This window comes from Psychrobacter sp. UBA6291 (genome assembly GCF_002439405.1).
Classification (GTDB): domain Bacteria; phylum Pseudomonadota; class Gammaproteobacteria; order Pseudomonadales; family Moraxellaceae; genus Psychrobacter; species Psychrobacter faecalis.
Genome location: NZ_DJUD01000069.1, coordinates 57,672 through 115,342 on the forward strand (window position 1 = coordinate 57,672; position 57,671 = coordinate 115,342).

Annotated in this window: 45 protein-coding genes (2 of these 45 cut by a window edge); 28 read left to right on the forward strand and 17 right to left on the reverse strand. The window is 43.8% G+C overall.

Features of this window, described 5'->3' with window-relative positions; all coding sequences use genetic code 11:
- From B3R91_RS11650 to B3R91_RS11675, 6 genes are all read right to left on the reverse strand, one after another.
- Positions 1-962 carry the 5' portion of an XdhC family protein gene (locus B3R91_RS11650; protein ID WP_286797744.1) on the reverse strand. 31 nt of this gene lie to the left of the window's left edge, so only the first 962 of its 993 coding nucleotides appear in the window; its start codon is at positions 960-962; the stop codon falls past the left edge of the window.
- Positions 955-3,525 carry a xanthine dehydrogenase molybdopterin binding subunit gene (gene xdhB / locus B3R91_RS11655; protein ID WP_286797745.1) on the reverse strand — a complete coding sequence of 857 codons (2,571 nt, stop codon included), beginning with the start codon at positions 3,523-3,525 and terminating at the stop codon, positions 955-957. The genes B3R91_RS11650 and xdhB overlap by 8 nt, the downstream gene beginning before the upstream one ends.
- Before the next feature lie 40 nt (positions 3,526-3,565).
- Positions 3,566-5,221 (reverse strand): xanthine dehydrogenase small subunit, encoded by a 1,656-nt coding sequence (locus B3R91_RS11660; protein ID WP_286797746.1) that lies wholly within the window; start codon positions 5,219-5,221, stop codon positions 3,566-3,568.
- A gap of 700 nt (positions 5,222-5,921) precedes the next feature.
- Positions 5,922-6,614, reverse strand: coding sequence for a 1-pyrroline-5-carboxylate dehydrogenase (locus B3R91_RS11665; protein ID WP_144296897.1), 693 nt, complete (start codon positions 6,612-6,614; stop codon positions 5,922-5,924).
- An 11-nt stretch (positions 6,615-6,625) separates the two neighbouring features.
- Complete coding sequence (gene putA, locus B3R91_RS11670; protein WP_286797747.1) at positions 6,626-9,859, reverse strand: bifunctional proline dehydrogenase/L-glutamate gamma-semialdehyde dehydrogenase PutA; 3,234 nt, start codon at positions 9,857-9,859, stop codon at positions 6,626-6,628.
- A 909-nt stretch (positions 9,860-10,768) separates the two neighbouring features.
- Positions 10,769-12,064, reverse strand: a complete 1,296-nt coding sequence (locus B3R91_RS11675) for an NCS2 family permease (protein WP_144296895.1) — start codon at positions 12,062-12,064, stop codon at positions 10,769-10,771.
- A gap of 519 nt (positions 12,065-12,583) precedes the next feature.
- Here B3R91_RS11675 and tolQ point away from each other — a divergent pair.
- The 4 genes from tolQ to B3R91_RS11695 all read left to right on the forward strand — a co-directional run bounded on the left by tolQ (position 12,584) and on the right by B3R91_RS11695 (position 16,328).
- Positions 12,584-13,333 carry a protein TolQ gene (gene tolQ / locus B3R91_RS11680; protein ID WP_201591209.1) on the forward strand — a complete coding sequence of 250 codons (750 nt, stop codon included), beginning with the start codon at positions 12,584-12,586 and terminating at the stop codon, positions 13,331-13,333.
- A complete protein-coding gene (gene tolR / locus B3R91_RS11685; RefSeq protein WP_068408657.1) occupies positions 13,330-13,788 on the forward strand; it encodes a protein TolR in 459 nt (152 codons plus the stop codon). The genes tolQ and tolR overlap by 4 nt, the downstream gene beginning before the upstream one ends.
- Positions 13,789-13,882: 94 nt before the next feature.
- Positions 13,883-14,902 (forward strand): cell envelope integrity protein TolA, encoded by a 1,020-nt coding sequence (locus B3R91_RS11690; RefSeq protein WP_286797748.1) that lies wholly within the window; start codon positions 13,883-13,885, stop codon positions 14,900-14,902.
- 133 nt (positions 14,903-15,035) lie between these two features.
- The gene (locus tag B3R91_RS11695; RefSeq protein ID WP_286797749.1) at positions 15,036-16,328 is read left to right on the forward strand and encodes a translocation protein TolB; all 1,293 of its coding nucleotides are present in this window, start codon (positions 15,036-15,038) and stop codon (positions 16,326-16,328) included.
- A gap of 180 nt (positions 16,329-16,508) precedes the next feature.
- On the opposite strand, the gene B3R91_RS11700 is transcribed toward B3R91_RS11695, so the two are convergent.
- The 3 genes from B3R91_RS11700 to B3R91_RS11710 form a co-directional block, all read right to left on the reverse strand.
- Positions 16,509-17,141, reverse strand: a complete 633-nt coding sequence (locus B3R91_RS11700) for a c-type cytochrome (RefSeq protein ID WP_286797780.1) — start codon at positions 17,139-17,141, stop codon at positions 16,509-16,511.
- Between the two features lie 76 nt (positions 17,142-17,217).
- A complete protein-coding gene (locus B3R91_RS11705) occupies positions 17,218-18,819 on the reverse strand; it encodes a flavin monoamine oxidase family protein (protein WP_286797750.1) in 1,602 nt (533 codons plus the stop codon).
- Between the two features lie 223 nt (positions 18,820-19,042).
- The gene (locus B3R91_RS11710) at positions 19,043-20,497 is read right to left on the reverse strand and encodes a cytochrome c (RefSeq protein ID WP_286797751.1); all 1,455 of its coding nucleotides are present in this window, start codon (positions 20,495-20,497) and stop codon (positions 19,043-19,045) included.
- A 653-nt stretch (positions 20,498-21,150) separates the two neighbouring features.
- Between B3R91_RS11710 and B3R91_RS11715 the strand changes: the two genes are divergently transcribed.
- A complete protein-coding gene (locus B3R91_RS11715) occupies positions 21,151-21,351 on the forward strand; it encodes a hypothetical protein (RefSeq protein ID WP_286797752.1) in 201 nt (66 codons plus the stop codon).
- A gap of 66 nt (positions 21,352-21,417) precedes the next feature.
- On the opposite strand, the gene B3R91_RS11720 is transcribed toward B3R91_RS11715, so the two are convergent.
- The 3 genes from B3R91_RS11720 to B3R91_RS11730 all read right to left on the reverse strand — a co-directional run bounded on the left by B3R91_RS11720 (position 21,418) and on the right by B3R91_RS11730 (position 24,145).
- A complete protein-coding gene (locus B3R91_RS11720; protein WP_144296889.1) occupies positions 21,418-22,047 on the reverse strand; it encodes a flavodoxin family protein in 630 nt (209 codons plus the stop codon).
- A gap of 57 nt (positions 22,048-22,104) precedes the next feature.
- On the reverse strand, positions 22,105-22,977 hold the full coding sequence (locus B3R91_RS11725) for a polyphenol oxidase family protein (protein WP_286797753.1): 873 nt from the start codon (positions 22,975-22,977) through the stop codon (positions 22,105-22,107).
- Between the two features lie 94 nt (positions 22,978-23,071).
- Positions 23,072-24,145 carry an RluA family pseudouridine synthase gene (locus B3R91_RS11730; RefSeq protein ID WP_286797781.1) on the reverse strand — a complete coding sequence of 358 codons (1,074 nt, stop codon included), beginning with the start codon at positions 24,143-24,145 and terminating at the stop codon, positions 23,072-23,074.
- Between the two features lie 847 nt (positions 24,146-24,992).
- On the opposite strand from B3R91_RS11730, the gene B3R91_RS11735 reads away from it, so the two are divergent.
- From B3R91_RS11735 to yfaE, 18 genes are all read left to right on the forward strand, one after another.
- Positions 24,993-26,156: an outer membrane protein assembly factor BamD gene (locus B3R91_RS11735; protein ID WP_286797754.1), complete on the forward strand. Its 1,164-nt coding sequence runs from the start codon at positions 24,993-24,995 to the stop codon at positions 26,154-26,156.
- Positions 26,157-26,331: 175 nt separating this feature from the next.
- Positions 26,332-28,470: a DNA primase gene (locus tag B3R91_RS11740; RefSeq protein WP_286797755.1), complete on the forward strand. Its 2,139-nt coding sequence runs from the start codon at positions 26,332-26,334 to the stop codon at positions 28,468-28,470.
- Between the two features lie 619 nt (positions 28,471-29,089).
- The gene (gene rpoD, locus B3R91_RS11745) at positions 29,090-31,009 is read left to right on the forward strand and encodes an RNA polymerase sigma factor RpoD (protein WP_144296886.1); all 1,920 of its coding nucleotides are present in this window, start codon (positions 29,090-29,092) and stop codon (positions 31,007-31,009) included.
- Positions 31,010-31,240: 231 nt separating this feature from the next.
- The gene (locus B3R91_RS11750; RefSeq protein WP_286797756.1) at positions 31,241-31,681 is read left to right on the forward strand and encodes a hypothetical protein; all 441 of its coding nucleotides are present in this window, start codon (positions 31,241-31,243) and stop codon (positions 31,679-31,681) included.
- Positions 31,682-32,047: 366 nt separating this feature from the next.
- Complete coding sequence (tenA, locus tag B3R91_RS11755) at positions 32,048-32,695, forward strand: thiaminase II (protein ID WP_286797757.1); 648 nt, start codon at positions 32,048-32,050, stop codon at positions 32,693-32,695.
- An 86-nt stretch (positions 32,696-32,781) separates the two neighbouring features.
- The gene (locus B3R91_RS11760) at positions 32,782-33,480 is read left to right on the forward strand and encodes a class I SAM-dependent DNA methyltransferase (protein WP_286797758.1); all 699 of its coding nucleotides are present in this window, start codon (positions 32,782-32,784) and stop codon (positions 33,478-33,480) included.
- Positions 33,481-33,709: 229 nt separating this feature from the next.
- Positions 33,710-34,030, forward strand: a complete 321-nt coding sequence (locus B3R91_RS11765) for a YbeD family protein (RefSeq protein WP_414707571.1) — start codon at positions 33,710-33,712, stop codon at positions 34,028-34,030.
- Between the two features lie 549 nt (positions 34,031-34,579).
- Positions 34,580-36,856 (forward strand): class 1a ribonucleoside-diphosphate reductase subunit alpha, encoded by a 2,277-nt coding sequence (gene nrdA / locus B3R91_RS11770; protein WP_286797759.1) that lies wholly within the window; start codon positions 34,580-34,582, stop codon positions 36,854-36,856.
- A 97-nt stretch (positions 36,857-36,953) separates the two neighbouring features.
- On the forward strand, positions 36,954-37,895 hold the full coding sequence (locus B3R91_RS11775; RefSeq protein ID WP_286797760.1) for a nucleotidyltransferase domain-containing protein: 942 nt from the start codon (positions 36,954-36,956) through the stop codon (positions 37,893-37,895).
- A gap of 2 nt (positions 37,896-37,897) precedes the next feature.
- Complete coding sequence (locus B3R91_RS11780; protein WP_286797761.1) at positions 37,898-39,556, forward strand: ThiF family adenylyltransferase; 1,659 nt, start codon at positions 37,898-37,900, stop codon at positions 39,554-39,556.
- Positions 39,553-40,023: a Mov34/MPN/PAD-1 family protein gene (locus tag B3R91_RS11785; protein WP_286797762.1), complete on the forward strand. Its 471-nt coding sequence runs from the start codon at positions 39,553-39,555 to the stop codon at positions 40,021-40,023. Before B3R91_RS11780 ends, B3R91_RS11785 begins: the two co-directional genes overlap by 4 nt.
- Positions 40,010-40,837, forward strand: a complete 828-nt coding sequence (locus B3R91_RS11790; RefSeq protein ID WP_286797763.1) for a DUF6602 domain-containing protein — start codon at positions 40,010-40,012, stop codon at positions 40,835-40,837. Before B3R91_RS11785 ends, B3R91_RS11790 begins: the two co-directional genes overlap by 14 nt.
- Before the next feature lie 247 nt (positions 40,838-41,084).
- Positions 41,085-41,282, forward strand: a complete 198-nt coding sequence (locus B3R91_RS11795) for a hypothetical protein (protein ID WP_286797764.1) — start codon at positions 41,085-41,087, stop codon at positions 41,280-41,282.
- 74 nt (positions 41,283-41,356) lie between these two features.
- The gene (locus B3R91_RS11800) at positions 41,357-41,608 is read left to right on the forward strand and encodes a type II toxin-antitoxin system Phd/YefM family antitoxin (protein ID WP_286797765.1); all 252 of its coding nucleotides are present in this window, start codon (positions 41,357-41,359) and stop codon (positions 41,606-41,608) included.
- Complete coding sequence (locus tag B3R91_RS11805) at positions 41,598-41,885, forward strand: type II toxin-antitoxin system RelE family toxin (RefSeq protein WP_068408169.1); 288 nt, start codon at positions 41,598-41,600, stop codon at positions 41,883-41,885. Before B3R91_RS11800 ends, B3R91_RS11805 begins: the two co-directional genes overlap by 11 nt.
- 22 nt (positions 41,886-41,907) lie before the next feature.
- Complete coding sequence (locus B3R91_RS11810) at positions 41,908-42,279, forward strand: hypothetical protein (protein WP_286797766.1); 372 nt, start codon at positions 41,908-41,910, stop codon at positions 42,277-42,279.
- A 76-nt stretch (positions 42,280-42,355) separates the two neighbouring features.
- Positions 42,356-43,489 (forward strand): class Ia ribonucleoside-diphosphate reductase subunit beta, encoded by a 1,134-nt coding sequence (nrdB, locus tag B3R91_RS11815; RefSeq protein WP_144296877.1) that lies wholly within the window; start codon positions 42,356-42,358, stop codon positions 43,487-43,489.
- Positions 43,490-43,635: 146 nt separating this feature from the next.
- A complete protein-coding gene (gene yfaE / locus B3R91_RS11820; protein ID WP_068408173.1) occupies positions 43,636-43,902 on the forward strand; it encodes a class I ribonucleotide reductase maintenance protein YfaE in 267 nt (88 codons plus the stop codon).
- Between the two features lie 120 nt (positions 43,903-44,022).
- Here yfaE and B3R91_RS11825 read toward each other — a convergent pair whose 3' ends face one another.
- Positions 44,023-45,357: a S1C family serine protease gene (locus B3R91_RS11825; protein ID WP_286797767.1), complete on the reverse strand. Its 1,335-nt coding sequence runs from the start codon at positions 45,355-45,357 to the stop codon at positions 44,023-44,025.
- 416 nt (positions 45,358-45,773) lie between these two features.
- On the opposite strand from B3R91_RS11825, the gene B3R91_RS11830 reads away from it, so the two are divergent.
- Positions 45,774-46,655: a Nif3-like dinuclear metal center hexameric protein gene (locus B3R91_RS11830; protein WP_286797768.1), complete on the forward strand. Its 882-nt coding sequence runs from the start codon at positions 45,774-45,776 to the stop codon at positions 46,653-46,655.
- A 143-nt stretch (positions 46,656-46,798) separates the two neighbouring features.
- On the opposite strand, the gene B3R91_RS11835 is transcribed toward B3R91_RS11830, so the two are convergent.
- Positions 46,799-47,032 (reverse strand): hypothetical protein, encoded by a 234-nt coding sequence (locus B3R91_RS11835; RefSeq protein ID WP_286797769.1) that lies wholly within the window; start codon positions 47,030-47,032, stop codon positions 46,799-46,801.
- 684 nt (positions 47,033-47,716) lie between these two features.
- Between B3R91_RS11835 and B3R91_RS11840 the strand changes: the two genes are divergently transcribed.
- On the forward strand, positions 47,717-48,940 hold the full coding sequence (locus tag B3R91_RS11840) for a transglycosylase SLT domain-containing protein (protein WP_286797770.1): 1,224 nt from the start codon (positions 47,717-47,719) through the stop codon (positions 48,938-48,940).
- 136 nt (positions 48,941-49,076) lie between these two features.
- Here B3R91_RS11840 and B3R91_RS11845 read toward each other — a convergent pair whose 3' ends face one another.
- The 3 genes from B3R91_RS11845 to B3R91_RS11855 all read right to left on the reverse strand — a co-directional run bounded on the left by B3R91_RS11845 (position 49,077) and on the right by B3R91_RS11855 (position 54,384).
- Positions 49,077-52,121 carry a LysM peptidoglycan-binding domain-containing protein gene (locus B3R91_RS11845; protein ID WP_286797771.1) on the reverse strand — a complete coding sequence of 1,015 codons (3,045 nt, stop codon included), beginning with the start codon at positions 52,119-52,121 and terminating at the stop codon, positions 49,077-49,079.
- 171 nt (positions 52,122-52,292) lie between these two features.
- Positions 52,293-52,787, reverse strand: a complete 495-nt coding sequence (locus B3R91_RS11850) for a nuclear transport factor 2 family protein (protein ID WP_191692031.1) — start codon at positions 52,785-52,787, stop codon at positions 52,293-52,295.
- 286 nt (positions 52,788-53,073) lie between these two features.
- Positions 53,074-54,384 (reverse strand): hemolysin family protein, encoded by a 1,311-nt coding sequence (locus tag B3R91_RS11855; protein WP_286797772.1) that lies wholly within the window; start codon positions 54,382-54,384, stop codon positions 53,074-53,076.
- A 475-nt stretch (positions 54,385-54,859) separates the two neighbouring features.
- Here B3R91_RS11855 and yajC point away from each other — a divergent pair, with 475 nt between their 5' ends.
- The 3 genes from yajC to secF all read left to right on the forward strand — a co-directional run.
- Positions 54,860-55,189, forward strand: a complete 330-nt coding sequence (gene yajC, locus B3R91_RS11860) for a preprotein translocase subunit YajC (protein ID WP_068408182.1) — start codon at positions 54,860-54,862, stop codon at positions 55,187-55,189.
- A 309-nt stretch (positions 55,190-55,498) separates the two neighbouring features.
- Positions 55,499-57,376, forward strand: coding sequence for a protein translocase subunit SecD (gene secD / locus B3R91_RS11865; RefSeq protein ID WP_068408185.1), 1,878 nt, complete (start codon positions 55,499-55,501; stop codon positions 57,374-57,376).
- A gap of 9 nt (positions 57,377-57,385) precedes the next feature.
- A protein-coding gene (secF, locus tag B3R91_RS11870; RefSeq protein WP_286797773.1) for a protein translocase subunit SecF crosses the window boundary here: on the forward strand, positions 57,386-57,671 show its 5' portion. It continues 977 nt past the right edge of the window; the window shows 286 of its 1,263 coding nt (coding positions 1-286); the start codon lies at positions 57,386-57,388; the stop codon falls past the right edge of the window.

Consider the following 57,671-nt stretch of genomic DNA (forward strand, 5'->3'; position numbering starts at 1 on the left):
CTGGCGATAGATACCGCAACGGCCATTGGTTCTTTACCGCCAATCTCAAGGCCAATTGGCATCGTTACCTTATCAACGACTTTTTCGCTATAACCGCGCTGTAGCAACTTTTCTTTAAAGCGCTTGGCTTTGGTTGCTGAGCTGATACAGCCGACATAAGGCCGCGCACTGCTTTCCTTTAATGCAGTCTTTGAATCAGTAGCTAGCAAACAATCTAAAGCCGCGCGCACCAAGTCAAAATCAAGACTGTGATCATGAGTCATGACTAAAATAAAATATTGCGTACCTTTATTTGTAGATAGTCTGCGAGCGCCATTGGTCAAAAATGGACGGATAAAATCAACCGGATCGTCGTCAATATGCACACGAATATGCGCTGGTAATTGGTCATTTACCTGTCCGTCCACTGTGCCAGATTCAGCGCTCAGATAACGCTCAAACATCTCAGGACGACTGTCTATCCAGTCCACTTGACAAGGCAGCTCAGCCAATATGCTCATTAATGCGGTAGCTACGTGTCCGCCCCCAAAAACCAATAGCGACATCGGTGGTGTTAAGTGAAAGCATTCAAACATCACCGTCACGCTACCACCGCAGCATTGTGCTAACTTAGCACCCAATGGGTAGTGTTTGCTGTAAACTGCTTCACGGCGTACCGCTTGTGCTTTTGCAGACCTGCCTGCTTTTAATGGTTGAGAGGAGGCTTTCGAATTATTTGGCTCAAGCTCGCCATTTAATAGTTGCCGCGCTGTTAGCGTCACATCATGCTCTAAACTCCCACCGCCCAGCGTATCGCAGCAGTCATCGAGCGTGACAATCATTTTAGATTGTAGCTCGCGAGGTGCCGAACCATTGACTGCAACGACCGTCGCTAATACATGGGCAACCCCCTGCTGCTGATATTGCGCCAGTCCCTCATACCATTTCGTTGGTGGCATTGGCGTGATAAGTGACTTATTCACTGTGCGCAGGTCCACGAGCCGTTGAGACGTTGGGGTTTTCTATCGCCTCAGGCTCTTCATCAAACAACTGACCTTCAGACGCAGGCGGTGTCATGTCTGTCGCATGCGCTACTTGCTGCGGCAGTACGCGATCGTCATCAATGCCGCAGTCATCGTCAGCTGGTGTTAAGCTTTCAATGGTTTCGGTATCTGGTTTAGAAGCGATTTCCCACGCTTGACCTTGTAGACGCATGACGGCTTTTAGTACGGCCTCTGGCGTCGCAGGCATGGTCAGCTCTGGGTTTTTCTTATAATCACCCAAGCTTGCGATGGCATTATTAATCGCACACCAAACGCTCGCTGCTAGCATAAACGGTGGCTCACCAACGGCTTTAGAATTATAAATGGTCTGCTCTTCATTTTTACGATCAAACAGTTTGACGCGCCATTGTTTAGGCAAATCATGTGCCGTCGGAATTTTATAATTAGCGGGACTGTTAGAAGCAAGCTTGCCTTTTTTATCCCAAATAAGCTCCTCAGTGGTCAGCCAGCCCATACCTTGCACAAAACCTCCTTCAATCTGACCAATATCAACTGCAGGATTAATCGATTGTCCGACATCATGCAAGATATCGCAGCGCAGCACTTTGTACTCTCCTGTTAAAGTGTCAATCTCAACTTCTGCGCAGGCAGCGCCCAAGGCAAAATAAAAAAACGGTCGACCCCACGCTTTTGAGCGGTCGTAAAATATCTTTGGCGTTTTGTAATAGCCGGTCGAAGACAAACTGATACGGTGCTGATAAGCAAGCAAAACAAAATCTGCAAAGGTAAGCACTTCTTTAGTCCCGATATGAACGTGATTGCGCTCAAAACGGACATCTTCGGCATTGACTTGAAAGTGCTCAGAAGCAAACTCAAGCAAACGATTTTTAATGGTGATACAGGCATTTTGCGCCGCTTTACCATTCATATCCGTACCCGATGAGGCAGCCGTCGGCGAGGTATTTGGCACTTTATCGGTGCGAGTAGCAGTGGCTTTTACCGTATCTAAATCGACATCAAATTCATTAGCAACGATTTGGGCAATTTTAATATATAACCCTTGACCCATCTCGGTGCCGCCATGATTGACTTGAATCGTGCCATCGGTATAAATAAGTACCAAAGCGCCAGCTTGATTGAGGGTTTGCACGGTAAATGAGATACCGAATTTCACTGGCGTTAACGCTAGACCCCAGCGTTTATCATTGCCTTCAGCTTCAGCCTTTTTATTTGCTTCGATAATTTGCTGACGGCGCTTATCGTAATCGCTATCCTCTGCGAGCGTCCGCATGATAGTCGCCAAATCAAAATGCTCAATCGGCTGACCATAATGGGTGCTTTGACCGTTTTGATATAAGTTTGCTAGACGTACCTGCAACGGATCTCTACCCAACGTATAAGCAATGTGATCCATCATATATTCAGCGGTTAGCAAACCTTGTGGCCCACCAAAACCGCGATAAGCAGTGTTAGATACCGTATGGGTCTTGCAGCGGTGACCTGCTATCTGCGCGGCCGGATAATAGTAAGCATTATCACAATGAAACATCGCCCGATCGACAATAGCATCGGACAAATCAGGCGAATAGCCACATAGTCCTGCTAGCTGCATATCGACGCCAAGTATCTGTCCGTCTTCATTGACGCCGACCTCATAGCGATTGGAAAACTCGTGCCGTTTACCAGTCACCACCATGTCATCTTGTCGATCTAAGCGCATACTGACTGGCATATTTTGGCGCTTAGCCACGATAGCGCACAGGCACGCCCACGCCGCAGCTTGCGTTTCTTTACCGCCAAAGCCGCCGCCCATTCTACGGACAATGGTAGTCACCGCATGAAAGGGTAAATCGACTACTTCAGCGACCAGTTGCTGCACTTCGCTTGGATGCTGCGACGACGTATAAACTTCAAGGCCGCCATCATCACAAGGCACAACGTAAGATACCTGCCCCTCAAGATAAAAATGCTCTTGCCCAAGCATATGAATATGCCCTGCAATACGCGTCGGTGCTGATTTTAGCTCAGCTTGCGTATCACCGCGCTGCATAAAGTGGCTCGGCCGTACAAACTGCTCTTGCTCTAATGCGTCATCGATAGTCAAAATGGCTGCTAATGGCTCATATTCTATCAGCGCATTCAGCACTGCCTTTTTGGCCGCACGATGACTGGTTGCGACAACCGCAAACAAGGTTTGACCGACGTATTCGGTGACTTTATCTGCCATTAATGGATCGCCATCGAACACGGGCCCGATATCAGTCTTAGCAGGCAAATCCTGAAACGTAATGACATCGACCACCCCATCGGCCGCCCATACTGCACTCAAATCCATATGTAAGATACTGGCATGGGCGTGAGTGCTTTTACCAATCGCTACATGCAGGGTGTTTTGCGGTTTTAGCATGTCATCGACGTAGGTAGCCGTTCCCATCACATGGCTGATAGCACTGTCATGTTTGACTCCCGTACCGATTTTATTTTTTGGCGGGCGCTGTCGGCGTATACTATAACTGTCAAATAGTGAAGAATGATGGCTCATAGTGTCTCTTCCTTGTATTCTTTACAAATGGCGATAAACGTTAAGCGCTCGCAGGTTGTATATCCGCGACCAATTGCTTACCGCATTTAATCATTAAGCGCTGCACGACATGCATACGATACTCACGACTGGCTCTAACGTCCGTCATAGGCGAGACATCTAACGCCAACTTTTGCGCTGCCGCCTCAAAACTGGCAACCTCAACAGATTGCCCAACCAGTATTTCTTGACAATTTGTCGCCAATAAAGGAATCGCCGCCATTCCGCCAAGACCGAATTTTGCATCTTTAATCGTCAACCCATCTGCTACCAAATCGATTCTTGCTGCCAATAAACAAGCAGAAATGTCGTCTTCATAACGCTTACTTACCTTATGAACATATAAATACTGATGGTCTTGCAACAGTGGAATATGCAGCGCCACGATATAACTGCCAGCGCGTAGTTTGGTCTGTTTATAATCCAAGAAAAATGCCTGCAAAGGTATAATCTCATCAATACAACCACCTTTATCAGCCTCACTGCCCTCGATAGCTGCGCAATGACGCAAATGAATTTGCGCATCTAGTGCCAATAAAACCGGCGGCAAATCGCCAATTGGCGAAGCATTAGCGACGTTACCGCCAATGGTGCCCATGTTACGAATTTGCGGCGAGGCAATGCGTTCAAATAAATGAGCAAAACTTGGAAAATACTCTTCAAGGACAGGTAGCAGTTGCTGATAACTCATGCCCGCGCCCAATATTAAAGATGGTACTGCCGATTTCATTTCGCTATTAACCTTGTCGCTGTTAACTTTATCGGCATTAACTCTAGATTTCTCATCAGTATGTTGATGTAAGTCTTGTAGCGACCAAGTTTTTAGCGCCTCAACCGCTGACAGTTGCACAATCACTTCATGATCGACCAGGTGCTGGGTCACGCTTAACCCCAAATCAGTACCACCTGCCCAAATGGTTGCGTTTGGATACGCGGCTAACACCTGATTGAGCTCGTCAATGGACTGCGGAATAAAGAGTTTGCGTGCTGCTTGCGTGAGTGCAGGCTCAATAGTATTGCTAGCAGCGTGTTTGCTGTTTGCCATTGCATCGGTTGCCAGCTTTATCGTTAAATCTTTAGCAAAGATTTGCTCAGCATCGCGCTGTTTGCCAATTTTGCCCATCGCTAAACCCGCATCGATAATAGGACGATAACCGGTACAGCGGCACAGATTTCCGGATATAGCAGCGACAATATCATCGTAACTAAGATCGTCCGATGCCAGTCCTGCTGCCAGTTGCAGACGATGGTTTTCATAAGTACTCGCCAGCGTCATGACAAATCCAGGCGTACAAAAACCGCACTGCGAGCCATGACAATCAACCATGGCTTGCTGAGCTGGGTGCAATAAGGCGCGATCTGGGTGATTGGCGGGATTATCGGCGATATAAGCGGCAGTCATCAGATGATGATCATCCATCAATGACAGTAGCGTGATACAAGCATTAAGGGTATAAAAAGGTGCTTGCATAGATTGGTCTGCGTCATGAGCAGGCAAGCGCTGCGCCATGATGGTACACGCGCCGCAGTCGCCACTCGCGCAGCCTTCCTTGGTATCGGTTTGCTTTTCATGCAGGCGTAGATACTCAAGAACGGTGGTGTTCGGGTTTAGATCAGTGACTTGTTTGTACTGACCGTTCAAATAAAAACGAATCATAGCAACGCTCGGCTGTCAGGATAAAAGGCAGATAAAAACTATAGTTTTATCTGAAATCGAATATAAAATGTTAACAATCAATATCTGCAAAGGTCAGGCGTTATTACGACACCGCCCTAAGGTAGTATTCAATTATCATGTTAATAATATTTATACGATGACGATCATCATACCTACATCAATACTGATAGTTATACGGGTATTGAATAAGCTGACTGCCTATCTGACTACTGACTTGCTCAGGCTTAATCGGTTTGCGGTTTGAACTTTTTAATTCACCAATCATCTATGCGTCAATTAAAAAGCGGTCATAAAGGTTTGGGTATAGGTGAGGCTACCTACCCTATTGGAAAAGCGGAGAATATAAGCATGGGTCACACTCCTTTTTAGCTTAAAGTACCTCAACATTCCGTGTTGAAGCTGTCTATTAGCATTCAATGAATAAATGCTGACTAAACGGTTAACTTATACTAGCACTAACTTTATTTAACTTACAACTCAAAAAAGCACATTATTTTGTTTAATAATTCAAAAGCTTTTTAATACTATATATTTTTAGCCAACCTTCCTGATTAATTTTATCCTTAATTTTTCATAAAACAATAAAAAAACGGTCAGTAATCACTTCCCAAATTGCTTGGAAAATGGCTACTGACCGCCGCTTATACAATACTAGTTTTTTTATTTAGCTTTACAGCACTTACTCGGTGCCAAGCTCGAGCAAGCTGGCATTACCGCCAATCGCTGTGGTATTAATGGTCCTTACCCGCTCAGTGACAAAGCGGTATAGATAATCAGGCGTTAGCATCTCTGACATCCCCTCCATATCAGTGACGGCAATAACTTGCGTCAAGATACCATCGGTCTTAGCAAGCTCTTGGCTGATGGCTTGCACCTCGCTTTGGTTGCCTGCGACCGCGACTTGCGCCAATCGATCAATATATAGCAGTGTAATGGTTTGCGAATCATTGGCAACGCTTAATACGTCATCGCTGATGCCAGTGTCATGCAATATTTTTGCCGCTTCAATACACATCTCGCTCTGACTTGGGCAATGCAATATCACCTCGTTGCCAGTCAGTAAAGCTGCGACCAGCTGACCAAGCACCGCCATCGCGCGAGCAGATTCGCCGCCGATAACCATGGTTTTGCCGCGAGCAGTCACGTACAAATCATTGGACTCACCTGTTGCGCCCGTCATACGCTGTACGTCATCGAGCATCGGTGCGGCATTTAATAAATGGGTAAATAAACGCTTGGCTTTATTGGCGTCACCAGTAAGCAAAGCCAATTTAGCAACAGCTGCTTGCAGATAAGTTGCTCGCTCTACCGCGCTTAATAACCGCCAAGCTTCACAAACTTGGGCATGATTCTTTTTAAATTCATTCGCCATCTTGCTACTCCTTATGCGATTTGGGTAAGGGTTTCAGTGCTATTATTTTCTACCGCCGTGTTCGACTCAGTACACAGCTGCATCAGACGCGCAACGTAATGCGGTCCGCCAGCTTTTGGACCCGTACCAGACAGACCACAGCCACCAAACGGTTGCACGTTAACGACAGCACCGATTTGGTTGCGGTTAATGTAAGTGTTGCCGACAAAGGCACGGCGCTCGATATGCTCGGCGATATTTTCAATACGGCTGTGGATACCCAAGGTCAAACCAAAACCTGTGCTATTAATCGCATCAATAAGCTTATTCAAGTCGCGCGCTTGATAACGTAGCACATGCAATATCGGACCAAAGTGCTCACCGCCAATCACATCGATACTTTTCACCTCAATCGCGGTTGGCAAAACAAAGGTAGAGCGCTCTTCGCTAACCACTGAGCTTGCGCTCATCGGCGTCTGCGCCAAGATCGTCGCCGTTGGTTCAGCCGCCATACGTTCGATATGCGCGTCCAAACTTTGCTTGGCATCAGCATCAATTACTGGACCGACGTCGGTTGCGGCATACAATGGATTGCCGACGACCAATTCTGCCATCGTTCCTTGTAACAGCTCGATTAAATTGTCCGCTACTTCTTCTTGCACACATAAAATACGACACGCAGAACAGCGTTGACCTGCCGAACCAAAGGCAGATAATACCGCATCTTTAACCACTTGCTCGGGCAATGCGGTTGAATCGACAACCATGGCATTCTGACCGCCGGTTTCGGCTATCAATACTGGCAACTCACCACTGATTTGCTGATGCAGGCTCTGATTGATATGCTGCGCCGTTTGGGTTGAACCGGTGAAAATAACGCCTGCAATATTATCGGCAGCGGTCAACGTGCCGCCAACTTCGCCAGCGCCAACAACAAACTGCAAAGCGTCTACCGGCACGCCAGCTTGATACATCAGCTGCACAGCAAAATGCGCGATTAAGCTGGTTTGCTCGGCAGGCTTGGCGACTACAGTATTACCTGCGGCAAGCGCCGCCATGATTTGACCAGTATAAATTGCCAAAGGAAAATTCCACGGGCTGATACAAACAAAGGTGCCCCGTGGCTTATACACTTGACGTGATTGCTTGCCTGCTAAGTCGGTAAACTCATAAACCTTGGCGTCGAGACGTTCTGCTTCATCGGCATAAAAACGGCAAAAATCAACCGCTTCTTTGATTTCATCAATGCCGTCTTGCATGGTTTTACCCGCTTCGATTTGGCAAAGCGCCATCAATTCAGCATAGTTTTCTTCATACAAGTCCGCTACTTTGCGCAAAATAGCAGCGCGCTTTGCCGCAGGTACGGCTTGCCATACGCTTTGACCAGCGACGGCAGCATCAATAGCTTGCTGCGCAATATCAGCATTGGCGTGGGTGACTTCGCCTGCGATGACTTCATGATTCCAAGGCGCGCGTACGGTTTGCGACTCAAGTTTTTCAGAGTTGCCATCGACTTTATGTGCATCAACTGCGTTGCCGTTAATAATAGAAGTTGCCGACCAAGTTTTATGCAAATGGCTATCAATAGCGGCTTTAAATAGTAGCCACTGCGACTCTACAAAGATATTAGGGCCAAAACTGGCTCGGCGCGCGCCATAGATATCTAGCGGCAACGGAATATCAGGGTTATGCAAAGTAGCATTGGTCAATAACTTATCGTATGGGTGCACGGTGAGCTTATCAATGGGATAAGACTTATCTAATAACTGATGCACAAACGAGCTATTGGCACCGTTTTCTAGTAAGCGGCGTACCAAGTACGGTAGCAAGTCTTTATGAGCGCCAACAGGTGCATAAATACGCACGGGGATTTTGTAAGCTTGCAGAATATGGTCATAAAGCGCATCGCCCATGCCATGAAGACGCTGGAACTCAAACTCTCTGTGCGCGCTCATGGTCATCACTGAAGCAAGCGTGTGCGCATTATGGGTAGCAAACTGTGGCCAAATCAAACCGCGCAAATGCTCTGACAATAAGAAGCGCGCACAGGCAAGATAAGCGGTGTCCGTGCCTTCTTTACGGGTCCAGACCGGATAGCCGGACAGTCCCTTTTGCTGCGCCAGTTTGATTTCAGTATCCCAATACGCGCCTTTGACCAGACGTACTGGAATACGGTCACCGACTTCAGTTGCCAAACGCGCAAGCCACGTCAAAACGGCAATCGCACGTTTAGAGTAACCTTGTACCACCAACCCTAAGCCATCCCAACCGGCGGTTAAGTTATCACGGTAAAGAGACTCAAACAGCTTTAAAGAAATCTCAAGACGGTCTGCTTCTTCAGCATCGATACTGATATCGACATTGACCTCACGGGCCGCTTCAATCAATAACAAGCAACGCTGACGCAGTAGTCCCATCACTTGCGCTTCTTGCGTCGCTTCATAACGCGGGTGCAATGCCGATAGCTTAATAGACACTGACGGCTTTGGCATACCTTCTTTTACCTTAATGCTAGCCGTCGCTTTAATCGCATGCAGGTAATCGTTAAAGTATTTTTCCGCATCTTTATGGGTAATCGCCGCCTCACCTAGCATATCAAACGAATAGGTATAGCCTTTATTACGATAAGGCTGGCTGTTTTTATTGGCGCCCTCGATGGTTTCGCCAAGTACAAACTGATGCCCCATAATGCGCATGGCTTTTTGCATGGCACTACGAATGACCGGCTCGCCCATTTTTTTGGTCATACGGTCCAAAAACCCAGCAGCGGTAGTATCACGATCAATACTGACAACGCGGCCCGTCATCATCATGCCCCACGTCGAGGCATTGACCATAAAACCGTTGTCATTTTTGATGTGTTTTTTCCAGTCAGCGACGCTCATTTTGTCGTGGATAAGCGCATCAGCGGTATAATTGTCTGGCACTCGAATCAAGGCTTCTGCCAAACTCATGAGCAAGATACCTTCTTGGGTATCAAGGCTATATTCAAGCAATAATGAATCAACCATTTTTACGGCTTTGCCATCATTACGCACATGCTCGACCAATTGACGAGTTTGCGTAGCAGCCCCTTCACGCTCGGCATCCGTTGGTTTGGCGAGCGGCAACAAGTCCGTCAACCAGCGCTCCTCGTCCACACTATATAAAGGTGAAATACGGGAGAATAGCTCGTTCGACGATTGACCGAGATAAGCGGGCTTTAATATATCGAGCGGATTAAATAAAATCGGCTCTTGCGGGGTAAATTGGTCTACTGGGTTCATAACAACTCCATAACTATCGTTTAAAAACCATAATAAATGGTGCGGTGGGAGCTTTGATTGCTAAAGATATAGCGGCAATTATTGTGAAACGTTCTTAAAACTTCACCCCTACTATTCTTGATAACAAACATCTTTGCTATCGAATAGTGGATAAATAATAACAACTATAGAAATAAGCCAATTAGCAATAAACAAAAGACCAAACAGCGCCATTATAAAACGAGAAAATCCAGCATAGGCTGGAAACGGTCAAGTAGGTCGTTTTAGTGTTAAACGGGCTACGTTAACAATATAAAGGCAACAACAAACAGCTAAGCGGCATTAGTGCCTTCTTCTTGTTAGTAGTGAAAGGAGGTGATGCTCAAAGGTAAGTGACGTTTCATAGAGGTTTGCGTTCATAAAATCTAACATTTATAACATCTGAGTTTTATGGAAACTTAAAGCCTAATAAACACTTATCTGTCATCTTATAGAATACTAATTCACTGTAAGAAAAACCTCTACGGCGTTGATTGAGGTGATGCGCTTAACTTCGACATGGTAGCATGAAAAAAATTTTCCAACTAACGAATTTACCTATTTTAACCAAACAAAATACTGTTTAAAAACAAATGGTTATTAACCACTTATTAGAAATGACGCTTTAGTTATAAATTTATATTTACTATGGCTAATTAATCGTTTTTGAATCAATGACTTGTCTTTATTTATTTCAGCCATTTAATTTAAACCCATACAGAATATGAGCGAATCAATAACGTAATCATTTTATTTAGTGCTGAAGATAGCGGTTTATAGTATTTATTTTTACGCATAAAAAACCCTTCTCATTTAAAATAAGAAGGGTTTAATGAGCAAAGCTGAGCATTTATCAAATGACTAAAAATGACTGCAATTTAAATTACAATCTTAGATAAACACAATCTTCGCAAGTAACACGGCCGTTAATATCCAAACAGGAATACTCACGTCAGAGAACTTACCGGCGACGACTTTAATAGCAGCAAAGGTAATAAATCCAAGCGCGATACCATCAGCGATTGAGTAAGTTAATGGCGTAAACAACAACACAACGACAACGGGCGCCGCCTCTGTTAGATCTAACCAATCAACATCTTTTAGAGTACCCATCATCAGTACAGCGACATAAAAAATAGCGCCTGCTGTTGCATAGCCTGGAATCATACCAGCAAGTGGAGCAAAAAACATACTTAATAAGAATAGCACCCCGACCGTCACAGCGACTAATCCAGTACGTCCTCCGGCTGCAATACCTGACACACTCTCAACAAAGCTGGTGGTCGATGAAGTACCTAGTAGCGTACCCGCAACCGTGGCGCTCGAATCTGCCAGTAGCGCTTTGCCCATATTAGGTATTTTGCCATCCTTACCAATTAAGCCTGCTTGACTGGTCGTTGCAATCAACGTACCAGCGGTATCGAATAAATCGACGAATAAAAAAGCAAAAATAACACTAATCATCGCTACGTCAAATGCACCAGCAATATCAAGCTGCATCAGCGTTGGCGCTATCGGTGGCGGTGCCGATATAATGCCAGTAAATTGTGTGTTCCCAGTAATTAAGCTGATAAGCGCTACCAATAAAATCCCTATCGTTACTGCGCCGGGTATTTTTTTATGCGACAAGCCAACGATAACAATAAAGCCCAATGCCGCCATCGCAGGTGAGAACGCGGTCATATCGCCCAGTCCCACTAACGTCGCGTCATTATTGACGATGACGCCTGCGGTTTGTAAGGAGATAAAGGCTAAAAACGCACCGATACCAGCAACTACGCCTTGTTTAATACTGTCCGGAATAGAGTTGATAATCAATTCACGAATTTTAAAAAGGCTTAATAATATAAATATACAACCGGACAAAAATACCGCACCAAGTGCGGTTTGCCACGAGTAGCCCATTCCTAAAACCACGCCGTACGTAAAGAAGGCGTTAAGTCCCATACCGGGAGCTAGCGCGACTGGCAGGCGAGCATAAATCCCCATAATAAAACACCCAACTGCGGCGGCAAGACATGTGGCGACAAACACCGCACCTTTATCCATACCAGCGTCAGCAAGGACGTTAGGGTTGACAAAAATAATGTAAGCCATCGTTAAAAACGTGGTGACACCGGCTAAAATCTCTGTTTTGATCGTGGTATTTTCACCATTAATACCAAAATAGCGTTCGATTGCGTTCATAAGAGTCGCTTCCAAATTGCAGTAAGTAAATTATCATTATTTAACTGTATTGATAAGTGTCGCTTCCAAATTGCGACGCTCGATGCTGCGTTTAAATCAAACATATAAAATACACCCAAATTGCGACGATAAATGACGCTTCCAGATTGCGACTGTAAATGACGCTGATACACTAAGGTTAAAGACGATGTTTTTAATCCGTTATCCACACATAATTTGGTAAATACGAACCATCATGAAAAATGACAGCAACAAACCATAACATTCTAGTGAAATTCGCTTAAAATTTCAATGAATGGCGACATCTTCTTAGTATAAGAGTGCAAATTAGTTGACCATATGGACAATATTATAAAATACTCGTGCTGTCATTATTTTTTCATATATTTATTGAGAGCGATTTATGCACTGCCATTAACATATTATTAATGATATTTGCGTGATTTAGCAGTACACTAACGGGTTGATATAAAACCCCTTATTAGATTAACTATTATTCATTATCCATGAGCCGCTTACATGCCTGAATCCTTAAATATTATCGACCTAATCACCCAAGCCAGTTTATTGGTACAGATTGTGATGGCATTATTGTTATTAGCGTCATTGCTCAGTTGGGTGATTATTTTTCGTATGAGTGCGCGTCTTGGTACCGCCAGAAATTTTGACCAGCAGTTTGAAACCTGGTTTTGGTCAGGGGAAGATTTGGCAAAGCTGTATCAAGGCGTCCAAGGCTCGCCTGAACGCCAAGGGCTTGAGCAAATTTTTTATGTTGGGTTCTCTGAATACCTAAGAATGCATAAAAAACGTCAGCCTAAAGACGACATCATCGACGGCGTTGAGCGTAAGCTGCGGGTTGGATTGGGTCGTCAGCAGCAATTATTAGAGTCGGGGCTAACGACGCTGGCAAGTATTGGTTCAGTGGCGCCTTATGTCGGTTTATTCGGTACTGTTTGGGGTATTATGAATGCATTTTTAGGACTGTCACAAAGCGAGCAAGCGACCTTAGCGACTGTGGCGCCCGGTATTGCCGAAGCTTTGATTGCCACTGCTATGGGTTTGTTTGCCGCGATCCCTGCGGTATTGGCGTATAACCATTTTACCGCCAAAGCGAGCCGCTTATACGACTCTCGTGCCTTGTTTTGTGACGAGATGACAGGCATGCTACAGCGCGAGACCAATATTGAGATTCCGCAAGCGGGTACGCAAGTAAGCCAAACCAATCAAAGCGTTCAAAATAGCCAAAGTACTCAGGTAACTGGTCTATGAAACAAAGCCCTTATCGCCGTGAGAAAAAAGCGCTAAATGCGGAGATGAACGTCGTTCCCTATATCGACGTCATGCTCGTGCTGCTGGTGATATTTATGGTCACCGCGCCAATGCTGATAACGGGCGTCGATGTTGATTTGCCAAAAGAGCAAACCAATACCATCAGTCAAAGCCAGCTACCTGTGATTGTATCGTTGACCGATAGCGGCGAGATTTTTATCAGTTATGAAAATAACATCGACCTGCCGATTAGTGAGCCGGAACTGATTGATACCTTAACCAACTTGCAAAATCAAAATACCGATGCTGGCGCTCAGCCTTTACAAGTGATGATTAACGCTGATAAAAACAATCAGTATGGCGCTATCATGACACTGATGGCAACCTTGCAACAAGCAGGCATCCAAAAGGTAGGACTATTGACGGGTGCGCCATTACCCGCGCCTTCTTTATAATCTGTCTACCCTGCTCTTAGATTAACTTTGATTGGCTCAGCTGGTTATAATAAAGTCGTTCATTTGATAAATATCGTATTTGAGTATCCCAACTATGCGTAATGCGCCCACCGTTTATGTACCGACCGAACCTGAAGGTAACGGGCTGACTTTACCGACACTTTTAAGCTTGTTGGCACACGGTCTTGTGATTGGCATACTGGCTTATACGTATCAAAACATGGAAGTCGAGACCGCAGGTAGCATCGAAACCGTGATGATATCTCCTGAGCAATTGGCTGAGATGCAAGGCGAGATACTGGCCAATCGTGCCGCAGCGGCGAGCGCGATGCCAGCCGATAGCAGTGCAAGTGGCTCAGCAACTAATATGCCAGAAACCAGCTTTGATGACAGCGTCAGCTACGACAATCCAAACGAGCCGATTTCACAGCGCGTGCCTGTTTTTACTCGTTCTGACGAGGCGGTGAACCCTCGCCCGATGCTGATGAGCGAAGAGCAACACCAGCGCCTACTTGAGCAAAATCAAGAATATGAGCGCAATATGGCTGAGTGGGCAGCGCAGTTGGACGAATCTGTACTAGATGAGCATGATCAGGTTGAACAAGAAAGAAGAGCGCAGCTGATAGAAGAGCAAAAAAGGCTGCGAGATTTTCGTAATAAACAAAACAATCCGCCTAAGATTAAACGCCCTACTGCCAATGACAAAAATATAGAAATCAATACGGGCGGCTCAGGTAGCGCAGGACAGACCCTTAGCTTAGGAGATGATGGACAATCAACACTGTCTGGTGACGCCATCACTTCCAGCACTGCAAAAGGTAGCAGTCGCTCGGCATCAACAAGCGGTAGTCGCGGCGCCAGTAATAGTGAAATCATCAATTTAATCAAACGCAACTATAATCCGCCGACAGCAGCAAAAGGCTCGACGCAGCGTGCTACCTTGACCATCACAGTCAATGCCAGTGGCGCTGTCGTGAATGTCTCAGCGTCAGGACCTGATAGCGCGGTCAATGAAGCCGCCAAACAAGCGGTGCTCAATACCGGCAGCTTGCCAATTGATGCTGATGACCCCAAATATCCCACTTTTACCATACAGTTTAAAGGCAGTAATTAAGCAGTTGCCCATACACGATATTATTGCTAACGTTACCTTAAGCAACTTGCACCCGCGGCGATATCATTTTAACGTTATCATTGATTTAGTATTTATAAAAAACATTGTTCCCATCTAGGAGTTTGACTTAGTTATGCGCATTCATAAAAAACTATGCCTTTCTTTACTTGCCACTACCTCAAGCTTATTGCTTGCTCCTAGCGTCTTGGCGGCACCTGTCGTTTTAGAATTGGATTATGAGATTCCGGTACAACAAAGCCAAGTGGCTTTTGTCTCCTTTGCTGGCGATTCTACCTTATCACCGATTATATTAAACGATTTGAGCAAAACTGAGCTAAAAGTAACCAGTCAAAACCTACCGCAGCGGCCGCACAGCAGTAGCGAGTTAGCAGGTACTTTGCCCGTTTGGCAAAGTATCGGCATTCCTTACCTTGTCATCGGTAGCACGCGCAGCAATCGCGGTAAAGTGGTCACCGATTATGAAGTCATTGAGGTTAAAACCGGACGCGTGTTAGAAGGCAAGCAAACGTTAACCGCTGATAATAACAAAGAAAGCATGCGTTACGCCGCTCACGTGATTGCGGACAAAGTATATGAGCTGATCACCGGCATTCCCGGCGACTTCTCAGGACGCATTGCTTATATCGAAGAAATCGGCACCGGCAAAGAGAAAATCTCGCGCTTAAAGGTCATGGATGCTGACGGCGAAAACGCCAAAACCATCACAGAAGTGGCAGGCTCTATCTTCTCGCCAACTTGGTCACCTGATGGCAATCGCATTGCTTATTCAGTCCAGCGCGATAAATCTCACCCTGTTATTTATATTCAAAACGTAAGCGGCGGCGGGGCTACGCCATTGACGCCATTCCCAGGTAGCAATCTTAGTCCGTCATTTTCGCCCGATGGTAGCAAAATATTGTTTTCTAGTAGCTTTGAGGGTAGCGCCGATATTTATGAGATGAGCGCTAGTGGCGGTCAACCACGACGTCTGACCAATTGGCCAAGCAGTGAAGTACAACCAAGTTATGCCCCTGATGGCAAATCTTTTGTCTTTGTTAGTGACCGTGCCGGGTTTAACAAACCACGCATTTATCGTTATGAGTTTGGTTCAGGCCGTACCACGCAAGTATCGAATAGTGGCTATGCGACCAGCCCGCAGTTTAGTAGCGATGGCTCGCAAATCGCCTTTTTAAGTGGTCGTTCAGCTGCCATCATGAACAGTAGCGGCGCCATCACTGCGAACTTAGGCGCGACAGGTATCGATGAAGCACCAAGTTTTTCACCGAACGGTAAGCGTGTGGTTTTTGCTTCAAAGCAGGGCGGTAAAGGCGTACTGACTATTAAGTCATTGAACGGCGGCGATGCATTTGGTAAATCTGGTCAAGGTACTATCCGCTCCCCAGTTTGGTCATCTAGTCCTAGATAACTTAGCCATCTTTATTGCGTAAAATAGGGTTATGCTATACTAAATGATCACAAATAAAAAAAGCGCTCGATAAACATATCGGGCGCTTTTTTATTTTACCAAGAATGATAACTTGATTCTTATATCAGCCATCCACTTTTAAAAGTTATGAGCTAACATCCTAAGTGACATAACTCATCCCTATTCATCACTTGGATCACTAGCCGGCGGCACCGCGTGTCTCAATTGTTCAACATCTGCGGCGGTGACCGTATCCGTATAACCATTTAAATCAGTGACCACGTACTGCGTGACCGCTGCCATCTGCTCATCATTCATCATGTGATGGAACGATGGCATACCGCGAAAGCCATTAATTAAGATATCAATGATGTAATACTTTGACTGCATTTTGCTGTTATTGGCAAGTGGCGGATAATAGCCGGCACCATAAGCACCCTCGCCTTTGTGCATATGACAAGCTGCGCAAGAGTCATGGTAGAGTTTTTTGCCATCTGTTGTCACAAAGGCATTTGTCCCTTCGAACTTGGTTTCCCACTCAGCAATACTTGGGTCATTGTCCATAGTAGGAAGTGAGCTGTGATCAACGACATTGACGGCTGGTGCAGTAAGCTCCTCACGACTCATGTAAACGCCGCCCCAGCTACCGGTATTACGGCTTGCTTGATAATCGTCCGTTACGATGGGGTCTTGCTCATGTAGAGTTACCACCGTTTGTACATCGTCTGATTGTTGACTACAGCCTAAAAGTGCTGCACTACTCATCGCACCCAGCAACATCACAGTCAGCAGTTTAGGGGTCATTTCTCTCATGACTTTTTTATTCACGATTGCCTTCTTTACGATTGCATTGTCCATGATAGCCTCTGAATTTTTATAGTTATTCATATTAACCCAGCATTTTTGCTTTTTTATGTAGGCGCTTGGCGGCATCCATGCCAGATAAAATAGCGCCTTCTTGCCATGCTGGAATGTGTGAGCAATGCTCGCCTGTGAGTACAATACGGTTATCGATACTGCATAAGGTGTCATAATGCTGACGGCGGGTCGACTCATTCCAAATACCATAACAACCCAGTGTCCAAGGAATGCGATGCCAGACCACTGACGTACCAGCGCGGAACTCTTTTGGATACTGCGGGTGAATATACTTACCATAAGCAAGCGCAACATTGATACGCTCTTGCGGGGTTAACGTATTAAATTTATATGAGGTTGGTCCATAACCATAGGCCCCTAATAATACCCCAGTACCGTCTTTAAACATATTTTCTGAAGGATAAGCAATCTGGGCAATCGGCATATCGGTATAGGTCAAGCCGCCATAGATCCACTCGTCTTCTTCCCAAAAGCGGCGATTAAACTCTAAACCTACTTTATAAGAAGTCTCATAAGGTACCGCTGCCATCGCTTGTTTCATCGGCTTTGAAACATTAATATCAAGCTGGGTCAGTACAGTTAGTGGAATATTACAGACACACCAGTCGGCACGGATGGTCTTAGTCGCGCCATCTGGACTGTTGCTGTCGACATAATTGACCGTAACGCCGCTTTCATCTTGATGAATCTTAGTCACTTTGGCATTAAACTCAATCATATCGCGGCATTCGCGGGTGAAGGCATCACCAATTTTACCCATACCGCCGACAGGCTGAAACATCGTTGGCTGATGCGCATAGGTCATATGGTTACCATAAATATCGGCCCACATGCCCGAATCCAAAATTTCACTGATCGGTAAAGGCTTTGATGGGGTTTCATCAGGCATCAAGCCACCACCCGGCAGGACACTATAACCACGATGTTTACTAGTAGCATTGCTGGCGCGGTAGCGGTAGTCTTTATCGAGCACGCCCCAACCTTTTAAGCCTTCAAGTAGTTTTTCTTTATCTTCTTTATTGATCGAACGATCCAAACCGCCAACATTCACCGCTTTTGACAATAATTCTGCTACGTGTCCTTGGATGTCGTTTTTTACATCACCTAAGCGCTGCGGCACACCATTGAAATGAGTACTACGGTGCAAATAAGCGCGGTCGTTGGTTTGAATAAAGGGCTGCATCTCAACGCCAAACTGTTTGCAGTAATGGAAAACCGCATAGTGATGACTTGGTAAACGCCACGGCCCACCATTAAAATAGTTGCCCTCTTCAAAATCACAAGTAACTTCTTCGCCGCCAAGCTCAGTATACCTATCGCCACTATTGAGAGTCCAACTACGACCGCCGCCACGATTTTGAAACTCGAGCACTTTGACGTCATAGCCAGCTTTACGCAGCTCATACGCCGCGGTCAGTCCGCCAAGACCGGCACCTAAAACGATGATGCTAGCACCAGGAGGCGCCCCTTTTAAATCCATCGTTTCTTTAAAGCTTGATTCTGAGGCAAATCCTAACGTCGTCATCGCCTGATACATGGCGGTCGCGCCCGCTGTTTTACCAATCATCGAGAGCAGTTGGCGCCGCGTTGGTGATTGAAGCATGTCTTTCATAATAATATCCTTAAAGTAGACGTTCGTACATAACCGTAGGCACTTGTTCTATGTGTAGTAGTAGACGCTTATTTCATTTATAAGTGCTTGTAATATAAGTGTCTGTAATTTAACGGCTTGGCTTAATTCTGCATTTATTTGCCAAGCTGTCATGCCCTACCGTTTTGCCGTTAATCCTTGTCTGGTAATAAATTCTAAACCCGTTGCAACTGATAAACTATGATTAACGGCGGCGTTTAGAACGTAAAATGGTGCGCACAATAAATATAATAATCAATATCGCCACAATGATGCCGACAATCGCCAGTAAGCCTGCGTACTTAATTAAAAAAGGCTTTTCGACGCCTATAGACGCGATGCGCTCAATATCAGCGGCACTGACCTCGCTGTTTGCATGACCGCCAAAGCTAGTACGGACGTAGTTAGTGATACCCGCAATCTGCTCACTGCTGAGCTCTTCTGAAAATCCTGGCATGATAGGCGAAGTATTGGTCGCACTCTCTACCCCATGCAAAATCATATTAACGAGAGCGTCAGGCTTTTCGCGGCGCAGACTGCTCAGTCCAACGATAGGCGCGTAACGCGCGTCAGGCTGACCATAACCATCAACACCATGACAGCTACCACAAACGGCTAAATATAACGCTTCTGGTGAGTTACTACCGTTACTTACTTCTGACTTTGCTTGCGCCAAGTAGTCTTTTTGCGCCAGTAAGTCATGCGTGATAGATTCGTTCACAGGCGTTGGCAGGCGCGCCACATTGACGCTATTGACCTTGTCTTCTGTTTGGATAGCGGGTATGGCTTTTAGATAAGAGGCAATCGCGCTCAAATCTTCATTTTTCAGATAACGCGTACTGTGCGCAACTGCTTCACCCATTGGCCCACCTGCATAGGCGCGTTGGTCAAGCTCACCGGTGCGTAGATACGTGATAATATCTTGCTCGCTCCAACTGCCAATACCGCTCGACTCGTCAGGCGTGATGTTCGGCGCATGCCAATTACCAAGCGACGCGCCTGATAAATACATTTTTTTATCAAAGCCCATGGTGCTGTTACGCGGCGTATGACAAGTGCCGCAATGCTCGAGATTATTGACCAGATACTCGCCACGTTTTTGGGTCTCATTTAGACCGTCGCGCTTTTCAGTAGAGGGTATATTGAGCAGATTCCAGCCGATCATTAAGCTACGGAAATTAAAGGGAAAAGGTAATTTGGTTTCTTGCTTAGGCGCTTCATCGACAGCCGGTACGGTTTGTAGATAAGCAAACAAGGCGCTGATATCCTCTTCTTTCATGCCGCTATAAGAAGGATAAGGCATGGCAGGATACAGCATATGGTCTGGCGCTCGGCCTTTTTGTAAAGCGTTCTTTAAATCTACTTCGGTATAATTGCCGATACCGTAACGTTTAGAAGGGGTAATATTGGTTGAATAAATTTTCCCCATAGGGGTTTCAATCGCTGTGCCGCCCGTATAATTCTCACCGTGACAAGCCATACAGTCAGCAGCGCGAGCGATATAAGCACCGCGGTTGACAAGCTCACTATTGGCGGGGCTTACATTAGGTAAGCTAGCATCGGGTAAATTGGCATTAGGAAGGTTAGCACCTTCAGCCATCGCGGCGCTGGAGGTAATACCAATGACAAGCATCGATAACATCACAGAAAGTGGCTTCATAATATCCTCATATAGCTGGCACCTAGGGTGTTGTAATTATTATTAGAACGATTGGTCAGGATAAGACATTTGATATTGAGTAAAATTATTGACAATGGCGTCAGTACTCAACGGATAATCCATTACATGATTTAGCAAATCGTCCAGTAAAATGCTTAATAAAGTGGCGTGATAAAACAACTTAATAGAGATAGTTTCTAAACAATGTCTGCTCACCCCACTAATGTAAAACTATTTCGCCACTATTACTTAAATAGTAACTCATTCACCGCACACTTTTACAAAAGTTAAAAAAACCTCTTAGGAGATTTAATTTATATTTAATCACTATATATTTTCATATTATAAATTTGAGCAAGATGATTAATCCTTTAAAAAACAATTACTAAACCTAGAAAATTTATTAAATCCATTATTAAAGCGTGGATATAAATCGCTATATATAGCAAAAAACGACTTCTGCACTTGTTATTACAGGTTTTAAGCGTACATAATGGATACATAGCGGCCGTTTGTCATCCACCTTGCATTCCAAATAAGCGTTGCCCTACTCGCAAAAACCCTTTTGACTGATGCAGCATTTTATTTATGATTAAGTGCTGTTTAATATCGCCAACCATTGCCATGTTGCCAATAACGCTCGAGATGTCCTTATGAAATCACTCTTCTTTATATTTACGTTGGCAGCGACAATCCCTGTGACAGGTTGCCAATCTTTTCAGTTCGTCGAAAGTCCGATACCTGTTAAAACTGTTTCTTCTAAAACGCTTATTGTGGAAAATTTATCCAACGCGCGCCGACCCGCTATCGCTATTTCTACTCAAATCCCTTCTACTACAAATAATGACCAATAAAAAAAGCAGCTATCGGTTTGATAGCTGCTTTTTTTATTATGAATCGAGAACACGCCTTAGTTAATTCTAATCTTCTGCAATGACTATCTGCTGTTTAGGTTGACGCTTGATAATAGTCTTAGCCAAATGATCGCCAAACCAAATGGCGGTATCAATATCGCCTGCGCCAGGCGTGACGTCAGGCGGTCCATCTAGCGACTGCGTCATCAAGCCCAAAAAGCTCGAAAGACGATTTAAATCATGCGCTTCATGTCCTGTTGGCATCAGTGGTAAACCGATCCAATTCATCCCATGCTGCATGGCATAGAGACAAATCTGCTGCAGGACGGCAAGCTTATCACCGCTCAGACCGCCCGAATTGGCAAAACCTGCGGCCCACTTGCCTTCCCATTTACGGTGATACCAACGCTTAGAAGTCTCATCCATAAAAGTCTTAAAGCCTGCGGTCACGCTGCCCATATACACGGCACTACCGAACACCAATAAATCCGCCTGATCGACAAAATCCCAATCAACGTCATGCACATCGACCGCTTTAACCTGCGAATCTGGTAATTGTTGACGCGCGCCCGTCACCACTGCTTCGGCAACGCGTTTGGTATGCCCATAATTACTATGATAAATGACCGCCATTGAGACGCTAGTGAGATTGTTCTCATGCTCTAAAATGGCAGGCTGTGTGTCAGGTGTATTCATACGAACTCTAATAGTGACAATTAAAAATGAAATAAAAATAGAAGCTCAAGAGCTGAATCAAGCCAACTCTCTAGAAGCACTACGGGTAATAATCAATGCCATACGTCCGGTTGCAGACTGGCCAAGATGCGTTTGACGCCTATAAGAATAATAATGCGAATCCGCATAGCTGCAAGGTATTTCGGATTGACTGCTAACGGTAATGCCTGCTGCACTTAATTGGTCAGCGGCAAGCTTTGGTAGGTTCAGTTTAATCTTGTCCGCTACAGATGCTAAGACATAACGCTGTTCAAAGCTCTCAAGATGCTGTGATGACAAGGCTTTATTATCTATACAGCCTGCCAGCAGCTTATTTCGTACTTGGCTGCCGACTTCATAATTTTCTTGACTGATACAGACGCCAATCCATGCCGTGATTGGTTTATCATCATCAAAGCGCTCGGCGGTTGCCTTTATGACGCCGCACGCCAGCCCTTGCCAGCCTGCATGGATAGCAGCTATCTGTCCCGTTGCGGGCTGGTATAAAACAATCGGTACACAATCGGCGGTCATAATCGCAAGACCTAAGCCCACTTGTTGACTGACCATGGCATCGGCATCTAGCGGGCGTATAGGTAGCGCCGTCGCATCGACATCATAAATCTGCTGCCCATGAACTTGATTGAGCCAGTGCAAGCTATTAATTGGCGCACGCTGCCCCGCCGCTAATTGCTCATTAATCGCCGTTAATAGACGCATACGACTGTTTAAGACTTTTTTGGCGTTATCATTGACATGCAAGCCTAAATTTAGCGCACCATAATTTGCCTGATTATCTACCTCATTAGCCGCTTCACTATCATCGCTGCTAAAAGCTGCCGTTTGAAAAACCGTCACGTCATCAAGCTGAGCAACTAAGGTGACAGGCAGATTGTTTGTTATGTTAGGCATGGTCAGTGCACCAGTCTTATCGTTATTATTAGAGCATTACAGCCAGATTGTTACCAGACGAATATCATTATTTAATAGAGCTCATCAGATTTTATTATTCGTCATAACCTTCGCTTAATACCGCCATCAATTGCTGCATGTCCTCAGGAATTGGCGTGGTGACTTCAATATCTTCGCCAGTCGTTGGATGCACGAAACCTAAAGTATAAGCGTGCAACGCTTGACGCGGGAAATTATTAATCGCTTGACGCTGCGCTTCTGTTAAGCCTGCTCGCAATTGACGACGCCCACCGTAGACGCGGTCACCGACTATCGGATAGGTAATGTGGCTTAGATGCACACGAATCTGATGGGTACGTCCTGTTTCAAGACCGACATCTAATAAACAGTAGTTATCGTTCAGCGGTGTGACATTCAATAAATGCGTCACCGCTTCACGCCCTGCCGTCATCACCGTCATTTTGGTACGCTGATTGCGATGGCGACCAATCGGCGCATCGATACGGCGATGACGCAGTAAACTTGCCGCATCCCCTGCGACCACACACTGGTAATGACGATAGACAGACTTGTCCTTTAACTGCTCCATTAAAGCCATTTGCGCAGGCTTGGTTTTACCAATTAACAGCAGTCCTGAGGTGTCTTTGTCAATGCGGTGTACCAATCCAGCACGCGGCAAGTGGTGCTGCTGCGGATAATGATAGAGAAGCGCATTGACCAAAGTGCCCGTCTGATTGCCAGCGCCCGGATGGACAACCATACCGACAGGTTTGTTAATCACTAAGACATCATCATCTTCATAGACAACTTCGATATCGATATTTTCTGGCTGATCTTCGCTATGCTGCTGCAGTGTCGTCGATAAATGCAAGACATCACCAGCTTTGACACGGATTTTCGGTTTTTGTACCGTCCCGTTATAAAGTAAGCTGCCATCAGTAATCCAGCCTTGCAGCTGGGCACGCGAGAAATCGGCAAATACTTTTGATGCCAGTTTATCAATACGTAAGCCCGCTTCGTCTTCTATGACGGTATGCGTGACATCAATAACGACCGGAACCGCTTGCCCAGCGACTACGACTGAATCCTCACTGTCTTCGTATTCATCTTCATCTTCATCGTCGACAATATCGTCAGCGACCAACTCATCAAACTCATCATTGGACATATCCGGCGTTTGCTCATCAAGCGCACGCTGATGGTCATTTAATAATTCATTTGGCATTGGTAACTCTTGTGCTGACATATCGGTATCTAACGGTTGTTTCTTAGGGAAATTGGTCGTCATAGCATCATTATTCATAGCGGATTGATATAGGGTAAAGTCGCTTACAGCTTTATAAGCCGACTTCATAAGGAAACGAGATAAGAAAGTGGACTGGCGTTCACAGACCAGCAAAAATAAGGACGGTCGAAAAAAGCAGCAGTCATATCGTCATAGTGTAACATGCCAAGCGCTTATGCCCTACAGAAGCTGCGCGTTATCTGCGTTTTTATCGTTACCATTTTTCCAAAGGTAGTGAGCCGTGATGAAAATTAAGTCGCTAGCCGATGGTGACTATTTAGCAGATTAACTCTCTAAAACATGACATGGCTGTAATTTACTGTATATTTATCCTTGTCAGCCATATTCAATATCGCTCGTGACGACGGCTCATGCTAAACTACAGACCGAAGCCAACATACATAAAGCATTAGCCCTTTAACTACAAAATAGATAACGAAAAAATAGACGAAGCAGGCGTTATTCTATAAAGTAAGCGTTGTTTTGCTGTATGCTATGGCACTGATTTTTAAAATAAGAACTTTTAAAATAATTTATTTTATTAATATGAGCAAAACGGCATTCGATAAAAATGATGTTAATAATGAGTGCGTTTACTGCTAGCGCCTATTTAGTAGCAGACCCTTAATGGATGCCGCCAGCATTGTTTTTTATTATTACCCTTATTACCCTTTTATAATTTAGCCTAATAGCGTCGCTGCTATTACGCGTCTTGTGTCGGAGAAGAAGTATGCAAGCTGTTGGCAATACGTTTATCAAACTGTCCTCAATCACCTTACTGGCGTTAAGCGTCAACTTGGTGGGTTGTCAATCGTTTAAAAACCTAACTGGCGGTAAAGACGTGGATGCGGTTGCCACTGCTGAGAAGTCTGAGCAAGGTTATTATAACGACGCCATCGCTCAGATTGATAAGGGTCGCTATACACAAGCTATCGAAGATTTAAACAATCTGCGCACTTTTTATCCAACGGGACAATATGCCGAACAAGCCTTGCTTGACGTGATGTACGCCCAATATGAAAGTGGAAAGTTCGAGGCGGCTGCGGCCAGTGCGGAGCAATTTATCAGCCTATATCCTTCTAATCCGCAAGTCAGCTATGCTTACTACGTGCGCGGCGTGGCCAATATGCAAGGCTCATCAGAAGGTCTAAAATTGTTTAAGCTCAATCAAGCTGAGCGTGATACTGCGTATTTGCGTATTGCCTTTGCCAACTTCCAAGAGCTTATCAATAAATACCCAAACAGTCCTTACGCGCCCGATGCTGCTCAGCGTATGACCTTTATCTATAATCAGTTTGCCGAAAGCGAGATGAGTGCAGCCAACTGGTATGTCGAGCGCGAAGCCTATGTCGCTGCGGTCAACCGTGCTAAATGGGTATTCCAATATTATCCATTAAGTGAATCTGTGCCTGATGCCCTCGCCGTATTGGCTTATAGCCATGAAAAGCTCGGTCTTAATGACTTAGCAAATGAGTATAAAACACTATTGCAAATCAACTATCCAAACATGCTCAGCGCTGATGGACGCGTCAAACTCAACACCAAACGTGAGCGTACTTTATTTAATAAACTCACCTTTGGGCAATTAAACCGTTTTAATAAAGATACCTCGGTTGCAACAGGCAACTACAGCGGGGCTACCAAAACCCAAGTGATTCGCAATGCCAATCAATTAAGATTACCAAGTGATAATGCGGCAGCAGCGAATGCTAACGCACCGTTAAATATGTCTCCTAAGCGTGCCAATAGCGGTATCAATGTAGGCTTAGGTTTGCCTGAAGCATCGACTGAGCGCGTGACGAGCCAATCGAGCACTGGCGATACTGCTAGAGAAGCCGAGGTCGACCCACAAAACATGAACCCTGTACGCCGTACCACGTTACCTGCTGAGTAAATTGATACGGCTCGCGTCTATTTTAGACGCTTAGTACCTATCATCAAAAATAAGGTCAACATTCTGTTGGCCTTATTTTTCTGTTTTTACTTATTATAATTTTTATCTACTGTCAGTTTTTTGTAGCTGATTGTCGATGCTTAATATAATCGTCCTATGGTAAACTGTTTTTTGTATGAGCATTCCTAACCATATTCTCGAACAATTAAATAGCCAAGCTGACTTAATCAGTATCATTGGGCGTCATACCACGCTCAAACGTGCGGGCAGTGAATACAAAGGCTGCTGCCCGTTCCATGGTGAAAAGTCACCATCGTTTTATGTCAATCCACAAAAAAACATCTACCACTGCTTTGGCTGTAGCGTTGGTGGTAATGCCATCAGTTTTTTACGTGACTATGAAAACCTAACCTTTATCGAAGCGGTTAATGAGCTGTCCAAACAAACGGGCATTGAAGTCCCAAAAGAAGAGCAGCAAAACGTTAGCTATCAGCGCGCGCCCGTTAAACCAAAAGCTAAGCCGGCAACCAAGCCAAGACTCGCTATTCAGCCAACAACATCGGCAGCGGCAACGCACATGCCAACTGCTAATATGCAGCCGCCAACTTATAATAATAATTATGAAAATTATCCGCCATTAGACGCGTATGATTCGATGCCTTATACAGCCGATGACTACGATACTCATTATCAAGGTGCTAACGATCAAGACGATAATAGTTATCCGCCTGCATGGTTGACTGGTGGTAGTGGCGCTGCTGATACAACTTCTCTTTATGATGAAACTAGTGTCTCTGATAAAGACGGCAACTTGTACGAGCTATTAGAGCAAATCCAGCAGTTTTATCAGCATAATCTCACCACTCATCCGCATGCCAAGCATTACTTTTTATCACGCGGTATCACCGAAGATATTTTTGAGGCTTTTGGTCTCGGCTATGCGCCCTTTGGTTGGCAGCATCTTGAGCATCAATTCCCGCAAGATATCGAGGGGCTTAAAGCGCTAGGCTTGGTACGCCAATCAGAGTCAGGGCGCGATTACGACCTACTGCGTGACAGAGTGATTTTCCCGATTCGCGATAACCAAGGTCGCACCATTGGTTTTGGCGGTCGCGCGCTCGATGATGAGGTAAAACCTAAATATATCAACTCCTCTGACTCGCCCGTTTTTCATAAGCAGCACGTCCTATACGGCTACTATGAATCTCGCCAGCAGCGCGCTGATAACTGGTTAGTGGTCGAAGGCTATATGGATGTCATTGCCTTGTATCAAGCGGGCATTTATGGTGCGGTGGCGTCGATGGGCACAGCGATTAATGAGAGCCAAATATCACGGCTGTTGACATTAAACCCTACCCTGACATTGAGTTTCGATGGGGATAGCGCAGGCCAAAAAGCCGCTTGGCGTACCCTTGAAGTGGCACTGCCTGTACTTGGTGATGATAAAGAGCTGCGGTTTTTAACCTTACCAAATAATCATGATCCTGATACTTTTATCAAAAGTCAGGGCGCGGACGCCATGCGCGAGCAAATTGCCAATGCCATGCCGCTATCGCAGTATATATTTGCTTATTTGAGTGAGCGTTATGATCTAAGTCTGGTCGAAGGCAAAGCCAAGCTGATGTCACAAGTGCGCGCCTTGACCACTGCCCTGCCGAAAGGTAGCAGCTTTCGTTATTTGCTCAATAATGACATTTATCAAAAGCTTGGCGGCAGGCGCAATCAAAACAAAGACGCAAGAGATGCGCTGTTAGATTTCGATGGTGAGATGACCATCAGTCAGCAGCTGCAGCTGTGTTTTTTATTCCAGCCGCGCACCTTAATCGATGACCCTATCGAAGCCATTTGGCAGCAGGCAGGTATTCATGAGCTGCTGCTACCAGCGCATATTAAACAAAAAGCCTCGGCCGATATTCTGCGCCCGCTAGCATGGGAAGATTTGCAAGATAATGCCTTGCTCGATATCGTCAGCACCATTAAGCGCTGTCTTAATTATCTACCAAAAGACGCTAATGCTGCGGCGCACTTTATTTTATCGAATGTCAAACCGAGCACCCAAGAAACGCTTAGCGGTGATTGGGGCGCTTTTTATAAAGCCCTTACTGCTCGTAATATCTTAAGTTTAGATGGCTTGGTCGAAGAGCTGGTCAGTCAACTTCTTGAACGCCACATGAAGAAAAAAATTCAAGACTTGGTAAAAAACCCAGACAACATAAAACTGGCAATTGTCCGTAAGCAATCACAGTTATTGAATGATTGGCTACGCGAACAGCACGCGGAACGCTCAGCACAAATGGCCACGGTGAAATCTTAATAGCTAGGCAAAACTTTATTTATCATCGGTAGCCCTTTAAAAGCACAGCCATTGCCCCCACTATTAATGATTATGCCCAGTTGCATATTGAGCGCCAAAGCAAGCGCTGGTTAAAAAATGATAAAAATGTCATGGCTAAGAAATAATCATCAATACGGATAATAAATGCCTGCGAGATTCACTAGCTTGTGCTTGATGAGGCTGGTCTGTGTTAAACTGTGTCGCTGTATATTTCTAGCCCGATTTAATAGATGACAATACGCCCATATTATTGAGTAGTATTTTTGGTGCAAGCGCAATTTTAGCGAACAACTTTTAAAGCGTTTTTTAGACTATTCATTTTAAATGCTTTTAGATTTTAAACCGCCATTTTAAGCAAGTTTAAGTAACGGTATTTTTTAGGTAAGCGTGTTTTGACGTATTTATGCAGGAACAGTTTTTAGCGGTTTTTTAGTATTGTAATTGTAGTATTTTGAGCCTTTATTCATATCCACTCATTTTTGTTATTATTGACAACCTTTACGCCATATTTTGATGAATCGATTGATTATATCAACGCACCCCGTAAGCGATAGCGAGTCACAATATAAAAATGTCCGATACAAGCAAGCGAGTATTTATGAACGATAAGTCAGTTTCTAAGTCCACATCTCAACTGGCCACCTTAATCCAAATGGGTAAAGAGCAAGGGTATTTGACCTATGCTGAGGTGAATGACCAACTGCCCGACTCTATTACTGAAAGTGATCAGATTGAAGATATCGTGCAAATGCTAACGGACGTTGGCATTAAAATTTTTGAATCTGCGCCCGACGCCGATGACATCTTGATGAACGATGATTCAAGCGATGATGACATGGCAGCCGATGAGGCAGCAGCAGTTTTGGCTTCGGTCGAGACTGAGCCTGGTCGTACCACTGACCCTGTACGTATGTATATGCGTGAAATGGGTACGGTTGACCTCTTAACCCGTGAAGGCGAGATTGCCATTGCTAAGCGTATCGAAGAAGGTATTCGTGATGTGCAACATGCCATGGCCTACTGGCCGGGTACGGTACAGTTTGTCCTTGATGAGTACGAAAAAGTACAAGATGGCGAGAAAAAACTGTCTGACGTTATCACAGGATTTTTAGACCCTGAAACCGAAGAAGATAAAATCGCCGCACAAGAAGCCAAAGATGCTGCTAAAGAAGAGCGCGAGCGTATCAAAGAAGAAAAAGAAAATCCGCCTGTCATCAAAGCAAAAGCCAATGCCAAATTGGCGCTTGACGATGATGATGAAGACGAAGAAGAGGTTGAAGAAGAAGCCGAAGAAGAAACCGGCGGTATCGACCCAGAAGAAGTTCGTCTGCGTTTAGAAGAAATTGAACATCTATTTATAAAAGCCAAGCAAGCCTTGCTTGATTATGGCCGTGGTAGCGTAGAAGCTGAAGCGGCTTACGCCCTACTTGCTGAGCGCTTTATGATGCTCAAACTCAATAATCGCTTGTCAGACCAAGTCATGGCAATCATGCATGATGTCTATGATGATGTGCGTAAGCATGAGCGTCAAATCATGCGTTTGGTAATTCGCCGTGGCCGTATGCCGCGTGACGAGTTCCGTAAGACATTCCCAAGCAATGAAACCAACGTCGATTGGCTGATTGAACGTATTAAAGGTAAGCCTGCGTTTGCCGGTACGCTAGAAAAAGTCGCCGACGATGTGATTTTATTGCAGCGCCGCATTCGTGACTACGAGCAGCAGCTCGATATGAAAATCCACGATATGAAAGACGTCGCACGCCGTATGGCTGTCGGTGAAGCTAAAGCACGCCGCGCCAAAAAAGAAATGGTCGAAGCTAACTTACGTCTTGTTATCTCTATCGCTAAAAAATATACCAACCGTGGTCTGCAATTCTTGGACTTAATCCAAGAAGGTAATATCGGTCTGATGAAAGCGGTCGATAAATTTGAATATCGCCGTGGTTATAAGTTCTCAACTTATGCGACATGGTGGATTCGTCAGGCAATCACCCGCTCTATCGCTGACCAAGCGCGCACCATTCGTATCCCTGTGCATATGATTGAGACTATTAATAAGATAAACCGTGTCTCTCGTCAGTTGCTACAAGAAATGGGACGTGAGCCTACACCTGAGGAATTGGGCGAACGCTTAGAGATGGACGAAGTCAAAGTCCGCAAAGTGCTCAAAATTGCCAAAGAGCCTATCTCAATGGAAACGCCAATCGGTGATGATGAAGATTCGCACCTAGGTGATTTTATCGAAGATGGTACAATTTCAAGCCCAGTTGACGATGCGACGGCGGCTGGTCTACAAGAGGCCACGCGTGATGTCTTGAGCAATCTGACTGAGCGTGAAGCGCGCGTCCTTAAAATGCGCTTTGGTATCGATATGCCAACCGATCACACGTTAGAGGAAGTCGGTAAGCAGTTTGATGTCACGCGTGAGCGTATCCGTCAGATCGAAGCAAAAGCGCTACGTAAATTGCGTCATCCTTCACGTTCTGAGCATCTGCGCTCGTTCTTAGAAAATGACTAATTTATCTAGACAAAATTCATTGTCTAAAAATTTCTTAAAATTACATCAAAAAAGCTGAGCATGTCTCAGCTTTTTTGTGCCTGTTATTTGATGGCGGTTATTTAATAGCTATTAGCTTATGCTATTAACTTATCTAATCAAAATATCCTAAAAACGCTGCGTTATTGCTGATATCAATTTTTTATAGCCTCTGTCTGCGCAGGCACAGCANNAGCAAGCAAGCAAGAAAAATTGCTATCAGCAGCAGTATACTTAGAATTACTACAAGATGCGCTTGAGTCAGAATGTGCATTTATTGAATCATGCTTTGCGACGACTGGTGAATTTCCTGCTCCCGGTGAAGCGTATTGCCGAGCGTTTGAAGTACGTTATAAAAGCGTAATTACCCTACGGTTTTTAATTCGCATGGCCTATGCCGCACCTGTGCATTTGACTAATACCAGCGCGGCGACTTTTAATGTCTATATAAAGGTGTTGACTGAGCAAATACAGCTGGCTCTGAAGCCTTATGAGCTCGACTCTGCGCAACTGGCGCTTTATACCGATGCTTATCTAGGCATTATCGATAGCTTAAGTGTGGAGTTGCTGTATGCAGAAGGGTTATATGAGCGCCGTTTTAAAGCCATGCTAATGCTCTATCATACAGCTATTGCGCAGCTTAATAAAAAATAGCTTTTTAAATGTAAAACAATTTTATTAATGGTTATTTGAGCATCACTTGCTAATGATGACTGATCTCGCCTATCATAGGAACGCTCGGTTGTCTTATAACCATAAAGACCAACATTTTAATCATAAGAACCTTGTCGGGGTGCTTTGATTTTTGATGATTTAATTACCATCAAAATCATGGCTGAGAGAGTCCCGCGAACCTGATGCAGTTAGCACTGACGTAGGAAACAAGCGTGTCGATATACAAGTCACAATTACTTTATGTTTTGCCAATCTATTTAACCTAGACTGGCAAATTTATTGTGCCTTATTATCTCTTTTTTTCTGCCATTTGCTTACTGCACTTTATAACAGTAAGTGAAAACTATGGATTACCAAACACTACGCAATAACTGTCCGACTTGGGATGCTTATATTGGACATGATTTTGTCAATCAACTGGCAGCAGGAACGCTCGCCCCTGACAGCTTTCGCCATTACCTTGTGCAAGACTATTTATACTTAATTCACTATACCCGCGTGATGGCGCTGAGCGTATATAAGAGCGACACGCTGGCACAAATGCGCGTCGGTCAAGCCGGTATCAACGCCATGCTTGATTTAGAAATTGGCATGTATTTAGACTTTTGTCAGCAGTGGGGAATCGCGCTTGAGGAAGTTGAAAACGCTCCTGAATCGCCAGCCACCATTGCCTACAGCCGTTATATCTTAGATGTGGCAATGTCAGGCTCGCTAGCTGAGCTCTATGCTGCAATTGCACCTTGCTTGATGGGTTATGGGGAAATTGGTAAACGTATTAAAGAACAAGGCTTTGTCGCGGGCAATCCTTATCAACCATGGATAGATGTCTTTGCCAGTGATGAATTCCAAACCATTACTGCACAAAATGAAGCGCATATTAATAAGCTGCTGACAGACGCTAGCGCTACTCAAGCAGACAAATTTCAACGCTTATTTAACACCGCATCTCGAATGGAAGTCAATTTTTGGCAGCAGGCGTTAGATTTGTCTTAATTTATAAACAATCTGACTTGGTTCTAAAAAAGCCCTCTAGAATCAAAAACAATGATCAATAATAACGATCCACAAGGAGAAACATCATGGCAGCATTCGATGAACACGCAAGCGCGTATGACAGTTGGTTTTTTGACAATCAAAATCTACTGACCAGCGAACTAAAACTGGTTGCTCATTTCTTGGATAAAGACAGCGAGATATTGTCTGTCGGCTGTGGTAGCGGACTGTTTGAGTCTCTACTGGCAAAAGACTATGACATTCATATCAAATATGGTATCGAGCCTTCAAAAGACATGGCTGAAGTCGCTGAAAAGCGCGGCTTACAAGTAGATATCAGCCCTGCCGAAACCTGCGAGATTGAGCCCAATAAGTTTGACATCATCATGTTTAACGGCAGCGTCAGCTATATCAGCGATTTAGATGCCTGTATAAAAAAAGCCTTTGGCGCTCTAAAAACGGGCGGCAAACTTATCCTGATTGATGTGCCAAAAGAAAGTGGCTTTGCCAGCTTATATAACCTTGCCAGCGCGGTAGATACGTGGGAGCATCCACTACTTGCGCACATCTCGCCTGCTGATCCTTATCCTATCGAGCTGGTGAAGTCAGCTAACTGGCGTACCTCTGATGAAAAAATCGCCTTAATGCAAGCCAATGGTTTCGTCGACTTTGAATATGCGCAAACTTTATTGACCCATCCTATGTATGCCAATGACAAAGTCCAAGAGGTCATCGAAGGCTATGATCGCGGCGACTACGTGGCAATTTGTGGTTATAAAAAATAACGGTTTTAATGTGCGTTATCGTTGGCTGACACTTGAATAATACGCCGAACGCCCTTATAAATGGTGCATAAAGCGCTTATCGACATAACCCATAAGCTCATATTTTCACAAAGATAAGGACCACATCATGACTGATGATCCAAAAAACACCGGCAATACAAGCACTGGCAGTTCAAATACCGAAAACCAAGGCAACAATGCTAGTCAGACGCCAAAAAGAGAAGTTAAAGTGACAGAATTGGTCGCCAATGACGGTATCTTAAAAGGTAAAAAAACCGACGTGCAAAACCCTGAGCTGTGGGAGTTCCCAATGAACTACCCAATGAGCATCATCGGTCATGAAGGTGAGCACGAAAGCTTGCTTAATGAAGTGAAGCTTATCTTGGGTAGCCAATTCCCTGAGTTTGATTTGGCCTCTATGGAAGTCAAACCATCAAAAACAGGACGCTTCCATTCGGTACGTGCCAATTTATACTTAACCACCGTTGAGCAAGTGAACACGCTTTATGCGGCGCTTGATAATGCAAGAACCGTACGTATGGTGGTTTAACGGTAGTTTTGCTAATTTTATAAAATCTAGCCCGTTTTTCATCCGAATCGTCACTCATATGGGTGGCGATTTTTTATTGTCTGCGGTACAATCTCCACCCGAAATATAACTGCTATTTAGACAATTGGCACTTATAAATTTAGCCAACAATAAAAAGTAAATCCGCGCCATTTTTTACAAAACTTTTATTATTTTTCTTATCGGCGTCTAACCCTTATCCCATCGTCCTTTGCCAAAATTTGGACACGCTTTACCCTCGCATCAACATAGTTTGCCCTTAAAATCAATATAGCATTTTCAAAATTTTCCCGCTATATTGTGTCCACCTACTAACAAATACGCTATATGTAGTGCTCAGTGATTTAAACCGTCACTATGAGCCGCGGCATCGTTTTGCCTAAAAAAACACCTGCCATGACAGGACGTCTTGTCTTAAAACAGATAGCGTAAAAGATAGCGTGACAAAGCATGTCTGCCAGATTTAACCGCGCAGCAGCCTATAAAGCAACATTATAAATAACTACCTAGCAATCAACTTACGAGGTCAGCATGACACATATCGATAATATCAAAGTAACCAAACGTGATGGACGTTTAGAGCCCATTGATTTAGACAAGATTCACAAGGTTATCGAGTGGGCAGCTCATGATTTAGATAATGTTTCGGTATCGCAAGTTGAGCTAAAGTCGCATATTCAGTTTTATGACGGCATCAGAACGCGTGATATTCACGAAACCATCATCAAGTCAGCCGCTGACCTTATTTCTGAAACCACACCTGACTATCAGTATTTAGCCGCGCGCTTGGCAATCTTCCATTTACGTAAAATTGCTTATAATAAATTCACCCCGCCGCATCTGTATGACCATGTCAAAACGTTGACCGATGCTGGTAAATACGACGAACATATCTTAGCCGACTATAGCCGCGCAGAATTTGATGAATTAGAAGCATACCTCGACCACTGGCGCGATATGAATTTGGCTTATGCTGCCGTTGAGCAAATGGCGGGTAAATACCTCGTCCAAGACCGCGTGACCAAGACCGTTTACGAAAGTCCGCAGTTCTTATATATGCTCGTTGGCATGTGTTTGTTTGCCAACTATGAAAAGAGCGAGCGCTTAAGCTATGTCAAACGCTTTTATGATGCGACATCACAATTTAAAATCTCGCTACCAACGCCTATCATGTCAGGTGTGCGCACGCCGTCGCGCCAGTTTAGCTCGTGCGTCCTAATCGAATGCGGTGATAGCCTAGACTCTATCAACGCCACCACCAGTGCCATCGTCCGTTATGTCTCGCAGCGCGCTGGAATCGGCATCAACGCTGGTCGTATCCGCGCCCTTGGTAGCCCTATCCGTGGCGGCGAAGCACAGCATACTGGCTGTATTCCATTTTACAAACTGTTTCAGACAGCGGTTAAATGCTGCTCACAAGGCGGCGTGCGTGGTGGAGCGGCGACGTTGTTTTACCCATTATGGCATTTGGAAGTTGAGTCATTATTGGTGCTAAAAAACAACCGCGGCGTTGAAGACAACCGTGTCCGTCATATGGATTACGGCGTCCAGTTAAATAAAACCATGTATACCCGTTTGATTAAAGGTCAAGATATCTCGCTGTTTTCACCGTCTGATGTTCCAGGCTTGTATGATGCCTTCTTTGAAGATCAAGACACCTTTGAAGAACTATATACCAAGTATGAAAACGACCCTAATATCCGTAGCCGTCAAATTCCAGCAACGGAATTGTTTAGTCTAATGATGCAAGAGCGCGCCAGCACCGGTCGTATCTATATCCAAAACGTCGACCATTGCAACACGCATAGCCCGTTTGACGCGACGGTTGCACCGATTCGCCAGTCAAACCTCTGTATGGAAATCGCCCTACCGACTAAGCCACTTGATAATATTAATGACGAAACCGGTGAGATTGCCCTTTGTACGCTATCAGCGGTCAACTTAGGCAAAGTTGAAAACGTCAGCGACATCGAAGAGCCAGCAGAATTAATCGTCCGTGCGCTTGATGCCCTGCTCGACTATCAAGACTATCCAGTCAAAGCCGCTGAAAACGGCAGTATGCGTCGCCGTACCTTGGGCGTCGGCGTGATTAACTATGCGTATTACTTAGCGAAAAATGGCGTCCGCTATTCAGACGGCAGCGCGCATGGTCTAACGCATCAAACCTTTGAAGCGTTGCAATTTTATCTCTTAAAAGCCTCTAACAAATTGGCAAAAGAGCAAGGCGCCTGCCCTGCTTTTAACGAGACGACCTACTCACAAGGTATCTTGCCGATTGATACTTATAAGAAAGACTTAGATCAAATCTGCCAAGAGCCGCTACATCTCGATTGGGAAACGCTACGTAGCGAGATTACCACTCACGGTCTACGCAACTCTACCCTAACGGCATTGATGCCGTCTGAGACCTCTAGCCAGATTGCCAACGCCACCAACGGTATCGAGCCACCGCGCGGTCTGGTGTCTATCAAAGCGTCAAAAGATGGCATCTTAAAGCAAGTCGTGCCTGAGATTGCTACCCTAAAAGATCAGTACGAGCTACTATGGCAGATGCCGAATAATGACGGTTACCTAAAGCTGGTCGCTATCATGCAAAAATTCGTCGATCAAAGCATCTCTGCCAATACCAACTACGATCCGGTGCGTTATGAAGGTGGTCGTGTTCCAATGAAGATATTGCTTAAGGATTTGCTCAACGCGTATAAGCTGGGTGTGAAGACGTTGTATTACCATAACACCCGTGATGGTGCCAACGACGCACAAGCGGATATGGAAGATGATTGTGCTGGTGGGGCTTGTAAGATTTAGGTTTGATGGACGGCGGGTTTGGCTTTTGGGCTAAGCTCGCTGCTCTTTACTACTTTGTTCAGATGAATTTATAAATATTACTTAAAGGACTAAGCTAATGGCTGACTATAAAAGTAACTACCTACAAGAAGTACTTGAAACACATAAAATGAAGCACATTAAAGATGTTTTCGATAAGTATAGAGATAGACGTAACGAAATTAAGGATTTTTTGAATAGTGAATATGGTAGCAAAATTTATAGTCCTTTTGATTCAGGATCTTATAGTAAGCACACTGCTGTTAATACAAAATTTGACTTGGACGCAGTTGTACCTTTCAAATATAAAAGCTTCAATACACTAGAAGATATGTTCAACGATATTTATGAAAAGTTAAATGATAAGTTTAATGATAGAACTACTGTTCGAAAGCAAGGTGTTTCTATTGGGCTAGCTTTTGAAGAAGATGATATTGAAATAGATATTGTACCTGCTCGAGAAACACGAGTGGATGGCTATATCGAAACAAGGAACCTAAACTTGCATATTAACTCTTTAGATCCATCAGAGACTGGATATTTGAAAACAAATATTAAAAAACAAATTGATCATATAAGCGGAAAAGAAAATGAACGAAAAATTATTAGACTACTAAAGATTTGGAAGTTCCAGCATTCTAAGAAGTACAAGTCGTTCTTCTTTGAACTTTTGGTTATTAAAGCTTATGGCTATACCTCGCCTACGGGTAATTTATGGGAGCAATTTAAAGCTGTTCTCCAATATGTCGTAGACAATATTGAGAACGATACATTCAAGCTTCCTGATCCAGGCAATGGCGCTAATGATTTAATAAATACGTTAGAACCATATCAAAAAAACTCGCTAAGAAGTGATTTTGAGTTGATGCTAACTAACATTGGAAACAACGAAAAACAAATTGAATACTATTTTGAGAAAAACGAGGAGTTTTCTGAAGAATCTAACAATAATAGTTTGAGCTATGGTGTTGCTGGAGCTAGCCCAGTTTCTACGCCTTCATCTACACAGCGTTTTGGTTAGATATGAAATTCTCTAAAGAAGAGCTACTAGATACTATTGGTAGCATAAGCTACGTATCTAACTTACGAGATTTTAACTTTAATAACAATCTCGTAAGTTTCAATATAGCTTTTGACTTTGAGGGTCTTAATGAAGAAATAACTTTTGAAGTGACAATCAATTCTCAATATCCATTTAAATTTAGTGGTTCTGAAACCATAAGCTTTAATAATCTTGATCTAATTGAATACAGTCATGTAATGAGTGATGGCTCAGTATGTTTCCATAACCAACATTGTATTGATTTCAGACAGAAGTTAATACAGGATTTCGATGCAATTAAAAGCTGGATTACTAAATATATAGTTAAAGAGGAAAAAGATAGTCATTATGAGCATCTAATCGTCAATAACGATGCTTTCGAAGGTAGCCATTACTCTTATCAGTTTACGGATGTAAAAGAAAGCTTCAAAAAGGGAGAGTTTGGGACGGTTTCTCTCAAGCCATTAATTAGCTCTCCATACTATCAAAGTCATATAAGTAATTATCTAGTTCAAAGTTTTACTGACTCCTCAAGCCTTGCAATTAAAAATTGTGGCTGGAACTCTTACTACATGGATTCTAGTCAGAGTGAACAAGGACTATACGTCTTTATTAAAGATTCTCCAGCTATTAGTGAGCGATTTTCTTTTAACAATTGGAAAAGTTTTGAAGGTTTAATCAGCCAAGATTTTTTACAGTATTTATCTAGATATGTTATTAGTTTAAGAAGCATACACAATCTTAAGTTACCAATACCTCTATTCGTAGGTTTTAATACGAAAGATAGTAATATACATTGGCAAGTAGCTTTAATAAATATTGATGACAATATCTTTGAAGGCATTATAGATATAAACGGTAAAGTTATTTATAGTTTAAAAGATAAAGATATTAACTGGGCATTAACAAATAACTCATCTTACTCTTACTTTTTTGGTAGAGGTGCGTTTGATAGAACTTTAACTACCTCTAAGATACTAATTATTGGTGTAGGCGCTGTTGGAAGCAATGTTGCTAAAACTTTAGTACGTTGTGGATGTAAAAATATCTCAATAGTTGATTACGATATTAAAAAACCTGAGAATATTTGTCGTTCAGAGTACGAATTTAATTATGGTTTTATTAACAAGGTAGACGAACTATCTATATTACTTTATAGCATCTCACCCTTTGTTAATATTAGTACAGGTAAAAGCCTGATCACAGAACAGCTGAAATCTGAATCTTACGGTAAAATATTGAAAGATGTTATTGAAGAAGAGTTGTCCAATTATGACTACGTATTTGACTGTTCTACTGATGATGACTTGATGTATATTTTAGACAATCTTAATATTACAGCGACTATTATCAACTTATCTATTACTAATCATGCCGAATCACTCGTTTGTGGTGTATCACCAAATACTTATAAGTTTGTTAGACATCAGTTTGACAATATTTTAGAAAATGATATTGAAAATTTATATAATCCTATAGGTTGTTGGAGTCCAACTTTTAGAGCTTCTTACAATGACATCTCTACACTTATACAGTTTGCTTTAAAACATATCAATATTATGATCAGTAACGAACAGCTAAATAGCTTTGTTATCAATTATGATGATAACTATGAGTCTTTGAAAGTGAGTAAGTTTTGACTATTATCAAATACTACAAAAATTTAAAATTAGTAGTCGAAGATAGCTTGTTAGAAAGTATTTATCAATCAAGCTGTGTGCACTACCCTAAGGAGTATGGTGGCTTTCTTATTGGTAAATATTCTGATGATTTTAAAACCTTGTATATTGAACAATCAATTACAGCAGAGATTTTTAAGAGTAGTCGAATTGAGTTTACTAGAGAATCTAACTATCTGAAATCCGAGTTTGAAAAATTATTTATAAACAAAGGATTTTACTATGTCGGTGAGTGGCATACTCATCCAGATGGTGAAGCATGGTATAGCCCAACAGATTTAAGTGCAATGATTAGCATTTATCATGAGAAAGACGTGAAAATTAACAATCCTATCTTACTTATTTTAAGTATTACTAGCGATAGCTTGAGAGATTTTAATTTTTTTATTCTCAATAACAATAGGTTAGAGCTATATGAAGAAGATTGAACTACCAGAGTTGTTTGCAAGCATGCAACAGCAAATGTCTGCTCAACTAAGTACTAATAGAGCTTTCATACATCATCCTGGTTCAAAAGGTGACTCTTTAGAAAATGCATGGATTGAATGGTTAAGAAGTTACCTGCCTAACCGTTACAGCGTAGATAAAGCAATTATCATCGACTCTCTAGGAAACACAAGCCATCAAATTGATGTAGTTATTTATGATAATTATTTTACTCCGTTTATTTTCACCCAAAATGGTTTCCATTATGTTCCTGCCGAAGGTGTTTATGCTATTTTTGAGGTTAAGCCTGATATAAGAGGTAATGTTGACTCAGATAGTTATATAAAGTACGCAGGTAAAAAAATAGAGAGCGTTAGACAATTAACTCGAAAATCTACTTCGATGATCAACTCTGGTAAAAAAATTCCACCTAGACCATTGACTAAAATACTAGGTGGATTTTTAGCTACTACAAATACCTATAGTCATAAGAGCAACAATACTATTAAGAAACATCTTGAAAAACTAGATGGGTTAAAGGGAATAGACTTAGGATGTATTGTGGACTATGGCAGTTTCTATATTGATTATAACGGTGAAGAAGATATCAAAGAAGATGATTTCTCTAAGCGCATAAGTGATTATTATGAGTCTAGACAGTTTGATGATGTGAATTTTAGTAAAGCTGAAAATTCATTAATTACTTTTTTTATGCAATTAACTCGCTATCTTCAGCAAGCGATAGGAACCATTCCAGCTATTGATTTGCAAGCTTATCTTAATGTAATCGGCGAAGAAATTGATCAAGAACTTTAAGGTTTATTTGATAGGAAAATAAATGACCGTTAATTACGTTGAGTCTCATCCTTAGACCCAAACCTACTTTTGAATCGTAGCAGTTGTTGTAGGCTGGGTTTTTAACCCAGCCTACGCGAAACTTTATAGCGTATGGTTGAATTAATCCGTAGGGTGCGCCCCGCGCACCATGATATGAAAATTATAGACAAATGATGCTTAAAAAGCACCCTAAGAATTACGCCCAAATAATAATTTTACTAAGAATATGAACGACACTCGAACAAGGTCTTTTAGCCCTGACTATAGCGGTATCCTGCTGACGACGATGGCGATGCAGTCTGTGGCTGAACGTAGTATCGAGACAACAGGAATGCGGTCAGACACGATAGACTGCACACCAGCGGCAAAGCAGATACAAGCGGTAGGCGGGATTGGCTACCGCTTGTATTTAAATTTAATATGATAACAAATCAGACCTAATTTTCGTGCTAAAATTAGCCCTATATTTAGAGCCATAATTTTAGCGGAGAATAAATCATGCAATCGATATTTGCGACACAGACAGCCAGTATCTCAGAGCTTAAGACCAACCCTTCGGCACTGATTAAACAGTCGGATGGTGAATCCATTGCTATTTTGAACCACAATAAACCTGTGGCTTATTTAGTTTCCACAGATATGTTTGAACGCATGATGGAAGCGATGGACGATATGGCACTAAGCCAAACTGTCAGCGCAAGGATGAATGACGGCCAAACACCTATAAAGGTAAGTTTGGATGACTTATAATCTTGAATTTCATCCTTTGGCGTTAAAAGAATGGAAAAAGTTAGCGCCCAGTATTCAGCAGCAGTTTAAGAAAAAATTACAGCAGCGATTAGCAAATCCGCGTGTGCCTGCGTCAAAACTCTCAGGACATACAGACGCCTATAAAATCAAACTACGCACCATCGGCTATCGTTTGGTATATATCGTCAAAGATGATGTCGTCGTGGTTTATGTATTAGCCGTAGGCAAAAGAGAGAACAATAAAGTATATGAGGCGCTTGCGACTCGCCAGCCATAATTAAAACACAGAAAGAATAAAAATGACGGAGGTCATAGACGTGCAATATACCGCAATCATCAAAGACGGTGGTTTATTTATCCCTAATGTATTTTCCGACCTAAATGATGGTAACTCGCATATCGTGCAAGTAGCAGTCGATATCGAGGAAGTTCGTCAGCAATTAAATACCAACGAAGTAACAAAGATGGACGCGCCAAGACCAGCAAAAAAACCCGTTAAAAAGCAGACAAAAAAAGAAGTTCAGAAAGCCGCAGAGGTAGAATTAAGTACGCTGCGTAAAAGCGCTATCGATGAGCTAGAAGGATTGGATGACAGTGAGCTTAGCGAGATTTTTAAAGCGTATATGAATGATGGACAAGAACCAACGCAAATATCTTTAGAGAACCTATAACGCCGTTTTGCCCGTATTTTCAGACGGCATTTTAAAACTTTTGATTCACAACTGTAGCACTTATAAAGGTGGAACTATGACTTACTCGATTTTTTCTCAAACGCCAAACAATGCGCTAACAGAGCCGATGTTTTTTGGTCAGCCGGTCAACGTGGCGCGTTATGACCAACAAAAACACCCTATCTTTGAGCAGTTGATTGAAAAGCAGCTGTCATTCTTTTGGCGTCCAGAAGAAGTCGACGTTTCAAAAGACCGTATCGATTATGGCAACCTGTCGTCGCATGAGCAGCACATCTTTATCAGTAATCTAAAATATCAGACCCTACTCGACTCTATCCAAGGTCGTAGTCCAAACGTGGTGCTATTACCGCTGGTGTCAATTCCTGAGCTTGAGACGTGGATTGAGACTTGGACGTTTTCTGAGACCATTCACTCGCGCAGCTATACCCATATCATTCGTAATATCGTCAATGATCCCGGCGTGGTCTTCGATGACATCATGCAAAATGAGCACATCTTAGAACGCGCCTCTGATATCGCCAAGTATTACGATGATTTGTACTACGACTCACAGCTTTACAATATGTATGGCGCAGGCACACATACCGTCAATGGCAAAGAAGTGACCGTTAGCTTAAAATCGCTGAAAAAGCAGCTGTATTTATGCTTGATGGCGGTTAACGTCCTAGAAGCCATTCGTTTTTATGTGTCATTTGCTTGCTCGTTTGCCTTTGCTGAGCGCAAGCTAATGGAAGGTAACGCTAAGATTATTAAATTAATCGCCCGTGATGAGGCGCTGCATTTAACTGGGACGCAACATATCCTAAACTTGATGCGTAATGGTCGTGACGATCCAGAAATGGTTGAGATTGCCAATGAATGCTATGCAGAAAGCATAGAAATCTTTACCAAAGCGGCGCAGCAAGAAAAAGAATGGGCGGGTTATCTGTTTAAAGACGGCTCAATGATCGGCTTAAATAAAGATATCCTTTGCCAATATATCGAATATATCACCAATTTACGAATGGAAGCGGTTGGCTTGCCAGTCGCGTTCCCGAACTCAAAATCAAACCCTATTCCATGGATTAATACTTGGTTGTCGTCTGATAACGTGCAAGTTGCGCCGCAAGAAACGGAAATCAGCTCGTACCTGGTCGGTCAAATTGATTCAGATTTATCCAATAGCGACTTTGACGATTTTGAACTTTAAACGTTTAACTTTACACACATTATTGTCATGGCTTAATCTTACTATTTTAAGGTTAGGCCGCTATCGTTTTAGTAAGATTTTATGATTAAAAAGTACCATTAAAGACAACTTTACATGCGATGGGAAAATTAAGATAAGGTTGAATTATGACTTGGGTAATGACGAGTAAGAAGCAATTCTACTTGCATGATGACGAAAGTCTGCTCGATGGATTGCTACGCACCGGACACGATATCAATTATCAGTGTAAGGAAGGCTATTGTGGCAGTTGCCGCATCAAGCGCATCGCCAGCTCACACGTTATTGATTATCCGTTTGAGCCGCTTGCTATGATTGAAGAAGACGAAATATTGCCCTGCTGCTGCCGCGTGCAAGGCGTCATTTATATCAATCACGAGCTAATAGAAAAGTAGCTGCCAAATTCATAGAGTTATGATTAAAAAAACATGCTAATAAAAAAGCGCGCTATTTTGAAGATAGCGCGCTTTTTTGTTATCTCTTAAACTGTAAAGCACTATATGTAAATCATGGCGTTATAAAGGTGCGCCATCTCTTTCAAATAGCTGCAATAGCTCTTCGCGCATACGGTCACGCTCCGCTTCTGACATCATTGGCACTTCTTCTCCATCATTTTGTAGACTAGGATCGCCCATACCACCTAGCGTTTCATCGTGAATGATAACAGGGCGCGCCATTGGTTCTTGCGCTGGACGCTCTTCTAGCAGGATTTTTACTTGCTTGTTTTTGCCTTGGCGCAGGACTTGAGCGTTAAGCGTGGTATTTGGCGCTTTACGAGCGACATACTGGATTAAGGTATTGGCATCGGTCATCTCAATACCGTCAATTGACAAAATAATATCGCCAATGCGTAAGCCACTCTTAGCCGCTGGACTTTTAGGCACGACATTAAATACTTCGACACCTGTTGAAGTTTCAAGCTGGGTTGGGTCGCGCAGCTGCGATTGGATTTCGATACCGAGCCAACCACGGCTAACCTTTCCATCTTTAATAATCGCATTCATCACTTGCTCAACGATGGCAGTAGGAATCGCAAAACCAATACCCATCGAACCACCAGAGCGCGAGTAAATAGCGGTATTAATACCAATAAGCTCGCCGTAAGCATCAACCAGCGCGCCACCTGAGTTACCCGGATTGATCGCCGCATCGGTTTGGATAAAGTCTTCAAACTTATTAACGCCCAGTCCTGTTCGCCCTGTCGCCGAGATAATACCTTGCGTCACCGTCTGACCAACCCCGAATGGATTACCAATCGCCAATGCCACATCGCCAACACGGATAGGGTCTTTACGGAAACCAAGGGGCGTCAAATCGGTCATATCAACTTTAATCACCGCCAAATCGCTGTCTGGATCGGTACCAATCAATTTCGCACGACTCTTGCGCCCATCATTAAAGGCCACCGTAATTTCATCAGCTTTTTCAAGGACATGAGCGTTGGTCACGATATAACCATCTTCTGAGACAATGACCCCAGAACCCAAGTTAGTATTGCCCTGCTCTTGGGACGGCCCACCATGAAACTCAAAAAATCGGCGCAATACCGGATCGTTCATATAAGGATGCTCGGCCATCGTCTGCGTGGTATAGATATTGACGACAGATTGTGACGCGCGAGCAACGCCATTATGATAAGAAGCAATCGGCGCAGGTGTATCGGACGCTGGCGCTGATGCTTGCTGCTCGGCAGGCATGGTTCTAGGCGGCTCCCACGCTTGCTCTGATGCCGTCTTCATACTCGTAAACAACCAAATAAACGCTGCAACCACTATCAGCAACAAAACCCAAGGCAACCACGTTAACGCGCCGGCCTTGTTATTGTTATTGGTATTCCGAGATGACGACATATAAAAACCTCTCTATTTTAAAAATAGTTTTGTGAAAACAGTTTGGTAAAAACAGTGAATGAATGATAACTATACGCAAACGCTTCTCGTTGGGCAATGATGCCTAGTAATACCTAAGACAAGATTGAATAATATAAGCGCTACGGATTCTATAGATTCAGGTATGCAAATTATAACTGGCAACATCGATAAATAGTAACGTATCGTGTACCGTTTCAGTTATCCACGTCATCTACTCTTTTACAGCGCCATGCTAAAATGGCGCAATTAAACACCCTAACGACTTAGAGCAAAGTTAATTATAAACAGATATTTTGCTTATTTAGCGGCAATACTTACCACATTGAACGCTTGAAATTTGTAAATAACAAACAATCAAGAACCGTCCGTAACGGCAACAATTATAAGGAAAGACCATGACCGAACACAATAGCTCGACCGAAACCTTAAACCAGCTTTCAAATCAGTTCTCAAGTCAGTTTTCAAGCCAAACGCCAAATAAGACGATTAGCGCACAAGCTTTGACGGATTTTTGTGACGACTACTTATCAGCAGCAGCCTTTAAAGACTATGCACCAAATGGCTTGCAAGTAGATGGCGGGCGACCTATCGGTCGTATTGTCACCGGTGTCACCGCCTGTGAGGCGTTGATTGACGCCGCGATTGCTGATAACGCCGATGCTATCGTGGTGCATCATGGCTATTTTTGGAAAGGCGAGCCTGAGACCATCACAGGCATGAAAGGTCAACGTATTCGCAAACTGATGCAGCATGGCATTTCTTTGATTGGCTACCACCTGCCACTCGATGCCCATCCTATTATTGGCAATAATGCCAAACTTGCTGAGTTACTCGATATGAATATCATCGGTGCGCTTTATCCGCATGAGTCGCATCCGGTTGGCAATATTGCCAGCTGCCAGCCGCAAAGCGCTCAAAATCTTATTACCCAGATTACCGCTGCTTTAGGTCGGGTGCCATTACACATTCCCGCCACCTATAACGCCGCAACCAACGCTGAGCCTACGCAAGCGGACAGCAGATTGATTGAACGCGTGGGTATCTGCACGGGCGGCGCGCAAGATATGATTGAGCAAGCAGCATTGATGGGCTGTGATGCTTATATTTCTGGTGAAATATCAGAGCGTACCACTCATAGCGCCCGTGAGCTTGGCATTGATTACTTTGCCTGCGGTCACCATGCGACCGAGCGCGGCGGTATTCAAGCGTTGGGCGAACTACTGGCTGAGCAATTTGGCTTGCCCGTGACTTTTATTGATATTGACAACCCAGCCTAATCATTAATACCTAAGGATTAGGCTGTTTTATCTACTTGCAACTATTCTCTTACTATTTTAAGCGCTAATTTTAGAGTTTTTCATTAAATACAGAAAATGCTGCTTAAGCGCAATCTTTTCTTATAGCCCTTTTTGTCACTGGGTCAGCCAAAACAAAGGCGTTTTTTACCGTTTATAGTGCTATTGTTAAGTTTTATCGCTAATTTATTAACTCCACTTGAATAATATAATGAATATCCGCATATTAGTTCCTGAAGAAAGAATTTCTTGTCATGAGACTTCCCATTTTTATAGCTTCCGGTTATGGCGCTAAAATTTTTTTCATCGATTAAAGCTCTATTTTTTAATAAATTAATAAGGTTTTTAACGGTGATCATTTAAATACTCTCTTTGCCTTATTTAGCTGATGAGACAGTGGTTTTTAAACAGTATTTTTATTTTAGTGTCGCGATAAGATTAGAGCAAAATTTTTCTGATGGTGTTTTTTTACTCGCTAGCAGACAAGGGGTATTACTCATCTTTATCGCTGAGCAAACCATATTATTAGCCAGCTCCTCTACTACAAACGATTCAAAGAGTAGCTCGTGATTAATATAAACGCAGCAACGATTAAGTGCAGTTGTACGGCGCTTATGCTGTATATTTGTCTCAATAATTTATTCATGACCTTACCTATGTTTCATATGGTTTTATAGCCAGTCTTTTAATCACTAACTCATTTTATAGCGATGAAGGAATCATCCGATTTATACCCTTCGCGCTGTGGTGCGTCTTTTTTTAGAATGATGTTTGAAGTGCGTGTTTTATCTTCTAAAAAGTAGCTACCTATGCGTTAAATGATAAAAAGACGGTTGTGCTAACGGTTATATATTTGATGTTAGCAGCGCCATATGTAAACAAGATGACAGCGACCTTATGCTATTTATCAGGCTGATGTGATCTAAAATGTAACGCCAGTTTATGCCACTTATATAGCCATACGCTTTTTATAACTATATAAGCCGCATAAATTGATTAAGCATTTTTATGGTATGAAGGATGGCTAAAATCAGGAGACATCCATGCAGCGTATTACTTACCGTGTGAAAGTATCTGCGCAAGGGGCCAAACGCCGTATTTCTTATTTACTGCGTCCATCTAAGCGCTTACTGCACACCAAAAGTAACTTCGTTCCAGCAGTTGCACCTATCAAAGTGACTGGTTGCGCCAAAACCAAATTTTCCAAAACCAAGAAATTGGCACAAGTATCAAGCATCGCTCTGCTCTCTTTACCGGCTGAGAGCTTGACCACGATGAACGCGCCTGTGCCTGCCTATGCGCACGTTATGTTAGAAAACACTCTAACGGTTGCTGCTGTACCGGGTGACAGCACCTACTTTGCAACCGACGGCTTTCAGCACGGTTTTGGCTATGATTTAGTGCGTAGCTATGCAGATGGGCTTGGCGTCAACATCAATCTCAAAGCCTATGCTAGCGAAGAGGCAGCGCTCAGAGCTTTAAAATCAGGCGATGCCGATATGGCTTTGACCACCGCCAGCACCCAGCTAAAAAGCCAGCTAGACTTAGCCTCTGTTAATGTGAGCTGCGGCTATGATGCCAGCTTGACTAAAAATGGGCTGCATCCTAAAGTCAGTTGGACATTTAATTCCGCCAACGATCCGTTATCGCAAAAAGCCAGTTACTTTTTATGTGATAGTATTAAGCTTGAACACACGCAAAAATTGGCGGCGTTTTATAATCAGAACTTATTAAAAGACGCTTATAGCCAAGACCATTTTAAAAAGACCTTGACAGAAAAGTTACCTGATTATCAGTCATCGTTTCAAGAGCAAGCGCGCAATTATAATCATGATTGGGAGCTACTGGTCGCCATGGGCTATCAAGAGTCGCATTTAAATGCCAATGCCGTCTCTCCGACTGGCGTGCGCGGTATCATGATGCTGACCAATAATACCGCTAAGGCGATGGGCGTCTCTGATCGCGTTGACCCGTATCAAAGTATTGGTGGCGGTGCTCGTTATTTGGAGCAAATGAAAGCCGATTTCGCTGATGTACCAAAAACCGATCGCATCTGGTTTGCCCTTGCCGCTTATAATATGGGTCCAAATGCTGTAAAAGGTATCCAGCGTAAATTGAGCGCCAATGGCATCGATGATAAAAGCTGGGCAAACATATATGCTTATTTGTCAGAAAACAGAGCGTCAAACAGCCGTTATGGTCAGGCCATGCATTATGTGAGTAATATTAGAAGTTATCTTGAAACCATTAAAACCCAAACGGTTTAATATGATTTTGCTAAAGGCTCTAAACCTTGAATAAAGTCTTAAATCTTGAACAAAATAATGCCAACAAAAAAGCTGCTCTTAATTAGAGCAGCTTTTTTTAATGCTTAAAATTTGTCAAATGCGACTACATTCTACATTAGCGATTCGGTACGGTTAAACGTTGACCGCGTTGCAGCATGGTATCGACAGCGATATTGTTCATATCAGCGAGCTCTTTGGTAGATACACCATACTTACGTGCTAGGCCAATCAAACTGTCACCCGAGCCTACGGTATAGCTGACGGTTGCTTTTGGTACTTTGATGGTCTGCCCACGTTGTAACTGGGCGTTGGTCGCCAAATTATTGGTCGCCGCCAAATCCTCTACCGATATCCCAAACTGACGCGCTAAGGCAATAAGACCATCGCCCGCTTTTACTTTATAGCTCTCAGTATTACCAAGTTTTTTGCCGCTACTGCTTGCGGTTTCTGCACTGGCGCTGCTGGTGCTCTTGTTACTGGTGCTACTAGTATTACTGTTAGACGTACTAGTAACACTGACCGTACCATTTGCAGGAATGGTAATCGTACGACCCAATATCAGATTAGAATTGGTTTTCAAATTATTGGCGGCGGCCAAATCACTTAAACCGATATTATAGCGCTGCGCCACGCCCGTTAACGTATCGCCTGATTTCACTTTATAGCTGACCGCTTTGTCATTAAGTTGACGATCGACCAAATCTTTTGAAACCGGCACTTTGATTGTCTGACCACGTTGTAAGCGTGCCCTAGCATCAAAGTTAGGGTTAACGGCTGCTAGCTCTTCAGGACTGATACCAACACTATTTGCAATACCGATTAAAGTATCGCCCGATTTGACCTTATAGTTGGTCGTTGCCACTGTACTTGTAGGAGCACTGGTTTTCACAGGATTGCTAGCGCTACTTGAGCTAGTATTTGCGGCAGTAAAGTCTACATTGGCAGGCACTTTTAAGATTTGACCGACGTATAGTGAGTCCGTCGTACCCATATTATTTAAGTTTGCCAAGGTGGTGGTCGGTACATTAAATTGACGAGATAGCGCAATCAAGCCATCGCCCGGCTTGACTTTGTAGTTTTTGGTAGCCGTACTAGATTTACTAGGTTTGGTTGATGGCGCAGCAGGCGTGGCAGCAGGTGCAGTGACTTTACCAGGTACCAACCACAGTTTTTGTCCGCGTAGCAAGTCTGCTCTACTGCTCAAGTTATTATAGGTGGCGAGCTGAGTCACTGACAAACCAAAGCGATTGGCGGTACCGATTAGCGTGTCGCCACCTTGAACGATATAGCTTTCAGGCTGGCTTGCGGCAGTATTGCTCGCACTACTTAATGGCTCGATAGATTTAGCGTTGTATAGGTATAAAGTACTGCCAGCCAACAGATTGGCACTCGCATCTATCTGATTCCATTCAGCGATATCACGCCAGCTAACACCAGCACGGCTGGCGATATTCGCCAAGGTATCACCACGCTTAACCGTATAGGTAGTACGCGTGCCTTGTGGTTTTGGTTTGCTAGCCGATTTTTTCGGGAAGCTCAGTTTCTTCTCTTGCCCAGTTGCCTCTAAAATAGATTGCTGCGTCTGAACGGCTGATAGGTTGATATTACCATCGGCGTTGACGACATTGGTTTCAGGCGTACTAATACGAATCTGATTGGCAATGTAATCACGTTCCGCTTTACTTAATGGCGGCTCTTGAATAATGGTATTGTTTTGTGTGATTTGCGCCGATGTGGTCGGTAAGCTGTTACTGCTCTTTAGCTCAGCGTTAATCTTTTTGGTTTCAGCAGACGTCAGCGGTGGCTCAGTACGGACGGTATTGTTGTTACTGTAAACGGAGCTGCTGGTCGGTGAAGCCGTCGGCGGAATATAACTGGTGGTCTGCTGCGGTACGCTCGCGCTCGCAGCATACTCTGCAAGGGCGCTGCCGGTAGTCGGTAACGAGCCACTACTGGTGTATGGTTTATTGTTGTAGCTTGGTGTGGTTGAGCCTGAATAGCTAGGCGTTGTACTCGTGCTCGTATTACTAGAAGCTATCACGTTACTGCTACCATTACCTCTTAACGAGCTAAGCTTAGCATCTGTCGTCAAGCTGACATCGTTTGGAATGATAATACGCTGCGGCCCTGATGCGTCGACGCGCGCTGATGTCAGCGCCGTATTCAGCCTTTCTAACTCATCGTAACTGACCCCTGTCACTTGCGACACTTCCGCTAGGCTTACACCATAATTGACCGGTACACTACGGAAATGCTGACGGTTAGCAATAGCAGGCAGATAAACGCCATATTGCTCAGGCTTGGCAACGATTTCGGCAACCGCTAAAAAGCGCGGTACATAGTTCATGGTTTCAGTCGGTAGTCTGAGCGACCAGTAATCGGTTGGCAAACCGCGCGCCGCATTGGCATCAATGGCTTTTTGCACCCGACCAGGACCGGCGTTATAAGCAGCTAGTGCCAGCTCCCAACTACCAAATTGATTGTGCAGCGCGGTCAAAAAGTCGTAAGCAGCACGCGTTGATTCAATCACGTCACGGCGACCATCATAGGTGCTACTTTGATTTAGACCATAAATGCGTCCGGTACTTGGAATAAACTGCCATAAACCGGCGGCGGCGGCACTACTGGTTCCACTTGGATCGTAGGAGCTCTCAATCACTGGCAATAACGCAAGTTCGGTTGGAATATTACGGCGCTCAGCTTCTCGAACGGTATGGTAAAGATAGCGACTGGCACGAGCGGTCAAGCGGTTTAGATAGTCTTGGCGACTGGTAAACCAACCTTTTTGCGCTTCAATACGCTGATTATAAACAGGGCGTCCACCATTCATACGGTAGCCTGCGCGCAAGCGATTCCACAAATCACCATATTGTTGAATAGCAAGTTTATTACCTTCAACCATCGTCATATCAGTCGCTTCTAATAAATCTGCCAGCTCATCTAAGCTCTCAGCATCCAAAAAAGCCGTTGAATAATCAGCGCCCGTGCTTGGTTTAGTCACTTGGGTAGCGGGACGTTTGTTAACCACAGCTGAGCTGCCGGTCGCACCCGTCTTTTTTACCGCTGAGGTATTACTACAAGCACTGATAAGTAAAGTCGACACCGCCAGCGTCAATGGTAAAGCGATAAAGGAGCGAGATTTTGATGACACAGTAGACATGATAGTGGAAGTTTCCTAACAACAATAAGTGATAAAATAAAGTTAATCGACAGTATAGTACGCAATATCAAACAAAAACCAGCCTAATCGTAAAGATAATGCGCAAAAAGTCATTTGCCTTATCTTTTGATGGCTTACTTCATAATACAGAACTTGATATATGACTAATTTTTAGTTGATGGTCACTTGTGAGACCGCGCGTAAAAGCACTGCGTTACCCGTAGATAAAGTCAGTGTGACCCGCGATGAGGTGACAAATGAAACTTTTTGACCGTCTTTTACCCAGCTTTCATTGGTGGTGACATTGGCTTTGGCTTGGTCGCCCGTAATCACAATGTTATCCACCGTAATATCGTAGCGATAATTTGACGTATCACGCCAGCTTCTTTGCAGCAGTTGCAGATAAGCGTCTTTATCAAGGCTGGTGGTTTTGCCTTTTCTGGACATCGAAATCAGTGCATCATCAGACACCAAGCGCGCAACTTGATTGGTGTTTTGGCTATTGGCAGCTGATTTCATGGCAGCGGCGTAGTTTTGTACCAGCGCATTGCTCATGGTCGCCGCTTGCGCGTTGATACTAATAGCACCAGCAGCGGCCACTACCGCTGTCACGCCAGCACTTTTTATCAATAGAGCAATTAGCCCTTTTCCCCATAGTCGTTTCATGATATTCCTTAGTAATACTATTATCATTATCGTCGTGTGTCGTTAAAGCCAAATAATGTTATGGCTATAGATTATGGTCATACATTGACTTAAGACCTAAATTTATCAGGCGCTTATAATTCTTTTGTTTTAAGGCTATTTGTGTGTAAAACTTAGGTTAATTAACGACACATTGTTATGTTAGTTTTAGCCTATCACCCAATTCTCACAGCTATGTGACACCCTGTGTGATTATTGCGAATCTCACGCAAAACAGTGCTGTGCATTTATCTGCTCAGTCCAATTTTTAATGACCATTTTTCTCATGCTTGTGTTCATTATGGCCGTCTTCATAACTTTCATCATCGCTGAGCTTCATGCCTAAACGCTCAACGCGTCTGTCCATCATCTGCCGAGCTAAGGCTTGCATGTCTTCGACGCGATCTATCTCATCGACAATTTCAAGCCCTAATAAAGTTTCAAACACATCTTCTAAAGTTACCAAGCCTTTAACTTCGCCGTACTCACCAACGGTGATAGCAATATGAATACGGTTTTTTAGCATCAGCTCTAATAAATCAAACAGTTTCATCTTTGAAAATACAAAGGTAATGTCGCGTTTAAACTGGGTCAGCGGTTTATGAGCGGCATGGCTAAATTTTGCTAAGAGCATGTCGGTTTTTAAGACAAAACCGGTGATATTGTCCAAATCGCCATCATAAATTGGCAAACGCGAAAAGGTCAGTTTTGGGCGATCAACCAATAAATCAGCGACGGTTTTATGCTCTTCAAATGCCAGCATCACCGAACGCGGGGTCATAATGTCTTCAACTTTAATCGCCCCAAATGCCAATAGATTACGAATAATACGTGACTCTAACGGATCAATCTGTCCTGATTCTTCGCCGATGCTGGCGAGTGCCGCAAATTCACGGCGGCTAAACGCTTGCGGCTCTTTACCGCGTACCAGCAGTTTGGTTAATTTTTCTGAGAACCAAATCAAAGGATAGAGCAGCAAAATAATACCGCGAACAAAATAAGCAACCATGCCGCCCAATTGACGCCAATAGATAGTGCCTAGGGTTTTTGGCATGATTTCGGATAAAAACAAAATAGCCAAGGTCATGAACGCCGAAAACAGACCAAACCAAGCGCTACCAAAGACAATCGTCGCCTGCGCACCCGCCCCAATCGAGCCTAAAGTATGCGCCACGGTATTTAACGTTAAGATAGCTGCCAACGACTGATCGATATTATCGACCTTTAGGCGTTTTAGCATGTTGGATTTTTTTGGGTTCGTTTCCTGCAAGTCAGCAATATACGACGGCGTCATGCTGAGGAGTGCCGCCTCGGCGAGCGAACAAATGAACGAGATGCCAATGGCAATGAGCACAAATAAAATAAGCAGTAGCACGCTACTAGCAGTAGGATTTGCTACCTCACCTGCTGCCCAAACCGCTTGTGGTAGCAAAGAGGTTAGCAATAGAATAAACGCCGAAAACGATTTGCTATTAAAGCGTGTCATATAAGAGCGACCATTGCCACCCATCGTCGGGGGAGGTTCAGCAGAGGCGTCTTTACGACAAGCGCGAGGACGGTATAAGCGAGGTACAGACATAAAAAAGGTAAACAAGTTAGGTAACCTAAACAAAGAAGAAAAAGGAAATCACAATATATCATGAGCAAGCGCTAGCAGATAGAAAATAATAGCCGATAAATACGAATGCTTTTCTACCCAATCATTAAAAACGTGCTCAAACCATTCTATTATACAGCCATTCTGTTTATGATACTGGCAATTTGCGATAAATAGCTATTATTATCAATTGCTTAGAAATATAGCTACCCATATTTTTGAAAATTATAAAATAATAACAACTTTATATTAACTTAACATTTGGCTTGTTATGTCTACTGCATAATTGCCCTTGCTTTGCTTATAATAACAAATCCTCTATCACTATAACTATCATAGCCACCCCATGAATTGCAACAAAAACGCCCTCAGCCTATGATTAACAGTTACCAAGCCTGAGATTTTTTGTTACTATGCGTGTAAATTTATTCTTATCTATGACTTACTGAGAGAAATTATGAGCTTATTCATTCAAGCGGCCCATGCGGCACCAGAAACTGCCGGCGCTGCGTCAATGTTTGGACAAATCTTGTTGCCGGTTGCCTTTTTTGCCATTTTTTACTTTTTGGTGATTCGCCCACAGTCTAAACGTACCAAAGAACACCGTGCGATGGTCAACGCGTTGACCGTTGGCAGCGAAATCATTTTTGCTGGTGGTCTTATGGGCCGTATTAAAGCATTGGAAGGTGATTATGCGGTAGTGAGCTTAAACAATCATACCGATGTTAAAGTGCAACGTGCGTCCGTGATTTCAGTATTGCCGGCTGGCACCATTGAAAGCGTTTAATTGTCATTTAGAAATTCAATAATTGACAAACTTTTATTGAGCTTAATTGCTGCTAGATATCAATTATTGGTTGTAATGACTGTAAAATGACCGTACATTATTTACGGTCATTTTTCGCTTTACTGTTTACGCTTAACCGTTTTTTGCTTTACTATCATCGCGGATGATCGCAGTGGTGCAGAATTTAGTACGACTACTAACACACAATAGTAGCTCTCCATTTAATCACCTGCCATTGTTATCGCTAACTTCCCATCTGCTAACTTGTGGCCTGCGTCGCCAGTAGTTTATCAACTTAAAGAAGTGATTATGCAATATCCCGCTTGGAAATACTTACTCATCGCCGTCGTGCTTATCATTGCCGGTCTATATGCGGCCCCTAACCTCTATCCTGATGAACCTGCCGTACAGATTACCAGTGCCGCAGCAGGTACACAGCTATCTGAAGGTATTTTGACCCAGTCTAAAAGCTTACTTGAAGAGGCTGGCATCAATAATCATGATGGTACCTTTGAGGGCAACAGCGCGCTGGTGCGTCTCGATAATCCAGTCGATCAGCTAAAAGCTCAGGAAGTGCTGCGTCAGAATTTGGGCGAGGACTATGTGGTCGCACTAAACTTGGCACAAACGACCCCAGAGTGGTTGCGTGATATCGGTGCAAAACCGATGAAGCTCGGGCTTGATTTGCGCGGCGGAGTACGTTTTGTACTAGAAGTGGATATGGATAAAGCGCTCGAGCAGCGTTTGACCAGTGCCAGTCGTGATATGCGCCGTGACTTACGTGCTGAGCGTATTGCGGTAAAAGGTATCAAAACCGAAAAACGTGGCGTGGTGCTGCATTTCGCTGATACCGATACCCGTAACCGTGCGCAAAACATCTTACAAGGCTCGATGGGTAATACTTTCACGCTACAGTCTTCGATTGATGAGCAGGGCCCTGCGCTGATTTTAGCGTATAACGATGCTACCTTAGATGAAATCAATAGCTACGCGGTCAACCAAAACTTGACCACCCTACGCAATCGTATTGCTGAGCTTGGGGTGACCGAAGCTTTGGTACAATCGCAAGGTGCTAGCCGTATTGTCGTTGAGCTCCCAGGCGTACAAGATACCGCTGAGGCAAAACGTGTCCTTGGTCGTACGGCTAACCTTGAGTTCCGTATGGTCGCTGAAGGTGCTGAAAACTATATGGGCGGTATTCCGCCTGCTGGCACTGAAGCGTTCCCCTTTGAAACACTCGATGGTCCGCCAGTATTGCTTGAGCGTCAAGCGATTGTCACCGGTGATAAAGTCACCAATGCTCAGACAGGCATCGATGAAAATGGCTCGCCTGAAGTCAGCATTACCCTAGATAGTGCTGGTGGCAAGCTCATGCAAAACGCTACCCGTACTGCTGTCGGTAAACAAATGGCGGTGCTGTTTATTGAAAACAAACAACGTATCGCTTATAAAGAAGACCCAGCGACTGGTGAGACGGTTGAAGTACGTACACCGTATGCAGAAACCAAAGTCATTAACCGTGCCAATATCCAAGCGGTACTGGGCTCATCATTCCGTATTACTGGACTTGATAGTAGTGCAGAAGCGGCTGAGCTTGCACTCTTATTACGTTCAGGAGCGCTAGCTGCACCGATGTATTTCGTGGAAGAGCGTACGATTGGTCCATCACTCGGTCAAGAAAACATTGAAAAAGGCTTATTCTCTACCCAAGTTGGTTATTTATTAGTTTTCGCCTTTATGATTGTTTTCTATCGCTTATTTGGCGTCATCGCCAACGTGGCCCTAGCAATTAACGTCATTATTATCATTGCTATCATGTCAATCTTAGGCTCATCACTCACCCTACCGGGTATTGCTGGTATTGTCTTGACCATTGGTATGGCGGTCGATGCCAACGTGCTGATTTTTGAGCGGATACGTGAGGAGCTGGCAAATGGTGTCCGGCCAAAATCCGCCATCGTCGCAGGTTTTGACCGTGCTTTTAGTAGTATTTTCGATGCCAATATTACAACCTTACTGGTCGCCTTTATCTTATTTGCGATAGGTACGGGTCCGATTAAAGGCTTTGCGATTACCCTCGCGATTGGTATTGTCAGCTCGCTATTTACCGCCATTTTGGTGACGCGTGCGCTGATACAAATTGCTTACGGCAAGCGCAAATCTATCAAACGTCTGAGCATCGGTTAGGAGAAAACTATGGCTATCGATAATAACAATCCGCTAGAACAAGAAAATAACCCAGATCGAAATGGCTCAAACGGTGAAGCAAATACTACTGGTACGCGCCGCCGTAAAAAACCGCGCCGTGATGGCAAAGGCAGTAATACGCAAGCTAATAATCCTAGAACCTCTAAATTGACCGGTTCAAAAACCCGCCGCGGTGGGAAAGAAAATCAAGCCTTGGCGACCCAAGCATCTGGTAACACAGCAGCGGTTGATCCTAATTTGATGTTAGGTGGTTCTGCCGAAGATGCCGCTGCTT

Bases quoted from the DNA above. Each gene is read 5' to 3' on its own strand.
- nrdB (WP_144296877.1), top strand. From the start codon at position 42,356: ATGACTTACTCGATTTTTTCTCAAACGCCAAACAATGCGCTAACAGAG.
- tolQ (WP_201591209.1), top strand. From the start codon at position 12,584: ATGCCTGAATCCTTAAATATTATCGACCTAATCACCCAAGCCAGTTTA.
- B3R91_RS11705 (WP_286797750.1), bottom strand. From the start codon at position 18,819: ATGAAAGACATGCTTCAATCACCAACGCGGCGCCAACTGCTCTCGATG.
- B3R91_RS11805 (WP_068408169.1), top strand. From the start codon at position 41,598: ATGACTTATAATCTTGAATTTCATCCTTTGGCGTTAAAAGAATGGAAA.
- B3R91_RS11675 (WP_144296895.1), bottom strand. From the start codon at position 12,064: ATGAACGCAATCGAACGCTATTTTGGTATTAATGGTGAAAATACCACG.
- B3R91_RS11700 (WP_286797780.1), bottom strand. From the start codon at position 17,141: ATGAGAGAAATGACCCCTAAACTGCTGACTGTGATGTTGCTGGGTGCG.
- B3R91_RS11715 (WP_286797752.1), top strand. From the start codon at position 21,151: ATGAAATCACTCTTCTTTATATTTACGTTGGCAGCGACAATCCCTGTG.
- B3R91_RS11795 (WP_286797764.1), top strand. From the start codon at position 41,085: ATGAACGACACTCGAACAAGGTCTTTTAGCCCTGACTATAGCGGTATC.
- B3R91_RS11775 (WP_286797760.1), top strand. From the start codon at position 36,954: ATGGCTGACTATAAAAGTAACTACCTACAAGAAGTACTTGAAACACAT.
- B3R91_RS11790 (WP_286797763.1), top strand. From the start codon at position 40,010: ATGAAGAAGATTGAACTACCAGAGTTGTTTGCAAGCATGCAACAGCAA.
- B3R91_RS11710 (WP_286797751.1), bottom strand. From the start codon at position 20,497: ATGAAGCCACTTTCTGTGATGTTATCGATGCTTGTCATTGGTATTACC.
- xdhB (WP_286797745.1), bottom strand. From the start codon at position 3,525: ATGAGCCATCATTCTTCACTATTTGACAGTTATAGTATACGCCGACAG.
- B3R91_RS11720 (WP_144296889.1), bottom strand. From the start codon at position 22,047: ATGAATACACCTGACACACAGCCTGCCATTTTAGAGCATGAGAACAAT.
- B3R91_RS11800 (WP_286797765.1), top strand. From the start codon at position 41,357: ATGCAATCGATATTTGCGACACAGACAGCCAGTATCTCAGAGCTTAAG.
- putA (WP_286797747.1), bottom strand. From the start codon at position 9,859: ATGAACCCAGTAGACCAATTTACCCCGCAAGAGCCGATTTTATTTAAT.
- B3R91_RS11740 (WP_286797755.1), top strand. From the start codon at position 26,332: ATGAGCATTCCTAACCATATTCTCGAACAATTAAATAGCCAAGCTGAC.
- B3R91_RS11855 (WP_286797772.1), bottom strand. From the start codon at position 54,384: ATGTCTGTACCTCGCTTATACCGTCCTCGCGCTTGTCGTAAAGACGCC.
- B3R91_RS11690 (WP_286797748.1), top strand. From the start codon at position 13,883: ATGCGTAATGCGCCCACCGTTTATGTACCGACCGAACCTGAAGGTAAC.
- B3R91_RS11735 (WP_286797754.1), top strand. From the start codon at position 24,993: ATGCAAGCTGTTGGCAATACGTTTATCAAACTGTCCTCAATCACCTTA.
- yajC (WP_068408182.1), top strand. From the start codon at position 54,860: ATGAGCTTATTCATTCAAGCGGCCCATGCGGCACCAGAAACTGCCGGC.
- B3R91_RS11830 (WP_286797768.1), top strand. From the start codon at position 45,774: ATGACCGAACACAATAGCTCGACCGAAACCTTAAACCAGCTTTCAAAT.
- B3R91_RS11730 (WP_286797781.1), bottom strand. From the start codon at position 24,145: ATGTCCAATGATGAGTTTGATGAGTTGGTCGCTGACGATATTGTCGAC.
- B3R91_RS11725 (WP_286797753.1), bottom strand. From the start codon at position 22,977: ATGCCTAACATAACAAACAATCTGCCTGTCACCTTAGTTGCTCAGCTT.
- B3R91_RS11840 (WP_286797770.1), top strand. From the start codon at position 47,717: ATGCAGCGTATTACTTACCGTGTGAAAGTATCTGCGCAAGGGGCCAAA.
- nrdA (WP_286797759.1), top strand. From the start codon at position 34,580: ATGACACATATCGATAATATCAAAGTAACCAAACGTGATGGACGTTTA.
- B3R91_RS11845 (WP_286797771.1), bottom strand. From the start codon at position 52,121: ATGTCTACTGTGTCATCAAAATCTCGCTCCTTTATCGCTTTACCATTG.
- yfaE (WP_068408173.1), top strand. From the start codon at position 43,636: ATGACTTGGGTAATGACGAGTAAGAAGCAATTCTACTTGCATGATGAC.
- B3R91_RS11695 (WP_286797749.1), top strand. From the start codon at position 15,036: ATGCGCATTCATAAAAAACTATGCCTTTCTTTACTTGCCACTACCTCA.
- B3R91_RS11780 (WP_286797761.1), top strand. From the start codon at position 37,898: ATGAAATTCTCTAAAGAAGAGCTACTAGATACTATTGGTAGCATAAGC.
- B3R91_RS11835 (WP_286797769.1), bottom strand. From the start codon at position 47,032: ATGATCACCGTTAAAAACCTTATTAATTTATTAAAAAATAGAGCTTTA.
- B3R91_RS11825 (WP_286797767.1), bottom strand. From the start codon at position 45,357: ATGTCGTCATCTCGGAATACCAATAACAATAACAAGGCCGGCGCGTTA.
- B3R91_RS11850 (WP_191692031.1), bottom strand. From the start codon at position 52,787: ATGAAACGACTATGGGGAAAAGGGCTAATTGCTCTATTGATAAAAAGT.
- B3R91_RS11760 (WP_286797758.1), top strand. From the start codon at position 32,782: ATGGCAGCATTCGATGAACACGCAAGCGCGTATGACAGTTGGTTTTTT.
- B3R91_RS11665 (WP_144296897.1), bottom strand. From the start codon at position 6,614: ATGGCGAATGAATTTAAAAAGAATCATGCCCAAGTTTGTGAAGCTTGG.
- rpoD (WP_144296886.1), top strand. From the start codon at position 29,090: ATGAACGATAAGTCAGTTTCTAAGTCCACATCTCAACTGGCCACCTTA.
- B3R91_RS11810 (WP_286797766.1), top strand. From the start codon at position 41,908: ATGACGGAGGTCATAGACGTGCAATATACCGCAATCATCAAAGACGGT.
- tolR (WP_068408657.1), top strand. From the start codon at position 13,330: ATGAAACAAAGCCCTTATCGCCGTGAGAAAAAAGCGCTAAATGCGGAG.
- tenA (WP_286797757.1), top strand. From the start codon at position 32,048: ATGGATTACCAAACACTACGCAATAACTGTCCGACTTGGGATGCTTAT.
- B3R91_RS11660 (WP_286797746.1), bottom strand. From the start codon at position 5,221: ATGATTCGTTTTTATTTGAACGGTCAGTACAAACAAGTCACTGATCTA.
- secD (WP_068408185.1), top strand. From the start codon at position 55,499: ATGCAATATCCCGCTTGGAAATACTTACTCATCGCCGTCGTGCTTATC.